General features: G+C 71.4%; 58 protein-coding genes and 1 tRNA gene (1 of these 59 only partly in view). 41 read left to right on the forward strand and 18 right to left on the reverse strand.

Translation table 11 applies throughout. The annotated features are described in order from the left end of the window. The 3 genes from ABD329_RS16450 to ABD329_RS16460 form a co-directional block, all read left to right on the forward strand. Positions 1 to 119, forward strand: partial view of a DUF6412 domain-containing protein gene (locus ABD329_RS16450; RefSeq protein ID WP_198278904.1) — the 3' end only. 202 nt of this gene lie to the left of the window's left edge; only the last 119 of its 321 coding nucleotides appear in the window; its start codon lies beyond the left edge, outside the window; the stop codon is at positions 117 to 119. 172 nt (positions 120 to 291) lie between these two features. Beyond that, positions 292 to 951, forward strand: a complete 660-nt coding sequence (locus ABD329_RS16455) for a YidC/Oxa1 family membrane protein insertase (protein ID WP_198278903.1) — start codon at positions 292 to 294, stop codon at positions 949 to 951. Between the two features lie 138 nt (positions 952 to 1,089). Further along, entirely contained in the window at positions 1,090 to 1,956 is an 867-nt protein-coding gene (locus ABD329_RS16460) for a fumarylacetoacetate hydrolase family protein (protein WP_198278902.1), read from the forward strand. A gap of 70 nt (positions 1,957 to 2,026) precedes the next feature. Here the strand turns inward: ABD329_RS16460 and ABD329_RS16465 are convergent, their stop codons facing one another. Continuing rightward, positions 2,027 to 2,515: a heme-degrading domain-containing protein gene (locus ABD329_RS16465; protein WP_198278901.1), complete on the reverse strand. Its 489-nt coding sequence runs from the start codon at positions 2,513 to 2,515 to the stop codon at positions 2,027 to 2,029. Further along, positions 2,512 to 3,612: a Gfo/Idh/MocA family protein gene (locus ABD329_RS16470; protein ID WP_198278900.1), complete on the reverse strand. Its 1,101-nt coding sequence runs from the start codon at positions 3,610 to 3,612 to the stop codon at positions 2,512 to 2,514. Before ABD329_RS16470 ends, ABD329_RS16465 begins: the two co-directional genes overlap by 4 nt. Before the next feature lie 68 nt (positions 3,613 to 3,680). Here ABD329_RS16470 and ABD329_RS16475 point away from each other — a divergent pair, with 68 nt between their 5' ends. Next, positions 3,681 to 4,883, forward strand: coding sequence for an ROK family protein (locus ABD329_RS16475; RefSeq protein ID WP_198278907.1), 1,203 nt, complete (start codon positions 3,681 to 3,683; stop codon positions 4,881 to 4,883). A 118-nt stretch (positions 4,884 to 5,001) separates the two neighbouring features. Next, on the forward strand, positions 5,002 to 6,618 hold the full coding sequence (locus tag ABD329_RS16480; RefSeq protein ID WP_198278899.1) for a hypothetical protein: 1,617 nt from the start codon (positions 5,002 to 5,004) through the stop codon (positions 6,616 to 6,618). A gap of 43 nt (positions 6,619 to 6,661) precedes the next feature. Here the strand turns inward: ABD329_RS16480 and ABD329_RS16485 are convergent, their stop codons facing one another. Further along, positions 6,662 to 6,850 (reverse strand): antitoxin, encoded by a 189-nt coding sequence (locus ABD329_RS16485; RefSeq protein ID WP_138915440.1) that lies wholly within the window; start codon positions 6,848 to 6,850, stop codon positions 6,662 to 6,664. A gap of 235 nt (positions 6,851 to 7,085) precedes the next feature. Between ABD329_RS16485 and ABD329_RS16490 the strand changes: the two genes are divergently transcribed. From ABD329_RS16490 to ABD329_RS16505, 4 genes are all read left to right on the forward strand, one after another. Then, on the forward strand, positions 7,086 to 7,868 hold the full coding sequence (locus ABD329_RS16490) for an HAD-IIA family hydrolase (RefSeq protein ID WP_086885920.1): 783 nt from the start codon (positions 7,086 to 7,088) through the stop codon (positions 7,866 to 7,868). Positions 7,869 to 7,993: 125 nt separating this feature from the next. Beyond that, positions 7,994 to 8,629, forward strand: a complete 636-nt coding sequence (locus tag ABD329_RS16495) for a hypothetical protein (RefSeq protein ID WP_344316541.1) — start codon at positions 7,994 to 7,996, stop codon at positions 8,627 to 8,629. A 23-nt stretch (positions 8,630 to 8,652) separates the two neighbouring features. Further along, a complete protein-coding gene (locus tag ABD329_RS16500) occupies positions 8,653 to 9,381 on the forward strand; it encodes a class F sortase (RefSeq protein ID WP_425574345.1) in 729 nt (242 codons plus the stop codon). Between the two features lie 540 nt (positions 9,382 to 9,921). Further along, positions 9,922 to 10,989, forward strand: coding sequence for a glycoside hydrolase family 6 protein (locus ABD329_RS16505; protein ID WP_425574346.1), 1,068 nt, complete (start codon positions 9,922 to 9,924; stop codon positions 10,987 to 10,989). A 7-nt stretch (positions 10,990 to 10,996) separates the two neighbouring features. Here the strand turns inward: ABD329_RS16505 and glxA are convergent, their stop codons facing one another. Further along, positions 10,997 to 12,943: a radical copper oxidase GlxA gene (gene glxA, locus ABD329_RS16510; protein WP_198280365.1), complete on the reverse strand. Its 1,947-nt coding sequence runs from the start codon at positions 12,941 to 12,943 to the stop codon at positions 10,997 to 10,999. A 472-nt stretch (positions 12,944 to 13,415) separates the two neighbouring features. Here glxA and uppS point away from each other — a divergent pair, with 472 nt between their 5' ends. Together uppS and ABD329_RS16525 are read left to right on the forward strand one after the other, a co-directional pair. Further along, a complete protein-coding gene (gene uppS, locus ABD329_RS16520) occupies positions 13,416 to 14,162 on the forward strand; it encodes a polyprenyl diphosphate synthase (RefSeq protein ID WP_281404699.1) in 747 nt (248 codons plus the stop codon). A 98-nt stretch (positions 14,163 to 14,260) separates the two neighbouring features. After that, positions 14,261 to 15,670, forward strand: coding sequence for an oxygenase MpaB family protein (locus ABD329_RS16525; protein ID WP_246618923.1), 1,410 nt, complete (start codon positions 14,261 to 14,263; stop codon positions 15,668 to 15,670). A gap of 5 nt (positions 15,671 to 15,675) precedes the next feature. Here ABD329_RS16525 and ABD329_RS16530 read toward each other — a convergent pair whose 3' ends face one another. Genes ABD329_RS16530 through ABD329_RS16540 form a run of 3 tightly spaced genes read right to left on the reverse strand, consistent with a single transcriptional unit; the run spans position 15,676 to position 17,408 of the window. Then, positions 15,676 to 16,356, reverse strand: coding sequence for a FadR/GntR family transcriptional regulator (locus tag ABD329_RS16530; protein ID WP_198280368.1), 681 nt, complete (start codon positions 16,354 to 16,356; stop codon positions 15,676 to 15,678). A gap of 45 nt (positions 16,357 to 16,401) precedes the next feature. Further along, a complete protein-coding gene (locus tag ABD329_RS16535) occupies positions 16,402 to 16,578 on the reverse strand; it encodes a DUF397 domain-containing protein (RefSeq protein WP_198280369.1) in 177 nt (58 codons plus the stop codon). Next, positions 16,575 to 17,408: a helix-turn-helix domain-containing protein gene (locus tag ABD329_RS16540; RefSeq protein WP_198280371.1), complete on the reverse strand. Its 834-nt coding sequence runs from the start codon at positions 17,406 to 17,408 to the stop codon at positions 16,575 to 16,577. The genes ABD329_RS16535 and ABD329_RS16540 overlap by 4 nt, the downstream gene beginning before the upstream one ends. A gap of 108 nt (positions 17,409 to 17,516) precedes the next feature. On the opposite strand from ABD329_RS16540, the gene ABD329_RS16545 reads away from it, so the two are divergent. Then, positions 17,517 to 17,816 (forward strand): hypothetical protein, encoded by a 300-nt coding sequence (locus tag ABD329_RS16545; RefSeq protein ID WP_344316542.1) that lies wholly within the window; start codon positions 17,517 to 17,519, stop codon positions 17,814 to 17,816. 562 nt (positions 17,817 to 18,378) lie between these two features. Beyond that, positions 18,379 to 18,966 (forward strand): choice-of-anchor C family protein, encoded by a 588-nt coding sequence (locus ABD329_RS16550; protein ID WP_198280206.1) that lies wholly within the window; start codon positions 18,379 to 18,381, stop codon positions 18,964 to 18,966. Between the two features lie 109 nt (positions 18,967 to 19,075). Here ABD329_RS16550 and ABD329_RS16555 read toward each other — a convergent pair whose 3' ends face one another. The 5 genes from ABD329_RS16555 to ABD329_RS16575 all read right to left on the reverse strand — a co-directional run bounded on the left by ABD329_RS16555 (position 19,076) and on the right by ABD329_RS16575 (position 23,629). Continuing rightward, positions 19,076 to 19,852, reverse strand: a complete 777-nt coding sequence (locus ABD329_RS16555; RefSeq protein WP_198280207.1) for a hypothetical protein — start codon at positions 19,850 to 19,852, stop codon at positions 19,076 to 19,078. Further along, positions 19,853 to 20,362, reverse strand: coding sequence for a hypothetical protein (locus ABD329_RS16560; protein ID WP_198280208.1), 510 nt, complete (start codon positions 20,360 to 20,362; stop codon positions 19,853 to 19,855). Beyond that, positions 20,359 to 22,596, reverse strand: a complete 2,238-nt coding sequence (locus ABD329_RS16565; RefSeq protein ID WP_198280209.1) for a glycoside hydrolase domain-containing protein — start codon at positions 22,594 to 22,596, stop codon at positions 20,359 to 20,361. Before ABD329_RS16565 ends, ABD329_RS16560 begins: the two co-directional genes overlap by 4 nt. Positions 22,597 to 22,626: 30 nt before the next feature. Beyond that, complete coding sequence (locus tag ABD329_RS16570) at positions 22,627 to 23,154, reverse strand: hypothetical protein (protein ID WP_198280210.1); 528 nt, start codon at positions 23,152 to 23,154, stop codon at positions 22,627 to 22,629. 401 nt (positions 23,155 to 23,555) lie between these two features. Further along, positions 23,556 to 23,629: transfer RNA gene (locus ABD329_RS16575), tRNA-Lys, on the reverse strand. Between the two features lie 172 nt (positions 23,630 to 23,801). On the opposite strand from ABD329_RS16575, the gene ABD329_RS16580 reads away from it, so the two are divergent. Continuing rightward, the gene (locus ABD329_RS16580; protein ID WP_198280211.1) at positions 23,802 to 24,395 is read left to right on the forward strand and encodes a lytic polysaccharide monooxygenase auxiliary activity family 9 protein; all 594 of its coding nucleotides are present in this window, start codon (positions 23,802 to 23,804) and stop codon (positions 24,393 to 24,395) included. Between the two features lie 62 nt (positions 24,396 to 24,457). On the opposite strand, the gene ABD329_RS16585 is transcribed toward ABD329_RS16580, so the two are convergent. Both ABD329_RS16585 and ABD329_RS16590 read right to left on the reverse strand, forming a co-directional pair. Further along, positions 24,458 to 24,667, reverse strand: coding sequence for a DUF397 domain-containing protein (locus ABD329_RS16585; RefSeq protein WP_198280212.1), 210 nt, complete (start codon positions 24,665 to 24,667; stop codon positions 24,458 to 24,460). Between the two features lie 17 nt (positions 24,668 to 24,684). Beyond that, positions 24,685 to 25,569 (reverse strand): DUF5753 domain-containing protein, encoded by an 885-nt coding sequence (locus ABD329_RS16590; RefSeq protein ID WP_198280213.1) that lies wholly within the window; start codon positions 25,567 to 25,569, stop codon positions 24,685 to 24,687. 154 nt (positions 25,570 to 25,723) lie between these two features. Here ABD329_RS16590 and ABD329_RS16595 point away from each other — a divergent pair, with 154 nt between their 5' ends. From ABD329_RS16595 to ABD329_RS16620, 6 genes are all read left to right on the forward strand, one after another. Next, positions 25,724 to 26,125, forward strand: coding sequence for an ATP-binding protein (locus ABD329_RS16595; RefSeq protein WP_138915455.1), 402 nt, complete (start codon positions 25,724 to 25,726; stop codon positions 26,123 to 26,125). A 49-nt stretch (positions 26,126 to 26,174) separates the two neighbouring features. Next, complete coding sequence (locus ABD329_RS16600) at positions 26,175 to 26,597, forward strand: hypothetical protein (RefSeq protein WP_344316543.1); 423 nt, start codon at positions 26,175 to 26,177, stop codon at positions 26,595 to 26,597. A 389-nt stretch (positions 26,598 to 26,986) separates the two neighbouring features. After that, positions 26,987 to 27,781 (forward strand): response regulator transcription factor, encoded by a 795-nt coding sequence (locus tag ABD329_RS16605; RefSeq protein ID WP_246619157.1) that lies wholly within the window; start codon positions 26,987 to 26,989, stop codon positions 27,779 to 27,781. Between the two features lie 54 nt (positions 27,782 to 27,835). Further along, positions 27,836 to 28,756 carry a helix-turn-helix transcriptional regulator gene (locus tag ABD329_RS16610; RefSeq protein ID WP_198281976.1) on the forward strand — a complete coding sequence of 307 codons (921 nt, stop codon included), beginning with the start codon at positions 27,836 to 27,838 and terminating at the stop codon, positions 28,754 to 28,756. A gap of 488 nt (positions 28,757 to 29,244) precedes the next feature. Beyond that, positions 29,245 to 29,808: an ABC transporter permease gene (locus ABD329_RS16615; protein WP_344316554.1), complete on the forward strand. Its 564-nt coding sequence runs from the start codon at positions 29,245 to 29,247 to the stop codon at positions 29,806 to 29,808. A gap of 26 nt (positions 29,809 to 29,834) precedes the next feature. Further along, positions 29,835 to 30,887: an ABC transporter substrate-binding protein gene (locus ABD329_RS16620; RefSeq protein WP_198279182.1), complete on the forward strand. Its 1,053-nt coding sequence runs from the start codon at positions 29,835 to 29,837 to the stop codon at positions 30,885 to 30,887. Positions 30,888 to 30,904: 17 nt separating this feature from the next. On the opposite strand, the gene ABD329_RS16625 is transcribed toward ABD329_RS16620, so the two are convergent. From ABD329_RS16625 to ABD329_RS16640, 4 genes are all read right to left on the reverse strand, one after another. Next, positions 30,905 to 32,182 (reverse strand): MFS transporter, encoded by a 1,278-nt coding sequence (locus tag ABD329_RS16625; protein ID WP_198279183.1) that lies wholly within the window; start codon positions 32,180 to 32,182, stop codon positions 30,905 to 30,907. Beyond that, complete coding sequence (locus ABD329_RS16630; RefSeq protein ID WP_198279184.1) at positions 32,179 to 32,961, reverse strand: LLM class F420-dependent oxidoreductase; 783 nt, start codon at positions 32,959 to 32,961, stop codon at positions 32,179 to 32,181. Before ABD329_RS16630 ends, ABD329_RS16625 begins: the two co-directional genes overlap by 4 nt. Positions 32,962 to 33,050: 89 nt before the next feature. Further along, positions 33,051 to 34,067, reverse strand: a complete 1,017-nt coding sequence (locus ABD329_RS16635) for a zinc-dependent alcohol dehydrogenase (protein WP_198279185.1) — start codon at positions 34,065 to 34,067, stop codon at positions 33,051 to 33,053. Positions 34,068 to 34,142: 75 nt separating this feature from the next. Then, complete coding sequence (locus tag ABD329_RS16640) at positions 34,143 to 35,708, reverse strand: MFS transporter (protein WP_198279186.1); 1,566 nt, start codon at positions 35,706 to 35,708, stop codon at positions 34,143 to 34,145. A 344-nt stretch (positions 35,709 to 36,052) separates the two neighbouring features. Here ABD329_RS16640 and ABD329_RS16645 point away from each other — a divergent pair, with 344 nt between their 5' ends. The 21 genes from ABD329_RS16645 to ABD329_RS16745 form a co-directional block, all read left to right on the forward strand. Next, entirely contained in the window at positions 36,053 to 36,802 is a 750-nt protein-coding gene (locus ABD329_RS16645; protein WP_198279187.1) for a helix-turn-helix transcriptional regulator, read from the forward strand. 286 nt (positions 36,803 to 37,088) lie between these two features. Further along, positions 37,089 to 37,340 carry an acyl carrier protein gene (locus ABD329_RS16650; protein ID WP_020871025.1) on the forward strand — a complete coding sequence of 84 codons (252 nt, stop codon included), beginning with the start codon at positions 37,089 to 37,091 and terminating at the stop codon, positions 37,338 to 37,340. 39 nt (positions 37,341 to 37,379) lie between these two features. Then, on the forward strand, positions 37,380 to 38,621 hold the full coding sequence (locus tag ABD329_RS16655) for a beta-ketoacyl-[acyl-carrier-protein] synthase family protein (RefSeq protein ID WP_198279188.1): 1,242 nt from the start codon (positions 37,380 to 37,382) through the stop codon (positions 38,619 to 38,621). Next, positions 38,618 to 39,763 carry a beta-ketoacyl-[acyl-carrier-protein] synthase family protein gene (locus ABD329_RS16660; RefSeq protein ID WP_198279189.1) on the forward strand — a complete coding sequence of 382 codons (1,146 nt, stop codon included), beginning with the start codon at positions 38,618 to 38,620 and terminating at the stop codon, positions 39,761 to 39,763. The genes ABD329_RS16655 and ABD329_RS16660 overlap by 4 nt, the downstream gene beginning before the upstream one ends. Next, a complete protein-coding gene (locus ABD329_RS16665; protein ID WP_344316545.1) occupies positions 39,760 to 40,884 on the forward strand; it encodes a beta-ketoacyl synthase N-terminal-like domain-containing protein in 1,125 nt (374 codons plus the stop codon). The genes ABD329_RS16660 and ABD329_RS16665 overlap by 4 nt, the downstream gene beginning before the upstream one ends. Then, on the forward strand, positions 40,881 to 41,873 hold the full coding sequence (locus tag ABD329_RS16670; RefSeq protein ID WP_198282010.1) for an acyl-CoA thioesterase family protein: 993 nt from the start codon (positions 40,881 to 40,883) through the stop codon (positions 41,871 to 41,873). The genes ABD329_RS16665 and ABD329_RS16670 overlap by 4 nt, the downstream gene beginning before the upstream one ends. Beyond that, entirely contained in the window at positions 41,873 to 43,105 is a 1,233-nt protein-coding gene (locus ABD329_RS16675) for a beta-ketoacyl synthase N-terminal-like domain-containing protein (RefSeq protein WP_198282011.1), read from the forward strand. Before ABD329_RS16670 ends, ABD329_RS16675 begins: the two co-directional genes overlap by 1 nt. Next, entirely contained in the window at positions 43,102 to 44,202 is a 1,101-nt protein-coding gene (locus ABD329_RS16680) for a beta-ketoacyl synthase N-terminal-like domain-containing protein (RefSeq protein WP_344316546.1), read from the forward strand. Before ABD329_RS16675 ends, ABD329_RS16680 begins: the two co-directional genes overlap by 4 nt. Beyond that, the gene (locus ABD329_RS16685) at positions 44,199 to 44,990 is read left to right on the forward strand and encodes an SDR family oxidoreductase (protein WP_198280568.1); all 792 of its coding nucleotides are present in this window, start codon (positions 44,199 to 44,201) and stop codon (positions 44,988 to 44,990) included. Before ABD329_RS16680 ends, ABD329_RS16685 begins: the two co-directional genes overlap by 4 nt. After that, a complete protein-coding gene (locus ABD329_RS16690) occupies positions 44,987 to 45,313 on the forward strand; it encodes a DsrE family protein (RefSeq protein ID WP_198280567.1) in 327 nt (108 codons plus the stop codon). Before ABD329_RS16685 ends, ABD329_RS16690 begins: the two co-directional genes overlap by 4 nt. Beyond that, positions 45,313 to 45,720, forward strand: coding sequence for a DsrE family protein (locus tag ABD329_RS16695; RefSeq protein WP_086883415.1), 408 nt, complete (start codon positions 45,313 to 45,315; stop codon positions 45,718 to 45,720). Before ABD329_RS16690 ends, ABD329_RS16695 begins: the two co-directional genes overlap by 1 nt. A 3-nt stretch (positions 45,721 to 45,723) precedes the next feature. Then, the gene (locus ABD329_RS16700) at positions 45,724 to 46,119 is read left to right on the forward strand and encodes a hypothetical protein (protein WP_198280566.1); all 396 of its coding nucleotides are present in this window, start codon (positions 45,724 to 45,726) and stop codon (positions 46,117 to 46,119) included. A 50-nt stretch (positions 46,120 to 46,169) separates the two neighbouring features. Continuing rightward, positions 46,170 to 47,288: a beta-ketoacyl synthase N-terminal-like domain-containing protein gene (locus ABD329_RS16705; RefSeq protein WP_198280565.1), complete on the forward strand. Its 1,119-nt coding sequence runs from the start codon at positions 46,170 to 46,172 to the stop codon at positions 47,286 to 47,288. Positions 47,289 to 47,325: 37 nt separating this feature from the next. After that, entirely contained in the window at positions 47,326 to 48,318 is a 993-nt protein-coding gene (locus tag ABD329_RS16710) for an ACP S-malonyltransferase (RefSeq protein ID WP_198280564.1), read from the forward strand. A gap of 35 nt (positions 48,319 to 48,353) precedes the next feature. Further along, complete coding sequence (locus ABD329_RS16715) at positions 48,354 to 48,608, forward strand: acyl carrier protein (RefSeq protein WP_198280563.1); 255 nt, start codon at positions 48,354 to 48,356, stop codon at positions 48,606 to 48,608. A gap of 1 nt (position 48,609) precedes the next feature. Further along, complete coding sequence (locus ABD329_RS16720; protein WP_198280562.1) at positions 48,610 to 49,080, forward strand: 3-hydroxyacyl-ACP dehydratase FabZ family protein; 471 nt, start codon at positions 48,610 to 48,612, stop codon at positions 49,078 to 49,080. Further along, on the forward strand, positions 49,077 to 49,583 hold the full coding sequence (locus ABD329_RS16725; RefSeq protein WP_198280561.1) for a 3-hydroxyacyl-ACP dehydratase FabZ family protein: 507 nt from the start codon (positions 49,077 to 49,079) through the stop codon (positions 49,581 to 49,583). Before ABD329_RS16720 ends, ABD329_RS16725 begins: the two co-directional genes overlap by 4 nt. Positions 49,584 to 49,617: 34 nt before the next feature. Then, positions 49,618 to 50,403, forward strand: coding sequence for a 3-oxoacyl-ACP reductase FabG (gene fabG / locus ABD329_RS16730; RefSeq protein ID WP_198280560.1), 786 nt, complete (start codon positions 49,618 to 49,620; stop codon positions 50,401 to 50,403). Between the two features lie 97 nt (positions 50,404 to 50,500). Then, positions 50,501 to 51,280, forward strand: a complete 780-nt coding sequence (locus tag ABD329_RS16735) for a DsbA family protein (protein WP_198280559.1) — start codon at positions 50,501 to 50,503, stop codon at positions 51,278 to 51,280. A gap of 147 nt (positions 51,281 to 51,427) precedes the next feature. Further along, a complete protein-coding gene (locus ABD329_RS16740; protein WP_198276342.1) occupies positions 51,428 to 52,357 on the forward strand; it encodes an alpha/beta hydrolase in 930 nt (309 codons plus the stop codon). Positions 52,358 to 52,411: 54 nt separating this feature from the next. Next, positions 52,412 to 52,514, forward strand: a 103-nt coding sequence (locus ABD329_RS16745) for a biotin carboxylase N-terminal domain-containing protein (protein ID WP_344316556.1), incomplete at its 3' end; no start/stop codon positions are given.

A 52,514-nucleotide genomic window follows, 5' to 3' on the forward strand; every position in this document is an offset into this window, starting at 1 on the left:
TCCGCACCGCGATACGGGACCGGGAGCGCCGTACGGCGTTCCTGCCGCAGCGGGATCCCGATGCCGCCGGGCGCCCGAGGCCCCGAGCGCCGGGCCGTCGCCTGCCGACGGCCGCGTAGGCGCACCCCTGTCGCTGTACGGCGCACCTCCAGCCGCTCCGGCGATTGAGGAGCGGGGTAGCGGGTCCGGGGTGGAACCCCGGAAGCTCCAGGATCCGTACCGCCGCGCCACGCGGCTCGTCACGCCGATGTCTTCCACACTCCGGCACGACGAGACCCGCGGAGGGCTCCCATGTCCCTTTTCTCTTCCTTCGGCTCCCTGTTGACCACCATGGCGGACGGCCTCGATCCGCTCTTCGGCGCGTCCGCGGCGGCGGCCGCCATCGTTCTGTTCACGCTGTGCGTCCGCGCCGTGCTGCACCCCCTCGCCCGGGCCGCGGTGCGCGGCGAGAAGGCACGGGCCGCGCTCGCACCGAAGATCGCCGAGCTGGGCCGCACCCACCGGGACGACCCGGAGCGGATGCGGCGCGCCATGGCGGAGCTCCGGACCAGGGAGGGCGCGTCACCGCTGGCGGGGTGTCTGCCGACGCTCGCCCAGCTTCCGGTCTTCTTCGTCATGTACCACGTGTTCGTCACCGGCAGCGGCGCCGGAGACCTGCTCGACCACACGCTCGCCGGGGTCCCGCTCGGCGCCCACTGGGGCGGGGCGCTCAGCGGTGGGCCGGGGCTGGTCTACCTCGGGCTCTTCGCGCTGATCGCGGCCGTGGCCACCTGGACGTATCTCCGCGCCCGTAAGGTGACCGTCCCCGGGGCGCCCGGAGTGGCCCGGGCGCTGCCGCTGCTGTCGTTCGGCACCCTCGTCACCGCCGCCGTGGTCCCGCTGGCGGCGGCGCTCTACCTGGCGACCAGTACGACCTGGACGGCGGTGGAGCGGGCCCTGCTGCACCGCTGACGGCGGCACCCGCGGCGGTCACCCTTGAGACCGATGTCCCAGTCCGTGAACGAGGTCTTGCGGGCTGGACGCCCCTGAAGGGAGGATCAATCGGCCGGTAGGCGCCTCGCACCGGCCTGTGACCTCGGGAGTCTTGGGATGAAACTGCTGCGAGTCGGACCGGCGGGCGCGGAACGCCCCGCGCTGCTCGATGAGAACGGCACCCTGCGCGATCTGTCCGCCCTGGTCCCGGACATCGACGGCGCCCTCCTCGCCGATGAGGCCGCCCTCGCGCGGGTGCGCGCGGCGGCGGCCGCCGAGGGGGACGACGCGCTGCCCGCGATCGAGGACGGCGGGGTGCGGATCGGCCCGCCGCTCGGCCGTATCGGCAAGATCGTGTGCATCGGGCTGAACTACCACGACCACGCCACCGAGACCGGCGCGAGCATCCCCGAAGAGCCCATCCTCTTCATGAAGGCCCCGGACACGGTCGTCGGCCCCGAGGACACCGTCCTCGTCCCGCGCGGCAGCGTGAAGACCGACTGGGAGGTGGAGCTCGCCATCGTCATCGGCCGCACCGCCCGCTACCTGGACTCCGACGAGGCCGCCCTCGCCGCGGTCGCGGGCTATGCGGTGGCCCATGACGTCTCCGAGCGCGCCTTCCAGATCGAGCGCGGCGGCCAGTGGGACAAGGGCAAGAACTGCGAGACGTTCAACCCCCTGGGCCCCTGGCTGGTCACCGCCGACGAGGTCCCCGACCCGCAGGCCCTGGGCCTGCGCCTGTGGGTCAACGGCGAGCTCCAGCAGAACGGCAGCACGGCGGACCAGATCTTCGGCGTGGCCGAGGTGGTCCGCTACCTCAGCCAGTTCATGACCCTCTACCCCGGAGACGTCATCAACACCGGCACCCCGGCGGGCGTGGCCATGGGCCGCCCCGAGCCCAAGCCGTATCTGCGCGCCGGCGATGTCGTCGAGCTCGAGATCGACGGCCTGGGCCGCCAGCGCCAGGAGTTCAAGGACGCCTGACGCGGGACCGGAGGACACCAGTTGGCTGGGGGTGGGGGCGGCCCCGGTGGGGGCCGCCCCCACCCCCAACTCAGCCCTGGGCCGTCGACAGATACCGCTCCAGCGCCTCCACCACCAGCGCGTGGTCCTCGGCCTGCGGCAGCCCCGAGACCGCGACCGCGCCGATGACGCCCGTGCCCGTCACATGGATCGGGAAGGCGCCCCCGTGCGCCGCGTACCGGTCGGGATCGAGGCGCGAGGACTCCTCGAAGCTGCTGCCCTTGGCGCGGAAGCGGGTGCCCACCAGGAACGAGCTCGCCCCGTAGCGCTCCACGACCCGGCACTTGCGCTCCAGCCAGGCGTCATTGTCCGGGGAGGTGCCCGGCAGCGCGCGGTGGAAGAGGCGCTGACCGGCCCGCTGGACGCCGATCGTCACGGCGGCGCCGCGCTCCTGGGCCAGCTCGGCGATGAGGCAGCCAAGACGCCAGGCGTCGTCGTTGTCGAAGCGGGGCAGCCGCAGCCTGCGCTCCTGCTCCTCCAACTCCGCCACCCGGGCTGTCGCGTCGGTGTGCTCGCTCATGCGGGGACCTCGATCCGGACGGTACGGCGCTCCGCGGCCGCCACCCGGGCCGCCTCCAGCACATGCAGGGTGGCCGCGGCCTCGGCGGCGGTGACCGGCGGTGGGGTGCCGTCGCGGAGGGCGGCGGCTACGGCGGCGTAGTACGCGGGGTAGTCGCCCCGGAGGGTCTCCACCGGAACGCCGCCGCCGGTCGTCGGGGACTCTCCGGCGCCCAGTCGGCCCCAGTCACCCTCCGGCTCGGCGCCCCATTCGACGGAGGGGTCGCCGGGGCGCAGCCCCTCGCGCAGGGCGGCCTCCTGCGGGTCGAGGCCGTACTTCACATAGCCCGCCTCGCTGCCCAGCACCCGGAAGCGCGGGCCGAGCTGGGCCGTGGTCGCGCTCATCCACAGATGGGAGCGGACCCCGCCGGTGTGGGTGAGGGCGATGAAGGTGTCGTCGTCGGTCCGCGCCCCGGGGCGGCGCACATCGACCTCGGCGTAGACGGACTCCACCGGGCCGAAGAGGGTGAGCGCCTGGTCGACCAGATGGCTGCCCAGGTCGTACAGCAGCCCGCCGACCTCGGCCGGGTCGCCGGACTCCCGCCAGCCGCCCTTGAGCTGCGGCCGCCACCGCTCGAAGCGGGACTCGAAGCGCTGCACCTCGCCCAGCGCGCCCTCGGCGAGCAGCTTGCGGAGGGTGCGGAAGTCGTTGTCCCAGCGGCGGTTCTGGAAGACGGTCAGCAGCAGCCCGCGGCCCTCGGCGAGCGCGGCCAGCTCCTCGGCCTCGGCGGCGGTCGCGGCCAGCGGCTTGTCCACGACGGTCGGCAGCCCGGCCTCGAGGGCGGCGCGGGCGAGCGGTACATGGGTGCGGTTCGGGGAGGCGATGACGATCAGGTCCAGCTCATCCGCCCGGGCCCACAGCTCATCGGCGGAGTCCACGAGACGGACGTCGGGGAACTCGGCGCGCGCCTGCCGCTGCCGCTCCGGGCTGGAGGTGACGATGGTGTCGAGGACCAGTCCCTCGGTGGCCGCGATCAAGGGGGCGTGGAAGACGGATCCGGCCAGGCCGTAGCCGATCAGTCCCACTCGGGTGGTGCTGCTGTCATCGGTGGCATCCATGAAGCCCACTTTGGCAACAGTGTTGCCAAAGTGCAAGCGGTGGCCACAATGGAGGAGTGAACAGCACGATGTCCGGAGCGGCCGGGCCCGGAGCCAATCTGACCGCCCTGCGCAGCCATAACGCCGCACTCGTCCTGCGACTGCTGCGGGACGCGGGCGAGGACGGCGTCAGCCGTCCGGAGCTGGCCGGGCGCACCGGCCTCACCCCCCAGGCCGTCAGCAAGATCACGGCCCGGCTGAGGGCGGAGGGGCTGCTGGCGGAGGCCGGTCAGCGCGCCTCGACCGGCGGCAAACCGCCCACCGCGCTCCGGCTGGTCCCGGACGCCCGCCATGCGATCGGGCTCCAGCTCGACCGCGACGAGGTGACGGCGGTCCTGGTCGACCTCGCGGGCACCTCGGTCGCGGCCCGCTCGGCCCCCTTCGACTTCGGTGCGCCCGCCGAGGAGGCGATCGCGGCGGCCACGGCCGAGGTCAGGGCGCTGCTGGCGGACGCGGCGGCCAGGGGTGTGGTGAGCGGAACGGCGGGCGGTGGTGTCGAGGCGGGCGCCGGTGCCGGTGTCGAGGCGGGCGCCGGTGTCGGTATCGCGGTGGGCGGCGGTGTCGGTATCGCGGTGGGCGGCGGGCTGCTCGGCGTGGGCGTCGCCGCGCCCGGACCGCTCGACCACGGCTCGGGCGTGCTGCACCGCGTCACCGGCTTCCCCCAGTGGGACGGCTTCCCGCTGCGCGACGCGCTCGCCGAGCGGCTCGCCCTCCCCGTCGTCCTCGACAAGGACACCAACGCCGCGGCGCTCGGGCTGGTGACCGCCGGGACCGCCGAGTCGGCCGCGTATCTCCACCTGGGCACCGGTCTGGGCGCCGGTCTGGTGCTCGGCGGGGATGTGTACCGGGGGGCGCGGACCGACGCGGGGGAGTTCGGGCACCAGGTGATACAGCTCGACGGCCCGCCCTGCGACTGCGGCAACAACGGCTGTCTGGAGGCGCTGTGCCTCGCCGCCGTCGCGCGTGGCGACCGTACGGACGCCGCGCGGCTGCTCGGCATCGGCGCGACCAATCTCGTACGGCTCCTCGACATCGACCGGGTGCTCCTGGGCGGCCGGATGGTGCTGGCCGACCCCGAGCCGTACGTTCGCGGTGTGGCCACGATGATCGCCGAGGACTCCGCCCGTGCCAGCCGCCCCCCGGTCTCCGTGGACGTCGTGGAGCGGGGCGAGCGCGCCGTCGTCGAGGGCGCCGCCCGGCTGGTGCTCGCACCGCTGTTCGCACTGGGCTGATCGAGGGGGATCCTGACCGCCAGTCGGGGGCAATCCGGGCCCGGTGCGGTGTGTCGGCGTGCGGACGCGGAATGTAGCGGAGTGCTCGGGGAAAACCGCAGCACAGCAGAGGTCACTCATGCGCTTGCCCACCGCACTGTCCCTACGAGCTGTCCTTCCGGCGGCCGCGCTCGCGTTCGCCCCGGCCCTCTACGGGGTCCCGGCGTACGCCGCCGAGGCCGAGCCCGCCGCCTGCGGGGACCGGAACGCCTCCGACTTTCCGATCGAAGCCCATCTGCGCGGCGGGCCGGACCAGTACGCCCTGGGCGGCGGCTGGCGCGGCTGGCACCTCGAACTGCGCAACGCCACGGACACCGGCTGCCGCGCCGTCCACCCCATCGCCGTCCTGGTCGACCAGGCCCGTCAACTGCGGCCCCGCCATATCGGCTTCGAGTTCCTCGACTCCTCCGCGGACGGCGGCGCCATCTGGCGGACCGTCTCCTTCCAGACCACGGACGAGGACGAGAACATCGGGGTCTTCGAAGACCACTTCAAGGGCTTCACCGTGCCCGCGCACAAGACCGTCGACGTCCAGGTGCGCACGCGCTTCACCGCGGACGCGCCCGAGGGGCCGGTGACGGCCAACGCGATCGCCGTACAGCGGCGCGCGGACGACGGCGACTGGGTGGGGCAGTCGAACGACTACGTCTTCCGCATCGGCGGGGCGGCGACGGCCACCGGTTCGGATACGGCCACCGGTTCGGATACGGCTACGGGTTCGGACACGACTTCCGGTTCTGGTACGAGTACGGGCTCGGGTTCGGATGCCGGTACTCCAGGTATCGGCACCGGTACCGGAACCAAGGGCCCGGATGCCGGAACGCGTACGAGGGCTGCCACGCGCTCCGGCGGGCTCACGGAGACCGAGCCGGAGCCGACCACCCGCGCCAAGCGCCCCACGGCCACGTCGAGCCGGACGTCCGAGGAGACGGAGACCTCCTCGGCCGCGCCGAGCCGGAAGCCGGGCGCCACCAGAAGCCCCGGCGCGGCCCATAAGGAGAGCAGCCCGGCCGCGGTGCCGCCCCGCGCCGACAGCGACGTTGATGCCGACACGGAGGCGGACGCCGACGTCGGCGGGGACACCGACGTCGACACCGATCCCAGCGCCGGAGAGGACACGGGGACCGGAGCGGATACCGACAGCGATACCGATACGGATACCGAGTTGGGCGCGGATGTCGACACGGACATGGACGCCGACCCCGGGGCGGACACGGACCCCGGCACGGACCCGGGCTCGGATTCAGGCACGGACACCGAGGCGGGTACCGACACCGAGGCGGGTACCGACACCGGTACCGGTACCGACCTCGACGAGGGCCTGGACACCGACACCGACCTCGGTACGGAGACCGCCCCCGGCACCGACGCGGGGACCGACCTCGGCACCGATACCGGGCTGGGCACGGAGACCGAGGACCCCGGCGCCGAATCCGACCTGGGGACCGGGACCGACCCCGGGACCGACCCCGGCACCGACACCGGACGCGAGCCCCAGGCCGAGCCCAGCACCGGTACCGGCGGTGACGGCCGTGACGAGGAGGACGGCGGCCACGAGCGCGAGCACGAGCGGATTCCCGAACTCGCCGCGACGGGTCGTCACACCGCCCTGCTCGCGGGGCTCGGCGTCATCAGCGCCGCGCTCGTGACCTGCGGAACCGTCCTCGTGGTGAAGTCCAGGCGCTCGGGGGTCTGAAGCCCCGGCGCCCCGATGCCCTCACATCCGGCGCGGGTACGAACTACTGGCCCCGGGGCCCCTCGCCCCGGCGGCGCAGTTCGTCATCGACCTTGTCCGAGCCGGACTGGATCTGCTCCGAGTACTTGCCGCCGGTCTTCTTGTCCGCGGTCTCGGCCCCCTTACGAGCGCCCTTCCGGGTCTTGTCGGGGTTCTTGCTGATCGCGCCCTTGAGCTTGTCCATCATGCCCATCGTGGCCTCCTTACGGTCCGGCCTCACGGTCCGGCTCGTTCCACGGAGGGGCGGATTCCGCCCCTTCCCCAGGATCAGACACCTGTGCGGATCTGTCGCGCTGGGACGGAGCGCGAACGGACGGCGGAACGGACGGCGAACGGATCGTGCTCCGTAACACAGGGCGGTCTCCCCAGCGCTTTCCCCGGTTAGGCTGAGGTCGTCGCAGAGGCCGATTCCGAGCGGAGAGCAACCAGTGGCAGAGCGCAAGCCGATCGAGTCATGGCTCACCGACATGGACGGTGTGCTGATGCACGAGGGCATACCGGTGCCCGGTGCCGACGCCTTCATCAAGCGGCTGCGCGAGTCCGACACGCCCTTTCTGGTGCTCACCAACAACTCCATCTACACCCCGCGCGATCTCCATGCCCGGCTGTCCCGGATCGGGCTCGATGTGCCGGTGGCCAACATCTGGACGTCGGCGCTGGCCAGCGCCCAGTTCCTGGACGAGCAGCGCCCCGGCGGCACCGCGTATGTCATCGGCGAGGCGGGGCTGACCACCGCGCTGCACGACATCGGCTACGTCCTTACGGATGTCGAGCCGGACTATGTGGTGCTCGGCGAGACCCGTACGTACAGCTTCGAGGCGCTCACCAAGGCCATCCGGCTGATCAACGACGGTGCGCGGTTCATCGCCACCAACCCCGATGAGATCGGCCCGTCCGCGGAGGGCGCGCTGCCCGCCACCGGCTCCGTGGCCGCGCTGATCACCAAGGCCACCGGCCAGAAGCCCTACTTCGTCGGCAAGCCCAACCCGCTGATGATGCGGTCGGGGCTGAACGCGATCGGCGCCCACTCCGAGTCCAGCGCGATGATCGGTGACCGGATGGACACGGATGTGCGGGCCGGACTCGAAGCCGGTATGGAGACCTTCCTGGTGCTCACCGGGGTGACCAAGGCGGGCGAGGTGGACCGGTACCCGTACCGCCCGTCGACGGTCGTCGAGTCCATCGCGGACCTCGTGGAACGCATCGCATGACCCGCGCATGAGCCCTGGCATGACCCGCCGGTGAGCCCTGTGCCCCCGGATGGCGCAGTAGGCGCCCGCAGCGGATGCGGGGCCCTGCCGGGCGCGTGAGCCTCTTGGTATCGGGAGGTTTCACCATGCGCATTGTCGCACTCACTCTCTGTAGCGCAGCATGTGCCGCCGTCGCGGCGGCGACGGCCGCCGCTCCGGCCCTCGCCGAGCAGCGCCACTCCGCCACCACCACGATCCGGATCAGCCCGCGGGCCCTCGCCCCCGGCGCCGAGGTCGAGGTCTGGGCCTTCGGCTGTCCGGACCGGGTGGCCACCGCCTCCTCACCGGTGTTCGTGGACGACGCGGAGCTGACGCCCGAGGGGGACGCGCTCTTCAGCGAGGCGACGATCCGCTCCACGGCGGCCAGGGGGGCGCATCGCGTCACCCTCGACTGTGCGGGCGGCGGCCTCGTACGCGAGGACGGGACGGGTGCGGACGGCGTGGGCGAGGACGGAACGGGCGCGGACGGGGCGGGCGGGGACGGCGCGGGCGGGGACGGGCAGACCGGCGCGGGCGGGGTCGCCCTCGCCGTGGAGCGCCCGCCCTCGCCCGTCGCCCCCGTGCGCGCCGGCGGGGGCGGCACCGCGCCCGACGAGGCGCGGCCACGCGACGACATCGGCGCCGCGGAGGCGTACGGCCTGGTGCTCTCGGGCGGTACGGCCGTGGCCGTCGGCGGCCTCGCGGCCCACCGCCGCCGCCATCCCTCCCGTACCGCGAGCTGATCTCCACGTATCTGGATACCGAGATGGACGGACACATGGACGGCATGGACGGCATCGGGAATCGCTTCTCCGGCCTCGCGCGGCCGGCCATCGGACTCGCCTGGGCGGCACTGCTGCTGGGCCTGTGGATGTGGGGCCGCGACACCACGGAGGGGACGGGCGGTCCGGCGCCCATGACCGGGGACGTGGCCGCGGTCGGGCGGCCGTCCGCCCATCCGCTGCCCCCGGCGCACGCGCCGCTGGCCTCCGCCCGGCCCGAACGGGTCATGATCGAGGCGGCGGGGGTCCGCGCCCCGATCGTGGCCAGCGGCCTGGACCGCGACGGGGCGGTGAAGCCCCCGCCCTTCAGCCGCCCCGGCACGGTCGGCTGGTACCGCGCCGGTCCCGAGCCCGGCTCCCCGGGCGCCGCGCTGCTGGTCGGCCACCTGGACACGAAGAGCAAACCGGCCGTCTTCCACGAGCTGCGCGACCTCAAGCGGGGGGAGCGGGTGCGGGTCGCGCGGTCGGACGGGACGACGGCGGAGTTCACGGTCGAGGATGTCGAGGTGGTGCCGGAGAAGCACTTCGACGCGCGACGGGTGTACGGGTCGCGGTCCCATGACCGCGCGGAGCTGCGGCTGATCACGTGCGGGGGCAAGTACGACCGCTCGGCCCGGACGTACTCGGCGAACGTCGTCGTCTCGGCCTATCTGACCGGCACGACGCGCTCCCCCGGCAGTGTGTCGGCAGGTAGCCGCAATGTGCCGCGCTAGCCGGTGCGAGGGTGGGCGCCTGCGGCGGGCGAAGCCCCCACCCCGCCCCTCCCCGAAACCAGGGGGCTCCGCCCCCTGCACCCCCGAGGGCTCCGCCCCAGCCCCCGCCCGGGGCTGCGCCCCAAGGCTCGCCCGGGGCTGCGCCCCAAGCTCCGCCCGGGGCTGCGCCCCAAGCTCCGCCCGGGGCTGCGCCCCAAGCCCCGCCCGGGGCTGCGCCCCAAGGCTCGCCCGGGGCTGCGCCCCAAGCCCCGCCCGGGGCTGCGCCCCAAGGCTCGCCCGGGGCTGCGCCCCAAGCTCCGCCCGGGGCTGCGCCCCAAGGCTCGCCCGGGGCTGCGCCCCAGCCCGCGCCCGGGGCTGCGCCCCAAGCCGCGCCCGGGGTTGCGTCCCAACCTCCGCCTGGGGCTGCGTCCCAACCTCCGCCCGGGGCTGCGCCCCAGCCCCCGCCCGGGGCTGCGCCCCAAACAGGCACCCCCGGGGCCGCGCCCCCAACCCTCACCCGAAAAGCTGGGTGGGCTGTGGATGAGGGCACGGTGGTTCGGGGTGGTGTGTGAGCACGGTGCCCGTAGCCGCACCGGGACTCGCGGCCGTACGCGCGTGGTCTCCGTCGCCGCCTGGGCGCTTCTGTCGTGTGTCGTGGTCTCCGGGTGCTTCGGGGCCTCGGAGGGGGACAGTGACCATGCCTCGGTCGCCCGGCAGCCGAAACAGCGGCCCAAGGCCACGATCCCCTATTGGGTGAATCCGGACGGCAGCGCGGCGCGCCAGGTCGCGGCATACCGGAAGAGGGGTGAGGACGGCGAGGCCAGGCTGATGGAGAAGATCGCTGAGCAGCCCGTCGCGGAGTGGCTGGGGGTGGACGACCCGGAGGGGCGGGCGCGGGGGTTCACCGCGGCCGCGGACCAGGCGAACCGGGATGCGCTGCTGGTCTTCTACGACATCCCGCACCGCGACTGCGGGCAGTACTCCAAGGGCGGCGCGGCCAACGGTGACGCTTATCGCGGCTGGCTGGACAAGGTGGTCCGGGGGATCGGCGACCGCCGGGCGACGGTCATCCTGGAGCCCGACGCGCTGCCGCATGTGGTGGACGGCTGTACGCCCAGGAAGTTCCACGAGGAGCGGTACGACCTACTGACCGGCGCTGTGGACAAGCTCAAGGGGTTGCCGCGCACCAAGGTCTATCTGGACGCCGGAAACCCCCACTGGATCAAGGACCCGCGGCGGATGGTCGAGCCGCTGAAGCGGGCCGGTATCCGTAAGGCCGACGGCTTCGCGCTGAACACCTCCAACTACCAGACGACCGAGGAGAACCGGGCGTACGGCAAGCGGCTGTCCGCGCTGCTCGGCGGCAAGCCGTTCGTGATCGACACCAGCCGTAATGGCAATGGCCCGGCCCCCGGTAAGAACGACCCGCAGGCGTGGTGCAACCCGAAGGGCCGGGCGCTGGGCGAGCGGCCGACCGTCGACACCGGGGACAAGCGGATCGACGCCTATCTGTGGATCAAGCGTCCGGGCGAGTCGGACGGCACCTGCAAGGGCGGTCCCACCGCGGGTCGGTGGTGGCCCAGGTACGCGCTCGATCTCGCCCGTAACGCCGATCGTAAGGACGGCTAGCCGGCCGTCACTTCTTCGTGGGGACGGGCACCCGCACCCACACCGCCTTCGACGGCGTCCCCCGGTCGTCCACCGCGTTGAGCATGTACCACCCCGGCGGCACCACCGACGAGTCCTTCGGCAGGGTCACCGTCACCCCGTCCTTCGTCCGGGTGAAGTCAAGGGCGATCGACCGCTGCTCGACATTGGTCACATGGGTGAAGGAGCCGGGCCGGATCAGTCGCATCCTGGTGATCGCCGATGCGTGCGCGGTCCGGTAGGTGGTCTTCCCGCCGAGCTTGACCGTCCTGGGCGCGGTGTCGGCGAGCTTGGGACGGGAGTCGCGGAAGAGATACGGCGGGGCGTAGAGGTCGATCTGCTGCTGGAACTCGCCCGGCCTGGTGTTGGCCTTGTCGGCGAAGAGCGAGTCCGAGCCGAAGGTCATGACCCGGCCGTCCGGCAGGAGCAGCGCACCCGAGTGGTAGTTGCGGCCCACCAGCGGATCGGCCACCGCGCGCGCGGTGTTGCTCTTCGGGTCGTAGAGCTCGGCCTTCAGCACATTGGTGGCGCTACGGCCCCGGTAGTCGCCCGAGCCGTTCGTGGTCAGCACGGTGTCATCGGGCAGGATCACACTGCTCGGATAGCGCACCTTCGCATACAGATCCGGGCCGTCGCGGAACCGCGGCTTATCGGCGTGCAGATCGACGATCCGGGTCTTCGCCGTGGACTTGGGGTCCTCGCCGACCCCGCCCCCGCCCTGCACCATGTACCGCTGGTCCTGCGCGGGCGGCAGCAGCACCGACATCGACGTCTCCAGGGCGTCCGAGTCGCTGATGCCCGGGACCACGTCGAACCGGTTGGTCTTCGGATCCCAGACGCCGGGCGTGCGCCCCTTGTCGGCCGGGCCGTATCCGGCGTTCGAGCCGGTGTAGAAGATCCGGCCCTTGTCGGTCAGGAACAGCGCGGGGTAGGTCGGGAAGAAGCGCTTCTTGGGCAGGTACTTCCACTTGTTGGTCTTGGGGTCATAGATCTCGTTCTTCCCCGGCACCACCTGGCCGATCTCGTCCAGCCCGGAGACCGCGAGCACCTTGCCGTCCTGGAGGGCTGTCAGGGTCGGGTACCAGCGGGCCTCGTTCATCGGATCGACCGGGACATACCGCTCGGCCTCCGGGTCGAACTCATACGCCTGCTTGATGCCCTGGAAGTCCTTCTTGTCGAACGACAGCTTCTGCGCGATCCCGTAGAAGTTCCGCTTGTCCTTTCCCCTCAGCCCGGAGATCCGGTAATTGTCCTCGGTCCCGGTCTGATACTTCTTCCCCTTGCGCAGCGCCTCCACATAGACCCGCGCCGTGCTCGCGGTGACGATGACCTTCCCCTTGCGGTTCTTGCTCTTCTTCGCGCGCGGAACGAGAATCGGGTCCTTGGACTCGAAGGTCTTGCCGTTCTCCTTGCCCGTGAAGCGGGTCCCGGCGGGGAGGGTCTTCGGCTTGTCGGGGCTCTCGTTGTGGACGAACATCAGTCCGCCCGCCTTCTCGATATCGCCCCTGAGCTTCTCATAGCGCTGAGTGCCGCCCGCCACCAGCAGCTTTCCATCCGGGAGCTGGCTGTGCCCGGAGCAGAAGAGGTCCTTGGGGGTGGGAATGTTGGTGAAGGTGTTCTTCTCCGGGTCCCACAGCACGCTGCGGAAGGATTTGGCGGCGAAGTTCTTGGCGTTGTTCCCGGAGCCGGCCACCAGCAGCACCTTGCCAGTGTGCAGCAGCGCGGCGTGGATCGTATTGATCCGATATGCCTCGGGTACATCGACCACATCCCAGTGGCCGTTCTCCGCCTTGTACTCCGGTTGGTCGATTTTGTACGCGTGGTACTTGTCCGAGCTGAAACGGTAGAGGGCCGGGCCGTTCATCCCGGCCAGCACGAAGATGGCCGCCGCACCGATCCCGAAGCGGCGGGTGCGGCGACTCGGTCGGTACTTCACTTCTCATCGTCCCCCAGGGGCGGGCTGTGTGTTCCGTTTCTCCTGGCGGACGGTCCACCGCCAGGCGATGATCGGCGCGGCTGTGACAGCCAGGGCAAGTGATGCCAAAACAGTCATCGCTGGATGACTGTGGCCGAAGTAGAAGGAAGAGGCGAGCGACCCGCCGAAGACCACCAGGAAGAAACCCGCCGAAGACCACCAGGAAGAAAGAGGAGCTGCTGGCTTTCGGCGGCCTTGGTGACGGCCGTGTCGTACCCGCCGTACGACAGATGGCGATCGGCCTCGGCGCCGATGGATTCGGACAAAAGTTCCAGGGGTGAATGCGTGGCTCTGGTGCGGTATTCGGGCTCGGGGGCTGGCACCCTGCTTCAGATGCGATCGCCGTGTTGATCTGTGGTGGCGGGCCAAGGGGAGGGCTGCCGTGATAGCTGGGCACACCGCGGGCGATGCGTTCGCCGATCCCACTTCCGCGTTGGGACTCGCTGATGGTGACCGACCGCTCAGAGCGCCGCGTCACGTGGCGTGTGTGATGGACGGCAACGGACGGTGGGCGGCCCAGCGGTCGCTGCCGCGTACGTCAGGTCATCGGGCGGCGGAGACGACCGTGATCGACGTCATCGAGGCAGCTCGGGCCGCGGGCGTGGAGTGGCTGAGCCTGTACGCCTTCTCCACCGAGAACTGGAGCCGGCCGAGCGCCGAGGTCGACTATTTGATGCGGCTGGTGCGTGCGGTGGTGCGCAAGCACGCGCCGCTGCTGCACGCGCGGGGGATCCGCTGCCGTTTCCTCGGGGTGGGCGACCCGAGGATCCCTTGGGCGCTGGCACGCGACTTCGCCGACCTGATGACCCTGACCGGCGACAACCGAGGTATGACCTTGACCGTCGCGTTCGATCACGGCGGCCGCGGGGACATCGTCGCGGCCGCGCGGTCACTGATCCGCGCGGGTGTGGCGGCCGAGGCGGTGGACGAGCAGAGTTTCGCCGCCCATCTGCCCTTCCCCGACACACCCGATGTGGACCTGGTCATCCGGACCTCGGGGGAACAGCGCATCTCCAACTTCATGCTCTGGCAGGTCGCCTATGCGGAATGGGTCTTCCCAACCGTGCTGTGGCCCGATTTCCGCGCGCCGCACTTCCTCGAATGCCTGCACACCTACCGGCAACGCGATCGCCGCTTCGGTGGCGTGCTGCCCGAGCGGAACGGAGACTCCCGATCGTGACCATCGCAGACGGCGGAACCCCCGACAGCGCCCAGGACGGTGCTACCGAGTTCGACGGCGGTACGTCACGGCCGAGCGCGGCGGACGGACACGGGCCGTTGTTCGGCGCGGGCTCGCAGTTCCAGGAATTCGTCAACGATCCGCGGTGGGCGCTGGCCATGGTCCGGGCGACCGTACTGGAGGCCGCGCACCCGCAGGTCGGCGCCGCGCTGATCGAGAACTCCACGTTCGTCGCCCACCCGTGGCGACGGCTGCGCAACACCCTCCGCAGCTTGCAGCGCATGTTCGGTGACGACGAACAGGTACGGCTCCGCGAGGCGGCACGGCTGAACCGCCTCCACGCACGGCTCAACGGAACCGACCCGCGGGGCCGGCCCTACAGCGCGATGGACCCCGCTGTACGGGCCTGGGTGGTGGCGACCATCTTCGAGTCCACCGTGACCATGTGCCGACTGAGCGGACAGCCTCTTGAGCAGCACGCCATGGAGCGGCTGTACGCCGAGTTCCGGGCATACCTGGCCGCCATGGGAGACGAGGCCGGTCACCTGCCGCCCACCCTCTCCGAGTTCTGGCTCTACTACGACCACGTGGTGGCACAGGAGCTGGAGAACACCGAGGCGATGCGGATCATCCTCTACAAGCTGTTCGACCATCTGCCCGCTCCGGCCCTGCTGGGCGGGTTGCCCACGCTGTGGGCCACCGGCCGGGCCGTCGTCGGCCCGCTCATCGGGGCGATCACCGTCGCCTCGCTCCCGGAGCCCTTCCGCCGGCGTGCCGGGCTGCCCGAGATGCCCGGTGCTCAGACCCTGATGCAGGGGGCTTATCTGGCCGTCGGTCTGGCCCGGTTCCTGCCGGACGGCTGGGTCCGAGCTGACGCCATCGCCGACCTGCTGGCTCTCTCGCCCCACAGCGACGACCCGCGAGCTCGGGCGGTCACCGCCCTGTACGACAAAATGCGGCGGGCCGGTGCCCTGATCCGGCTCATCACGCCTCTCCCTCCGCAACCGGAACCCGTCCCCCGCACCGGCACCGAACGCAGTGCGGAGGAGTTCTTCCACGAGGTACTCGACCAGACCGGCGACGGGTACCTGGACTGGCCGGACCTCGCCGCCATGGCCCGCGAACTGGCCACCCGCCTCGATCTGGAGGAGCCCGAGGAAACGAGGCTCTACAACGCCTACGCCGACTGGTGGCGTGAGCTTCAGACGGCACTGGACACCGACGGTGACGGCCGCGTCAGCGCCCGCGAGTACGCCACCGCCGTTCCCTCCTTGGCCGGCCCCGCACTGATCAAGGTCGCCGAGGTCCTCTTCAACGCCACGGACAAGGACGGCGACCAGCACATCGACGCAGACGAATACCGGACGCTGTTCCGGACCGCGTTCCACCGCGACACTGTCGGCACCGACCGTACCTACACGCGCGGCGCCTTCATCGGGGACTTCCTGGCCTTCATGTCCGGCCGCCGACGATCGGCAGCCTACGGCCCTCTGCTCGCCCAGGCGTGAGCCGCTCAGTCGCGATGCGCCGAACGCAGTCGGATGCGGATGTTGCCGAAGTGGTCGCGGATCGCCTCTTCGGCTCGCAGGGCGTCACCCGAGCGCACCGACTCCAGGATCTCCCGGTGCTGCTTGCAGGTGACCCTCGGATCCGTGGGCACGTCCACGAGGTCGGTCCGCACCCGGTGGAAGGCGTCCCAGAACGCCTCCAGCACCTCGCTCAGCAGCGAATTGTCCAAGCTCCCGTAGAGCGCGGCGTGAAACGCCCGGTCGGTCTCGGCCCGCACCGAGCCCTCCGCCGCCTCCGCCTCCATCCGCCGGACGACCGCGTCCAGCTCGGCGAGATCCGCCTCCGGGATGCGGCCTGCCAGCCGCGCGATCAGCCCCGTCTCCACGGCCTCGCGCAGCTCGAGGAGTTCGAGGAGGCTGTCCTCGCCCCGGTAGTGCCCGGCGACGGTACGGAAGATCAGCCCCTCGATCATCGGCGCCATCGACATCGGCCCCACGTACGTCCCGAAGCCGTGCCGGATCTCCACGATCCCCATCGCCTGGAGCGCCTTGAGCGCCTCCCGCACGGAATTGCGGCTGACGCCGAGGAGCTCCATCAGCTCGGTCTCGGTGGGCAGCGGGGCGCCCGAGGGGAGCCGCTGGTCGATGATCAGCCGCTTGATGCGTTCCTGTATGTGCGCCGCCACCGCCACCTCCGATCCGGACAGCTTAGCGGCGGCGGCACGAGCAGGTCAGATGTGTGCGATGAAGGCGGCCCAGGCCTCGGGGGAGACGGTGAGTGGGGTCCGCTCGGTGTCCTTGGAGTCCCGGATGTGGACGGCCTGGGCGCGTATGGCGACCTCGACGCAGTTGTCCCCCTCGCTTCCGCTGTAGCTGCTCTTGAACCAGTCCAGTTCGGTCATGCTCATAGCGCTCCTCGCATCTGCTTCAGCAGGCTCACGGTCGCCCCACAGTCAAGGGCTTCCGCACGCAGCCTGCCATAGCGCTGGAGGAGGACACTCACGTCTTTCGGTGCGACTATCAGGCTGCTGGAACGCTGCCCTTCGGTGTAGCCGACCCACTGATGGTCCGGCGTCTCGGCCAGGTACATGTGGCCGTCGACACCGGCGTGCTCCTCCTGACGCAGCGGCATGAGCTGGATCTCCACGTTGCGCTGGCGGCCGACCTCCAGCAGATGATCGATCGCCACCCGGGTCACCTCAGGGCCTCCCAAGGTCCGTTCGAGGACGGCCTGTTCGACGATGAAGCTGAACGCCGTGTTCGGCCTCTCGGTGAGCAGGCGCTGGCGGTCCAGGCGGGCTGCCACCAATTGCTCGACCTGCTCCTCAGTGGCGGGCGGCAGCCTCCGTTCAGAGAGAACGCGGATGTACGGCTCGGGCTGGAGTAGCCCGGGAATCGCCCGGCACTCATACGCGAGGAGGGACACCGCCTCCTCCTCGATCCCCGCCCACCGTAAGAACCACGACGCGAGGCCGACCTTCCGGGTCAGCGTGCGGTACGCCGCGCCCAGGACCCGCGCGGCCGGGGCGCCCAGGACCTCCTCCGTGCGCGGGATGAGTTCCTTGGGCGGGAAGCGCCTGCCCTGCTCCATCTTCGCGACGTACGTCGCCGAGTACCGGACCCGTGGTGCGAACTGCTCCTGCGTCAGCCCCGCCTCGTCCCGCAGCGCCTTCAGCACCGCGCCAAAGGTCTTGAGGCTCTCCGACGTTTCCGGTTCGCTGTCTTTTGTCATCCTCATATCGTCACGGACGGTGATCGGTCCGGTCCAGGCGGTGAACTGGTACAAGCGAAACTGGGTGGGTGTCGTGCCTGGCAGAGGCCGCCGTCGGGCCGGGACGCTTCCGCCATGACCGCACCACAGGGCCAAGTCCCCGTCACCGTACGTACGTTCGCGCAGCGATTCTCCGCCACCCGGCGCGGCGCCCGGCTCGCCCGGCTGCTGGCCGTGCACCAGCTCACCGCGTGGGGGTTCGCCCCGGGGGTGGGCGGCTATGACGCGGCGATCCTGGTCGTGACCGAGCTCTCGGCCAACGCGGCGCTTCACGGGCGCGTACCGGGGCGGGACTTCGCGGTGCGGCTGGCGTACGACGAGCGGGGCGGCGTCCTGGAGAAGACCGTATGGGCGCGGATCACCGAGGCGAGGTGACTTTGAGCAGCGGGGCAGGGGGTGGGGGGGCGGGGCCGCGTCGCCGGCCGCCGGGTCGGTGGGGGCCGGTGCCGTGGCGGCTTCCGTGCCCGAGGGCCGAGGCCGATCCGGGGGTGCGGGTCGACGGGCCCTCCGGGTACCCTTCGAAAAAACGCTTGATCTGAAGCAACTAATTTGTCAAACAGTTTCGAGAGGGGTACCCCACCCCTGGTAGGCGGTCCGGCGACGGCCCCTGCCCCGGCAGGCCGTAGCCGCCACCGGCGCCCACACCCGGTCGCCCGGCGCCCGGCGACGCGGACCGGCCCCCCCACCCCCTGCCCCGCTGCTCACATGCGCCGAAGGCGCGAGACGGCGCCGCGCCCGACCGAGCCGCGCCACCCAACACCCCTCGCCTCCCCTGGGGCGCGGCCCGGCGTGATCGACCGGCGCGCCGGCCGCGCTCGACCCGGTCCGCACCCCGGTGCGCCGGGGGTGGTGCCCTGGTGTGTGATCCTCCGGTGCGGAAGATTCTGACGCGTCATCAATTCGGCACATTGCCGAATGAGTCGCACTGGAGGGGAACATGTCGCCTATTCGCATCTTTGTCGCAGCGGTCGCCGTCGCCGGGGTGCTCGTCGGTATGGGGGCCGGTACCGCGACGGCCGCCGTCAGCCGTTTCGACGACGGCAGCTTCGAGACGCCCACGGTGGCGGCCAACACGTTCGTGAACCTGGGGACGGGCGCGTCCATCGGGCCGTGGAAGGTCACGGCCGGAAACGTGGACCACATCGGGGACGGCTTCTGGCAGGCGGCCGAGGGCGGCCAGTCCGTGGACCTCAACGGTCAGGGCGCCGGAACCGTGGAGCAGACCTTCACCACGGTCCCGGGGAAGCGGTACTCCGTGACGTACTCCCTGGCCGGCAACCCGGCGGGCGGCCCGACCGTGCGGACCGGGAAGGTGCTGGTGGACGGGCAGAACTTCCAGGACTTCAGCTTCGACGTCACGGGCAAGACGTTCGCGAACATGGGCTATGTGACCCGGGAGGTGACCTTCGTGGCGCGCGGCACCTCCACGACGCTGGCGTTCGCCAGCACCAACGGCAGCGCCTACGGGCCGGTCATCGACGACGTCAGGGTCAGCGCCTGCACGCCCTGCCCCTCCTGCGACTGATCACGGCTGATCGCTGAGCGACGGCTGATCGCGACTGACCCGAAAGGGAGCCCTCGGCGCCCCCACGCGCCGGGGGCTCCCCGGTTCTTCGGAGAACTTCGGAACTTCGTCAGGCGGCCGCGCGCTGGCTGCGGGCCAAGGACGTCGCGGCCTTGCGGCGCTTCGGCGCGAGCACGTCGACCGGGGCGCCCGCGCCGCTGCCCGGCGTCTCGCGCCAGTGGTCCAGCCGGGCCACGACCTCGGTCAGCCGCCGATCGCCGGGACGGACGGCCAGATAGAAGAGCGACTCGTCCGGCTTCCGGTCGTCCCCGCCCCAGCGGACCACGCCGTCGAGCTCGGCGAGGATGTCGCGGATCACGACCTCCTGCTGGGGGAAGAAGCCGCCCTTGACGCCCGGCGGGTAGTGGCCGGGCCGGATCCGGACCGCCGTACCGGACGCCTGGTTGCCCTCCGGTAGCCCCTTGCGGACCGTGCCGGGTCTGCGCCAGCCGATCACATCGCCCTTGCGGAGCTCGTCGATCTCGTAGTGGAAACGGCGGATCACATGGACCAGCACGGCCTCCGGTGCGCCGATGCGGACGGTGACGCCGTCCAGCGGGGTGCCGGGCACCGGACGGGACCAGATGGCTCCGCCGCCGTCGGCGACCTTCTCCATCTCCCAGCCGTTGGGGCTCGGTCTGCCCGTCAGCACCCGGGCCCGGTTCGCCTGATAGCGGCGGTATGCCTTCCGGATCTCCTCGCCGGTGGGCGTCTTGGAGTGCGAGGACGCGGCGTACGCGGGCGTCGCCAGCAGCGCGGAACCGGGGAGGGAGGCCAGCGCGGCCGCGCCGAACAGCGCACCGGAGCGGGCGAGCAGCTGCCTACGGGATGGGTCGAACACGCTCATTCATCGTCCCCTCGTGACGGTGGGGCTGGTGGGCCGGTTCTGGTCGCGGGCCACGACGGATACGGCGCCCGTGGCGATGGCCAGGACGAAGGCGATGCCCATGGCCGGGTTGACGTATCCGGGGACCGCGGCGTCGTAACTTCCGCCCTCGTCGATCCGGCAGGTGAAGCGAAGGGGGAGGTAGCGTGCCGAATAGCGGTCGACCTGGGCCGCCTGCTCCGGGCCGCGCGCCTTGGCGCACGCCTCGCGCATGGTGTCGCTCTCCATGAACATCACATGGAGCGCGCCCCAGATGTACAGGGCGATGGTCGCGCAGACGGCCAGCAGGGCGATTCCGCCGAGCCATTCGGCCCGCGTCTTCCGGCGGCCCCTGCGCTTGGCCATGCCGGAGCCGAGGAGGGCGATCAGGGTGCAGAAGGTGATGACCCCGATCAGGCAGATGAACAGCAGCAGGATCGAGTTGAGTCCATCCGGCGCATCGGACGCCAGCGGGGAAGGGGCTTCGGTCACCGCATCATCCTGTTGTACTTCTCGAAGATGTAGTAGAGGGGCATGCGCTTCTTGGCGTCGGTGAAGGCGGGCTCCTTCGGGCCCTGGTAGCGCCGCAGCACCTCGTAGATCTCCGACTCCTTGTAGTCCAGCGAGGGCCGGCGGATCGCCGTCTCCGCGTCGACGCTGCCGGGCTTGCCGTCGGCTCCCCAGATATGGGCGTGGCCGACGGAGGTGAGGGCGAAGTCGTTGTCCGTGCGGAGCTTGTCCCACACCGAGAAGACGTCGGAGTCCTTGTCCGGGTCCTTCGGGGTGCCGGTCACCAGGCCGGTCCTGATGGAGTTGTTCCAGCAGAGAACGCCCACCAGCCCGAACATCTGGGCCACACCGGTGCTGCTGTCGCGCAGCGACACCACTCCGGGCAGGTCCTTGGCCCAGTCCGGCACATAGCCGTTGTGGTAGAGCCACACCCCGGCGTCCTTGACCAGGTCCTCGTTGCCGTAGTGCCGGAACTCCCAGAACGCCGTGGTCTGGATGAGCGCCTTCCGCATGCCGTAGGCGCGTGCCGTGTTCGTCACGGCGACATCCCCAGCGATGATCGTTTCCAGGCACTGGGTGGTGGTGTAGATCCGGCCGTCGTCCTCGGGGAAGCCGATGGACTGCATATACGTCTGGACGTCGGCGAGCAGCCCCGGGAAGTAGGCCTGGTTGAAGAGGCTGTCCGGCATGGTCGCCACCGGGGGATTGAACGACCCCTGTCCGGTGTCCAGGCCGGAGGCGATGTTGTTATCGATGTTGATCGAACCGTCGCCGGAGCCGATCGTCTTGGTGACGATCTGGTCGAAGGCCCAGTTGGGCGGCAGCGGATAGCCGTAGTTCCCGGAGAAGCCGCTGGACATGTCGGAGACGAAACTCGCGGTGGCGTGGCCCGCCTCGGAGACCCGGATGCACACATTGCGCGGTCCGTAGACCCCGATCTTGTACCGGTTCCCGGCGATGGCCATGCCGTCCACGATGCCCTTGAAGTGCGGCAGGACATTGTCGGTGACCTCGTAGTCGTACGCGTCGAAGTCCACGGCGAAGAAGATCCGGGTGCCGTCCTTGAAGCCGTGGTCATCGGCCGCGTTCGCCGCCGCGATGGCCGCCGCGTTGCCCGCGGTGTAGTTGAAGCCCGAGGCGTCGCGGCCGAAGGTCTGATAGATCGGGAAGCACCGGAGCCCGTTGTCGGCGAGGGTCTGGAGCTCGCCGATCTGAATGGCCTTCTCGGGGAGGTCGGTGGTGCTGGGGTTGGTGAGATAGCGGCCTATGTACTTGTACCCGGCGGCCTTCAGGGTGCTGGCGCGAGCCTGGGTGATCTTGGTGACGCCATCGCACGCCTGGCCCTTGCGGTCCTGGTCGCCGTAGGAGACCAGGAGCGACGCCCAGGTGGAGTAGTCGCCCTTTCCGGTGACCGGGAGCTTGGCGAAGTCCTGGAAGCCGCTCACCGCGGATTGCAGCGCCGATCCGAACGAGGAGCTGAACGGCACATTGGGCCGCTGGTTCAGGATCATCGCGGCGGAGAACAGCCGTACCCAGGTGCTGGTCTCGCCGGAGGCCACGGTGTGCTGCTTCAGCCCGGACTGGGTGCCGGGGCCGAAGTTCCCGTTGGCCACCCCGTCGGCCATGCCGAGTTCGTACTGCACCGCCAGCAGCATGGACTTGGCGACGGTCCGCGAGTGGTGCCCGTCGCACGGGATGACGAAGTAGTCCTGGCGCTTGACGTAGTTGGCGTTCAGATACTGCTGCACCGTGCGGATGTCGGCGCCACCGTCACCGGTGACGATGTAGGCGTCCATGGTGAGCAGCCCCTTGAAGACCTTGGGGGAGAGGCTGCCCGCCTCGAAGACGCCCGCCACGCCCATGTCGGTCATCAGCTCGGTGAGCGAGTTCGCCACCGTGGAGCTGAACGCCCCGTCGATCCCGCCGCCGTTGTACCCCTTGCAGTACAGCCCCGACTGAATGATCTTCGTGAACGTGGCCGAGGGCGTCGTACTGGCGTTGAGCTTCGGGTACTTGGACTGGAGCGTGCTCAGGGTGGTGGGGCCGAAGCTGTCGGAGAGACTGGTGATGCCCAGCTCGTACTGGAGCGCCCGGGTGAGCGCGTACATCACCGTCCAGCTTGTCTTCCCGTCGACCTCCAGCGCCGGGATGCCCAGCTTCCCGCCGTATGTGTCGTTGATGAACTGCTGCGCCCGCATGACCATGGCGTCGGCCATGACGTCTCCTTCAGTGCTGGGTGACGGGGGTCAGTTGCACGCGAAGACGTAGTCGGACTTGTAGTTGATGTAGAGGCTGCTGGAGGTCTTGCCCATCTTGGCGGTCACCGGGGCGCAGGCGAGGCTGGAGACGTAGACCGGGCCGGCGTACTCGCTGAAGTTGCCCGAGTCGGTGTCGCAGCCGGTGCCGTCCACCTTGCAGACCTTGAGGTACATGTACTGCGAGGCGCCGTAGTTGTTGTCCAGGATCGCGCAGCCCTTGCCGCCGTTGGTGTAGCTGAACAGCGTGGCCAGGCGCATGCTCGGGTCGGTGCCCTCGGGCAGCGGAATGGCCTTGTTCAGCGCGTAGCCGGTGCCGCACACGGTCGCGGCGGCCGCGGTGGGCCCGGGGTTGGCCTTGGCGAACGCCTTGGTCTCGGCCGATGCCCGCGGGGACACCTTGACGTCGGTCGCCGCGGGGCGCTCGGCGGCGGAGGCCTGGGGCGCGGTCAGGGTGAGCACGGCGGCAGCGGTGGAGGCGAGGGCGGCACCGACGGTGGATCTGAGGACTCTGGACATGGACGTACCCCTCCCGTGAAGGCTGATGAGAGCGAAGAACGCGGGGCCTCTCCCCAGGGCCCGAACGCGGTCACAAGCGCTTTCCGCGCTGTGGACGCACGGAATGTATGGGCTGGTCATGGCCCTGGACAAGGGGTCTAGACAAGTCCGTTGAGCGGAGCCGAACCCTCCGGTGGCGGGCCGTCACGGAGGAAGTGTCGGTCGCGTACCCCATGAGGGGATAAAGCGACTCATGTGTAACGAGCTCGGTATACAGAGGGTTGATATGTGTCCCTGGTCACTATCTCCGGACCCGGAGGGCGGGTGTCAAGGTCGCCGAGAAGGCCGCCGCACTCCGCCGGAAAAGCGACTGGGGCTTCTCGGAGAACCGAGAAGCCCCAGGTCAGTGGCGTAAGCCAAGGTGCGCCGCCAGGGACTCGAACCCCGGACCCGCTGATTAAGAGTCAGCTGCTCTAACCAACTGAGCTAGCGGCGCCTGCTGACCCGGAAATCCTACCCGACCCGGGAGGGTGCTCAGGACGCCGAGGGACCGCGTGGACCTGCGCCATTGGTATGGACATGACTATTGACCCTGGATACTCTCACACTTGGTCTAGACCGCCGTGCACGGCTCGTCGAAGCACTCCCCACGTCTTCAGGAGCGAAGCATGCGCAAGAAGATCAGCGCCGCCGTCATCGGCATCGGTCTCGCGGCGATTTCCGTTCTCGCGACCGGCGGCAGCGCCTCCAGCCACGGTTACACCGACTCGCCCATCAGCCGCCAGAAGCTGTGCGCCAACGGCACGGTGACGGGCTGCGGCGACATCCAGTACGAGCCCCAGAGTGTCGAGGGCCCGAAGGGCTTCCCCTCGGGCGGTCCCGCGGACGGCTCGATCTGCGCGGGCGGCAACAGCCGGTTCTCGCAGCTCGACGACCCGCGGGGCGGCAGCTGGCCCGCGACCAGGATGACCGCCGGCCGGAGCTACACCTTCAACTGGCGGTTCACGGCCTCCCACGCGACCACGGACTTCAAGTACTACATCACCAAGAATGGCTGGAACCCCAGCCAGAAGCTGACCCGTGCGAGCCTGGACCCCCAGCCCTTCCTGACCGTTCCGTACAACGGGCAGCGTCCGCCGTCCACGCTCTCCCACTCGGGGACCATCCCGAGCGGTAAGACCGGCAGACACGTGATCCTCGCCGTGTGGACCATCGCGGACACCTCGAACGCCTTCTATGCCTGCTCGGACGTCCAGTTCTGACGTCTTCTGACGTTCGCTGGTGTGGTGCCGTCCCGGGGCGGCACCACACCGTCGTCATACGATCAGGCGTCGAACGCGCCCGCCTTGGCGCTCCGGACGAAGGCGGCGAGCACCGCGGGCACGGTGGTCAGGACGGTGCCGGGGTCGTCGCTCTCCCGCAGCCGGACGCGGCCGCCGGCGGCGGCGACCTCGACGCACTGTCCCTCGCCCACGGAGTGCGAGGACTTGCGCCAGTGGGGGTGGCGATGCGCGGTCATTGCAGAGGTGTTCATATGTGGGGCCCTCTTTCTCATACCAGACCAGCGATGAGGGCCTTCGTCGCATCCGTGGACAGTGCGCAGTCCACGATATGGCCGAAGGCGTCGGCGAAGACGTTGACGTCGTCGACTCCTTCGACGTATGTGGGGCCGCGCAGGTTCTCCTGGGTGACGACATCCGGCATGGGCCCGGGGAAGGCCACGAGTGTGAACGCTCCCGCGTCCCCGGGGTTGGGCGCCGTGTCGATCGGCAGCACCTGGAGCGTGACCGTGGGCCAGTCCGCCACGTCCAGCAGCCGCTTCAGCTGGGCGGCCATGATGCCGGGCCGGCCGGTGAACCTGCGGCGCAGCGCCGCCTCGTGGATGACGGCCCACAGCCGCAGCGGGTGGCAGGAGCGGGTGAGAACGGCCTGGCGGGCCAGGCGCACCTCGGCGAGGGCGTCGACCTCGGAGGCGGTGCGGGCCACGGCGTTCGCCGCGATGGTCTCGCGGGCGTAGTCGGCCGTCTGGAGCAGGCCGGGGACGACCAGTGAGGCGTAGTCGCGGACGCTCTCCGCGTCGCTCTCCAGCGAGATGTAGTCGGCGTAGGCGGGGCCCACGACACCGCGATAGGTCTGCCACCAGCCGCGTTTGCCCGCGTCCTTGGCCAGTCCCTCCAGGGCGATACGGGTGCCCGGGTCGGTGACGGCGTAGGCCCTCAGCAGGGTTTCGACCTCGGTGGTGCGGATCGTGGCGTTGGCGTTCTCGATTCGCGAGAGCTTCGGCGCCGTCCAGCGGCGGGCGTCGGACGATCCGTTCGCGGCCGCGTTGAGTGCGTCGGCCGCCGCGTCCAGTGTCATCCCCGCTTCGGTGCGCAGTTTCCGTAGCGTGGAGCCCAGGCGCCTGCGCCGAACGGTGGGCACTGGCTGGTAGGACATGTCGCCAGTCTGTCGTATTGCCAACTACGCCTACCAGCCAGGCATATGCCAGTCTTGTGCGAGTGGGTCGAAACATTGCGAGTGGGACGTTCCATAGGCCAGGATCGCTAGGGGACACGGCAGCGCGTCGTGCTTTGGAGGGGCCCCGGAGCATATGGCTGAGAACATCTCGCAGCGATACGAACTGCGCCTCCGTGCCCATCCCCGGATACTCGCCGACATACGCCGCGCCGTCGGGGCGCGACTGCGGCTGTGGGGGCGTGAGGAGCTGATCAGCGCGGCGGGGATGTGCGTCACCGAGCTGCTGTCCAACGTCCACAAGCACGCGGCCTCTCCCGAATGCGTCCTCACCCTGGAGAACCTTCCGTACGGGATCCACGCGGCGGTCAGCGACACCGAGTCCGGGCTGCCGGTGGTCAAGGAGCCGGACTTCCTCTCCGAGAGCGGCCGGGGAATGTTCCTGCTGAGCAAGACCGCCCATGACTGGGGCACGGATCTCACCCCGACCGGCAAGACGGTCTGGTTCACCCTCCGCGCGGAAGCGGTGGAACCGTGACCGGCGGCGCCGGTAGCGTGGGGCCCCGATCGAGGGCAGGGGGTGGGCCGTGGACCCGGTGACGGCGGGTGCGCTGGTCGCGGCGGTGAACGCGGCGGCGTCGGGCGCCGGCGGCGAGGCCGGGCGGCGGGCCCTGGAGTCCTTCGGCACGCTGGTCCGCAGGGTGCTGCGGCGCGGCGGGGGCGAACCGGCCGGCGAGCCGGAGCCTGGTGGTGAGCCGGAGCCGGGTGGTCCGGATCCGGTGGCGATTCCGTACGACGACGGCGCGCGGCTGCGCCAGTTGGCCGATTTGCTGGTGGAACGGGCCCGGCAGGACCCGGAGTTCGGCCGTGACCTGGCCGCCTGGATGCATGAGCACGGCGCGACGGCCGGGCGGGCGGGGGCCGTGGACAACCGCATCGGGGGCAACGCCCGTATCACCGGCCCGGTCATCCAGGGGCGGGACTTCCAGGGGCCGATCAGCTTCGGCTGATGCCGATCGGCCGCGCCGAGTTGGCAGTAACCGGACAGCGGCCCCCACTCCGCGTCGCCGAACGGCGTCGATCCGCTGCGGTCCGTAGTCCCTCCGGGTCCGGAAGGTGCACTCGCCGGTAACTTGTGGACACGCCCCCCGGCGCATCGACGGCTCGACAGCAAGCCGCGCGCCGCCGCGCACCGTTTTGCCAACTCTTTACCTCACGCCCCGCGTTGACGCGGTCGCTGTGCGCGAATTAGTGTCGTCGTGGATTTCGCACAATGCTGCCCGCGCATTTCGGGGCAGGGAAATTGACGAGAATCAGGCCGGTATTCGCATAACCAGGTCACTGTCGCCCGGCAGGGGAAGTCATGGTTGGTCTTGTGAGGGTGTCCGAGCCTTCTCCCATGAGCGCGGAGAGCACGGAGACTCCCTCGTCAGGCGCCATCGACTATGTCGAGCACGCGCTGCTGGCCGCCCGTGATCTGATCGAGTCCACGGTCACCAGGCACCGAAGGGAGCTGGCCCAGGACTCCTGGGCGGGGACGGCTCTGGGGAAGGTGCCGCTCGCCGAGGTCGTCGACACCCTCGTCGACTGCGCCGAGCGGACCGTCGGCGTGGTGCTGTCGGGGAACGAGGAGCAGACGCGGGCCGTCTGTGCCGCGCTCGCCCGCCCGGCCAGGGGGGCCCGGCGCGCCGTCGTCGTACGGCTGTTGTGCGAGGAGCCGGTGCTGGCCTCGGGGGCGGTGCGGGCGCTCGCGCGCACCGATCCCCGGTGCGAGGTCCGGATCTGCGACGGCGGGCTGCCGGCGTTACCCGAGGCGCTGCTCATCGACGGCGAGGTGGTCTACCTCAGGAGGGGGCCGTCGGAGCCGGGGCGGGGCCCGGGGCAGGCGTCGCTCGTCGAGGACCCCGCCACGGTGCGGGCCCTGGAGATGATGTTCGCCGGGACCTGGGGGAACGCCGTGGCGCTCGCGGACTATCCGCGGCTCGGCGGGCGGTTGTGCCCGGACTCCGTACGGCGGATCCTGGAGTGTCTGCGCACCGGCCACACCGATGAGGTGGCGGCGCGTCAGATGCAGGTCTCCTTGCGTACCTACCGACGGTATGTGGCGGAGATCATGCGCGAACTGGGGGCCAACTCCCGCTTCCAGGCGGGGGTGCGGGCGGTGGAAATGGGGCTGCTGCCCAGCCGCCACTGAACGGCGCTCGAGACCTTGACCACGTCACGAGGCGGAAAGTGCGGGAATATCGACATGATGGAGCGCGGACGCGATCCTGGACCGGAGGCCGCGCTCGCGGGGGACAGCCTGGAGGGGACGCTACGGGAGGTACGGGACCTCATTGAGTCCACGGTGGTCCAGCACCGCGCCCGGCGGGCCCGGGACGCGCGGTTCACCGAGGTGGGGGTGGAGGACGCCGCGTTCCTCGCCGCCGCCGAGGAGGTGATCGGCCAGGCGGGGCGGAGCGTGGACGCCGTCTTCCCCGAGTGCTCGGCCCGGATGGCGCCGGTGCAGGCCGCGCTCGGCGCGCTGCTCACGGACCTCGGCGAGCCGGTCGGGGTGCGGGTGCTGCGCGGCAGATCCGCGCCCGGGGCCGGATCCACCGCGCCCGCCTCCGGATCCACCGGGCCCGCCTCCGGATCCACTGCGGGAACGGCCGCCTCCGGGTCCGCTGCCGGGGCGGTGCCCTCGGGGCCCGTACCGCGGCCCATCCCCGGGCCCGCGCCGCCCGCCGAGGCGCCCGGCGCCGCCCCGGCCGCGCACCCCGCGCAGGTGCGGATCGCGTCGGTGCCGCTGCCCACGGCGGTGATCGCCGACGGCCGTACCGCCCTGGTGTGCACCGAGGCCGAGGAGGGGCGGCAGACCTCGGTCATCGAGGACCCGGTGGTGGTGGCCACCCTGTACGGCATGTTCCGCTCCATCTGGGGCGGTGCCGTGCCCGCCGCCCGCCCGCTGGACTTCGGTAACCGCGCCCGCACCGAAATGGTCCGCCGGGTGCTGGCCCGGCTGCGCGACGGGGTCACCGACGAGGCCGCCGCCCGCGACCTGGCGATCTCGGTGCGTACCTACCGCCGCTATGTCACCGGGATCCTGGAGCTGCTGGAGGCCAACTCCCGTTTCCAGGCCGGGGTGCGCGCCACTGAGCTCGGCATCCTTGGAAATAGTTCCACATGATTATTTCGTTTTCCCCGTCGACATTGTGATCCGGAGCGTGCTGGCGATAGGTTGCCTGCGGGCGTGCCGAGATCTGGCAACAGCCGGTAATGCAAGGGGATTTGGGGATGACCGAAGGGCACGGAAGGGGCGCGACCGCCACGGCGGGCGCGGACGGCGAGTCGACTGCGGACGAGCCGCATTCACCCCGACCGGGACATGCGCGAAAGACCGGCGACGGCGGCGGAAATGGTGAGAAGTCGCCGTCCGGGGCCGGCCGGAAAATGACCGGAGCGGCATCCGGGGCGACGCTCGCCAACCGGCGCGGAACACTGTTCCGGAGTGTGCTGCCGCCGCTGGTATTCGGGCTGTTGCTGCTTGTCGTCTGGGACATCGTGACCCGGACCGGCGCCGTTGCGGAGTTCTATCTTCCGGCTCCGCTGGACCTCGCCCGGCAATTCCTCGATGACGTCTTCCACGGTGATCTCGTCGACTACACCGAGGAGACGGTGTGGGAGGCGCTGGCGGGCAGCGGTATCGGCATCGGAGTGGCGCTGCCGCTCGGCTATCTGATCGCCCGCAGCGAGATCGCCGCGGCGGCCCTCCAGCCGTATGTGGCCGCCTCGCAGGCCATGCCCGCGGTGGCGCTCGCCCCCCTGCTGGCCCTGTGGATCGGGTACGGACTGCTGCCCATCGCGGTCCTCTGCGCGCTGCTGGTCTTCTTCCCCATCATCGTCAACACCGTGCTGGGGCTGCGTTCGCTGGACCCCGATGTGATGGGGGCCGCGCGGGTGGACGGGGTGGGGTGGTGGGGGATGCTCTGGTACATCGAGCTTCCGCTCGCCCTGCCCAGCGTCCTCGCGGGGGTGCGCAACGGCCTCACGCTCTCCATCACCGGCGCGGTCGTCGGTGAGTTCGTGATGGGCGGCGACGGCCTGGGGCAGCTGCTCTCGGTGCAGCGCCAGGAGGCCGACACCATCGGACTGTTCTCGACGCTCGTCATGCTCGGCCTTCTCGCCGCGGCCTCGTACGGAGTGGTCCGCCTGGTCGAGCGGCTCGTTCAGCGCGACTGACAACTTTCACCCAAGAGGAGAAGTACGTGCGTTTCGTGCAGACGTCCATGAGGCGTGCCCACAGACATCGGGTCACGGGCGCGGCCGCCCTCGCCTCGGTGGTGGTACTGGCCACTTTGACCTCATGCGCCGAGGAGCCGAAGAACGCGGGGGCCAAGGGCGGCGCAAGCATCACGGTGGGGCTGACCTACACCCCCAACATCCAGTTCTCGCCGTTCTATGTGGCCGCCGAAAAGGGCTACTACAAGGACGCCGGACTCAATGTGACACTGCGCCACCACGGCGCGGCCGAAGATCTCTTCGGGGCTCTCACATCGGGCAAGGAAGATGTGATCTACGCGGGCGGCGACGAGATGCTTCAGGCGCGCGCCAAGAATGTGCCCGTCGTGGACATCGCCACCTTTTACCAGAAATACCCGGTGGGCCTGATCGTGCCCAAGGATTCGAAGATCCGGACCCCCGCCGACCTCAAGGGCCGGAAGATCGGTACCCCGGGTGCCTTCGGCGAGACCTATTTCGGTTTGCTGGCGCTCCTGAAGGAGGGCGGCCTTTCCACCAAGGACGCCAAGGTGCAGAACATCGGCTTCACCCAGCAGGCGGCCCTCACCGGAAACAAGGTCGAGGGGGTGATGGGCTATCTGAACAATGACGCCGTCTCGTTCAAGGAGGCGGGCAAGGAGGTCCGGTCGATAACCCTCAACTCGGGCGCGTCCGGAGACCAGTTGGTGGGTGTCGGTCTGGGCGCCAAGAAGAAGACGCTCGACAAGCGCGGCGACGACATCAAGAAGTTCGTCGACGCGTCTTTGCGCGGATTGCGCTATGCGATCGACCACCAGGACGAGGCCATCGAGCTCAGCGAGAAGTACGTACCGGGGCTGCGCGGCGACAAGCAGCGGAACAACGCCCGCGCGGTGCTCAAGGCCACGGCGCCGCTGATGAGGAACGACCAGGGCGAGCTGGGCGCGATCGACCCGCAGACCTGGACCCGGATGGCCGACTTCATGTACGACCAGGGGCTCCTGGAGAAGAGCGTCACGCCTGAGGATGCCTACGACACGTCGTATCTGCCCAAGTCTTAGCCCGGTTCGGCGGGTGGTCAGGTGCCGCCCGCAGTCCGGCCGTGCAGCGCGGCGGCCACCGTGAACGCGGCCGCCGCGCCCAGGGCGAGCGCCAGCCAGCTGCCCGTCGCCGAGGCGTTGGCCACGACGAACAGCCCGATCGGCGGGCCGGAGGCGGTGCCCAGGTTCCAGGCGAGCGACGCCAGGGCGCTCGCCCGGCCCACCGCATCCTCTCCCGACCAGCGCAGCAGCAGCGGATAGAAGGCGGAGGAGTACATCAGCTCGCCCGCCGCGAAGATCACCGCGAAGGCCAGCAGCAGTCCGTACCGCACGGCGGCCGGGGCCGCCTCCCCGGCCAGCGCCGCGCCCAGACCGCAGCCGAACGCCCCGGTCCACAGCACCGGACCGACGGCCAGGCTCACGGTCTCCGGCAGCCGTTCCAGCCGGCGGCGGAGCAGCGGCTGGAGGGCGATCAGGGCGAAGGAGTTGGCCGCCACCACGGCGCTGACCCAGCCCAGGGTGACCGCCATGCGGTCGTGCATCAGCAGCGGTACGGTCGCCTCGATCTGGGTGAAGCCGACGATCGCGAAGAGCGCCTGGGCCAGGATCAGCAGCGCCATCGGCCGGGCCCGCAGCAGGGCCCGATAGGTCGGCCCGGCCCCGGAGGGCGCTGATCCCCCGGATGGCTCCGTGGCCTCCGGCCGGTCCCGCCGCCGGGGCCGTACGCCCAGGATCACCGCGATCAGCGGGAGCGCCGCCAGTCCGTTGGCCAGGTACAGCCAGCGCAGCGCCCCCACCGGGGTGGCCGCGCCGTGCAGCGCGAGCCCGGCCGCGACCGAGCCGAGTCCGATCCCGGCGTTGTTGACGATGTGCCGGATGGCGAAGGCCGAGCGGCGGCCGCTCTCGGGGACGGCGGTGTCCACGATGCCCACGATCGAGGCGTAGAAGAGCCCGAAGCCCGCACCGACGCACACCCCGGAGGCGAGCACCAGCGCCACCGAACCGGCCGGTGCCAGCAGGGCGTAGCCGACCGCGAGCGCCGCGCCGCCCAGCGCGCCCACCCGGTGCGGGCTGCCACGGTCGGCCAACGGCCCGCCGGCCAGGGCGGCGGCGAAGCTGGCCGCGGCCATCGCGATGAAGTAGCCGCCCGCCGCCCGGCCGCCGAGCCCCAGCAACTGGCTGATGTAGATCGAGGTGAACGGGAAGCACAGCCCGTTGCCCAGGCTGGAGAGCAGCAGCGCGCCCATGAGCAGGCCGAAGCGGCGCCCCAGGGGCGTACGGGGCGTACGGGGCGCCGTGGCGCGTATGGCCGTCACGAGGCGAGCGCGGCCCGCACCTTGAGCAGCTCCTCGACCCTGCGCAGGTCGTACGGGGCCGGGAGGGAGAGCACCACATGGACCGCCCCGGCCTCGGCGAACCCCTCGACCAGCGGCAGCTGGTCCGGGTTGACCATCACCGTACGGGCCACCGCGCCCGGGTCCCGGCCGACCCGTTCGCACCACTCGTCCAGCACGCCGCTCAGCTCGCGGAAGTCGGCGACCGGGTCCTCGGAGGCCCAGCCGTACCAGTTCCACCAGTCGGCCTCGCGGGCCACCAGCTCCAGGGTGCGCCGCCGCCCGGCGCCGCCGATCAGCAGCGGAAGCGGGCCCGCCGGACCGGGGTTGAGCTTGGCCAGCCGCTCCTTGACGGCGGTGACGGACGCGGCGAAGGCGTCCATCCGCCCGGCCGGTCCGGGGAAGGGCAGCCCGTACTCGGTGTGCTCGGCCTCGAACCAGCCCGCGCCAAGACCCAGCACCAGCCGTCCGCCGCTGAGCTGGTCGACGGTGCGGGCCATGTCCGCCAGCAGATGCGGATTGCGGAACGCGGTGCAGCTCACCAGCGGCCCGATGGTGGCCCGCCGGGTCTCGACCGCCATCGCGGACAGCAGCGACCAGCACTCGTAGTGGCGTCCGGCGGGGTCGCCGGTGTGCGGCAGGAAGTGGTCCCAGGTCCACAGCGAGTCGACCCCGATGGCGTCGGCCTCCCGCCACGCGGTGCGCAGCTCGGCGATTCCGGTGTGCTGGGGGTGGAGTTGGACGCCTACGCGCAGGGACACGGAGGGGAATCCTTTCTCTTGGCGGTTCGGGGCTCTTGGCGGTTCGGGTCTGTTGCCGGTACGCCCGCGACGGGCGGGCGCCGCGGTGGCTACGGCGTGACGACCACGCGGTAGACGGGCGTCTCGGCGGCCTGTTTGAGCGCCTTCTCGACCTCGTCCAGCGAGTAGCGCGCCGTGACCAGCGTCTCCAGCCGCCCGGACAGCCGCCCGCCGCGCAGCAGCTCGGCGGCGGCGCGCCAGTCGTCCGGCTCATGGCTGAAGGAGCCGGTGACGGTCAGCTGGCGGCGGTGCACCTCATAGCCGGGGAGCTCGGCGGGCGGGCCGCCGGGGCCGCCGCCGTAGAGGACGACGGTGCCGCCGTCGGCGACCGCGGCGAGCGCCGAGGCGATGGCCTCCTTGGACGCGATGGTCACGAAGACCACGTCCGCCGGGGGCAGTTCGCCGACGTCCTCGGGGGTGACGGCCGCGTCGGCGCCCGCCGCCGCGATGGCGGCCAGCCGCTGCTCGTCCCGTTCGACCACCGCGACGCCACGGGCCTGGAGCTGCGCGGCGACGGCGAGGTGGAGATGGCCCATGTAGCCCGCGCCGATGACGGTGACCCGGTCCCCGGCGCGGAAGCCGCCGCGGCGCAGCGAGTGGACCACACAGGCCAGCGGCTCGCCCATGGCGGCGATGGCGGGGTCGGCGTCGCCGACCGACCACACCCGGGAGGCGGGCAGGGCGATGTACTCGGCGAGCCCCGCGCCCATGGTGATCGCGCCGTCCGCCCGCTTGTGCCCCTGGAGCGCGACGCAGATGGCGGTCTGGCCGCGCCGGCAGCTGCGGCAGGCGCCGCAGCGCGGCAGCCCGTCGAGGGCGACGAGGGAGCCGACGGCGGGCATGTCCTCCAGCGTGGCGGCCTTGGCGCCGATCCGCTCGACCCAGCCGGATATCTCATGTCCGGCGGCGGCGGGGTAGACCGTCATCCGCCCCGCGTAGAGATTGGCCTCCATGGTGCAGATACCGCAGGCCGCGATGCGCACCAGCACCTCGGAGTCACCGATGTCGGGGACGGGTATCTCTCTGGTCTCCACCTGGCCTGCCGCCGTGATGACAGCTGTCCGCATGTGAACTGCCTTCCCCGTTACGGATGTTGTGCCCGGAGGCTATGCCGGGGCGACCGGGGTGGCAAGGAAGAACGATCACATGCTGGATCGCGCTCCGGAAGATGTCCTGCGGAAGCCCCACCAGATGATCAGAGCTCCGGCCGCGGCGGCGGCCGCGCCGACGACGGAGGCCACGTGCATGGCGTGGACGAACCCCTCGTCGGCGATGTCGGACAGCCGGGGCAGCCGCATCTTCGCGCCGAGCAGCCGGGTGGCCTCGGGCGACTCCGCGGCGCCGTCGGCGGCACGGGAGGGCAGTCCGCTCAGGCGCGGGGTGACCCGGTCGCGGTAGACGCTGACCAGGACGGAGCCGAGGACCGCGACCCCGAGGACGCCGCCGATCTGCCGCAGCGAGTTGTTGACGGCGGAGCCCGCGCCGGTCCGGTCGGCGGGGAGGATCGCCATGATGGCCTCGGTGGTGGGGGCGACGGCCGCGCCCATGCCCAGCCCCTGGAGGATCAGGAAGACCCAGAACAGCGGCAGTCCGCTGTGCTCGTCGAGGAACACGTACGCGACGAATCCGGTGGTGGCGATCAGCATGGCCGCGGTGACGACCGGGCGCACCCCGTGGGCCCGTACCAGCCTGGCCGAGAGCGGGGCGCCCAGCAGCACGCCGAGGGCGACCGGGGCGATGGAGAGACCGCACTCCAGCGGGGTCTGGCCGTGGACGCCCTGGAGATAGAAGCTGGTGTAGTACATCGAGCCGTTGAGCCCGAAGAACGTGAGCATGACGGCGACGCTGGCGCCGGTGAAGCGGATGTCGCGGAAGAGCCTTACGTCGAAGCTGGGGTTGGCGACGCGCAGTTCGACCAGGACGAAGACCGCGACCAGCAGCACACCCCCGGCCAGCGAGCCGACGATGGCCGGGTCGGTCCAGTCGTTGCGGTGGCCGCCCTCGATGACGCCCCAGACGATGGCGAAGAGCCCGGCGGTGGAGAGCACCACGCCCAGCGGGTCGAACTTCTGCCGCACCCGGGTGACCACACCGGGCAGGAAGACGAACGATCCGGCCACGCACGCCACCACGATCGGCACGTTCACCAGGAAGACCGAACCCCACCAGAAGTGGTCGAGCAGCGCTCCACTGAGCATCGGCCCGGTGGCGATCGCGATTCCACTGGAACCCGACCAGATGGCGATGGCGGTGGCCCGGTGCCGCTCGTCGAAGACCTGGGCGATCAGGGCGAGGGTCGCGGGCATGATCAGGGCGCTGCCGATGCCCATCGCGCCGCGGGCCACGATGAGTTCGGTGGCCGAGCCGGAGTAGGCGGCCCAGGCGGAGGCCGCGCCGAAGAGGACCATGCCGGTCAGCAGTAAGCGGCGGTGGCCGTAGCGGTCGGCGAGCACCCCACCGGTGAACAGCAGTACCGCGAAGACCAGGGTGTAGGAGCTGATGCTCCACTGGAGCTGATTGGGGCTTGCGCCGAGCCCCTCGGTGGGGTCGGCCAGGGTCTTGAGGGCGACGTTCAGCACGGTGTTGTCCAGCCACACCGCGAGTTGGGACAGGACGAGCACCGAAAGCGCGAGCCATTGGCGACCGGTGGGGGAGTGGGAGGGACCGGCCTGGGCGGCGTCGGTGGTCGCGGTGTTCTGTGCAGCCATGGGGGCGGCGCCTTTCGGGACCCAGGGCATGGTGGGGGGTCCGCGTCGTATGGCAAGGGATGGCGTGCTGGCTCTAGAGGAAGTTACCAATCCGCCGAGCGGAGGCGCAGCCCCTTGCCGACACGGGGAGGTGTCGTGGCCGGAACGCGAGGGTATTTCCCGGCGGGAAGTGTCCCATAAGGAACGATCTTCCTTGCCGTGTGCCAGGGGGCTCGTTACTGTTCCCGGAAAGGGAACGGGGGTGTCCTTTGAGCCATTTCGGAATTCAACCAAATGGGCGAGTGCCTATTGACGGATTTGACGGGGAGGTGGGCACGGGAGGCGCGGTTCGAACGGAGCCGGACATGGGTTCTGACAACCTGGAGGAGACTCTGGGCCAGGCGTTACGCCTCCTTGAGTCCGCCGTGCACCACCACCGCCGCTCCGCGCTGGCCTCGGCGTCCGCCGAACTGCCGGTGGACGGGGAGGCCGTGGCCGGGTGGGTGGCGCGGCTGGTGCTGCGCGCCGAGCGGGATGTGATCTGGAGTCTGCCGGAGGTCACGGGCGAGGACCACGCCCGGCTCGTCGGGCAGACGCTCGCCCAGCTGGCGGGCAAGGGGGTCAGGACCCGGATGCTGTGCCCGCCGGCGGTCATCCGGGGCGCGGCCTGGCAGCGTTCGGTGGGCACCGTGGCCCGCCTCGAGGTGCGCGTCTTCGAAGGGGTGCGGCAGGAGCTGGTGGTCGTGGACGGCGCGGCGGTCATCGCGCCCGACGCCTCGCCGGGCGAGCCCGGCGGCTCCCGCGCCTCGATGATCCAGAACTCGACCGTGGCCGATATGCTGCACCAACTGCTGTGCGGCATGTGGGACACGGCCCCGCGCCCGATGCGTCCGCTGTCGTTCGAGGGCGGCGCGCGCGGCCGGGTGCTGCGCGAGGTGCTGACGCTGATGGCGGAGGGCTACAAGGACGACGCCGCGGCGCGCAAGCTCGGCCTTTCGGTGCGTACCTACCGTCGCTATGTGGCCGACATCATGCGGGACCTACAGGTCGAATCGCGGTTCCAGGCCGGAGTGCGCGCCGTGCGCGCCGGGCTGATGGAGTCCGACCCCGAGTAGGGGCGGGCCGCACAACCGGGGAGGCAGCCGGGTTGTTGGCGGTTTGAACGTTATTGCCACGCTTCTGTCCGCCGGCGACCTGGCAGCTTCCTGTCGATTCCATCTTCTGACCGCGGGGTAACCGGCTCCCATCGGCAGCTTTATGACACGCCGACTAGTCGAACGCTGGTGTTCATCGGGCGCGTGACAGCTAGTGGACTCTGGGGTTGTCCCCTCCCGGACCGGCGCCTAGCGTCAGCGGAAGCTTCGTCGCTTTGCCCATGCCCGAAAATGGAGGTGCGCGGTAATGACCGCCATCGTCGAAGAGCGTCGTGAAACCATCAAGGAAATCGTCACCGATATCCTTGAGATCGACCCCGACGAGGTCACCGAGACCAGTCTCTTCAAAGAAGAGCATGACGCGGATTCACTGCGTGCCATTGAAATACTCGCGGCATTGGAGAAGACCTTCAACATTGTCATAGACCAGTCCGAACTCAGCCGGATGGTGAACCTCCGGGGCGTCTATGAGGTTGTCTCGGACGCGGCGGGCTGGTGACCGCCGGATCCTGGCGGACTCCTCGGAAGGCAGGGCGAAATGCGTGGTGAGCCGGGTCGTAGGGTCGTTGTCACCGGTCTCGGGGCGGTGTCCGGCATCGGCATCGGCGCGGCGGAATTCCTCGCCGGACTGCGCGCCGGGAAGAGCGCGGCAGGGCCCATCACCGCGTTCGACACGGAGGGCTTCGACCGCTCTACGGCGTGTGAGGTCAAGGATTTCGAGCCGGACCGGTGGATTCGAAATCTCGATGTGCGGACACTGGGCCGGGCCAGCCGGTTCTCGGTCGCGGCGGCCCGTATGGCGGTGGCCGACGCCGGATTCGCCGAGCCGGAGAGCGCACTGCGCGACATACCCTCTCTGATCTCCGTCGGCACGACCGACGGCGAGTCCAGGGACCTGGACCATCTGGTCGAGGAGGAAGTGGACCTGGGGCCCGAGCGGATGGATCCCACGGTCGCCCGGCGGGTGCCCGCGGGACGGCTGTCGAGCGCGATCGCCCAGGAGTTCGGCCTCACCCGCGCCGAGGCGGTCACCCTCCCCACCGCGTGCGCTGCCGGGAACTACGCGGTCGGCTACGGCTACGACGCCATCCGCGGCGGGGACGTGGACGTGGCGCTGTGCGGCGGGGCCGACGCCCTGTGCCGCAAGACCTTCACCGGCTTCTACCGGCTGGGCACCATCGCCCCGGAGCGCTGTCAGCCCTTCGACAAGGACCGCAAGGGCATCCTGACCGGCGAGGGCGCGGGCATCCTGGTGCTGGAGAGCCTGGAGTCGGCGCTGGCCCGCGGCGCCCGTATCTACGCCGAGGTGCTCGGCTACGGCCTCAACTGCGACGCGGACCATCCGGTGGCCCCCAACCAGGACAGCGTGGTCCGCTGTATGCGGCTCGCCCTGGAGAACGCCCGCGTCAAGCCGGACGAGGTCGACTTCATCTCCGCGCACGGCACCGGCACCAAGGCCAACGACACCACCGAGGCCCGCGCCATCCGCCAGGTCTTCGGGGACACCGCCCCGCCGCGCACGGTCTCCATCAAGTCGATGATCGGCCACTCCATGGGCGCCGCCGGGGCGTTGGCCTCCATCGCCTGCTCCCTCGCGCTCACCGAGGGCTTCATCCCGCCGACCATCAACCATGAGCACACCGACCCCGAGTGCGGTCTGGACTGTGTGCCCAACCAGGCCGTGACAGCGGACCTGAAGGTGGTCCAGAACAACGGGCTGGCCTTCGGCGGCAACAACGCCGTCGTCATCTTCGGCAAGGCCCGAGCGGACTGGTCATGAGCCAGCTGGTGACGGGCGCGGGCGCGGTGGCGAGCGTGGGCGAGGGCGTCGACGAGGTCTTCCGGGCCCTGTGCGCGGGCACCAGCGGACTTGGTGAACTGCGCGGCTTCGACCGGGAGCGGTACCGGACCCGCCACGCCTACGAGGTCGACGACCGCCCCGCGCCCGGCACCGACCTCCCCGGCCGCGCCACCGACTGGCTGCTGCGCGCGGTCGGCGAGGCCGCGGCCCAGGCGGGGCTCGGCGAGGACCTGAGCGAGGTGCCCGTCCTCATCGGCACCGGGCTGCGGGAGCTGCGCTCGGCCGAGCTCGCCTGGCGCGACGGCACCCCCTTCGACATCGACCGGCTGCACTTCGGCACCGCGTTGCGGACACGTTTCGGCGCGGTCCGCACCCACACCTTCTCCGGGGCCTGTTCGGCCTCCCTCTACGCGCTCGCACTCGCCGCCGACCTGCTGACCACGGGGGCCGAGGACACCGTCGTGGTGGCCGGAGTCGACACCCTCACCGAGTCGATGTACGGGCTGCTCGACCGAGTCAACGGCGAACCCCCCGACCGCGTCCGGCCGTTCGACCGGGACCGGCGCGGCGTGCTGATGGGCGACGGCGCGGCCGCCGTGGTGCTGCGCCGGGAGGAGCCCGGCGCGGAGCACCGCGCGCTCGGCCGGGTGCGCGCCGTCAGCATGAACTGCGACGCGAACCATGTGACCGCCCCCGACCCCCAGGGCATCGCGCGGGCGGTGCACGAGGCGCAGTGGCGGGCGGGCGTCAAACCCGGCGACATCGACCTGGTGCTGCTGCACGGGACCGGCACTCAGCTGAACGACGCCGCGGAGGCGACCGCCATCGCCGAGGTCTTCGGCCGCGAGGTCAGCGGACCCCTGATGACCGCCATAAAGTGCATGACCGGCCACACCTCGGGCGGCTCCGGGCTGCTCAGCCTGATCGTCGCGCTGGAGTCCATGGCCTCCGGCCGGGTGCCGCCCACCCTGGGCCTGGTCGAACCGCTGCCCGAGGCCGAGGCGTTCCGCTTCGTCCGGGAGGAGGCGCGGGAGGGCGGGGATCTGCGGGTCGCGCAGATCGACGCGTTCGGCTTCGGCGGGGTCAACGCGGTCGCCATCGTCGAGAGGGCCGGTCGATGACGCACGGCCCCCGCGAAGTCGTCGTCACCGGCGTGGGCCTGGCCGTTCCCGGCGTCGGCACCCCCGAGGCGCTGCTGCGCCGCACCGCCTGCCCCGTCACCGGGCCCGCCCCCGAACCGTTCGACACCGCCGCCCGGATCGGCCGCCGGGGCCACCGCTACAAGGACCGGGCCACCCGGCTGGCGCTGTGCGCCGCGCTGGAGGCGCTGCGGAACGCCGATCTGATCCCCGCCGACGGCGAGGAGGTGACCGTGCCCGGCGACACCGTCGGCGTGGTCGCCAGCTCCAACCTGGGCAACCTCGACACCGCCTGCCTCACCGCCGCCGCCATCGCCGAGCGGTCCGCCATGGACCTCAGCCCCATGAGCCTGCCGAACGCCTCCAGCAATGTGGTCGCCTCCTGGGTGGCCATCCGCCACGGGCTGCGCGGCCCCAATCTGATGCTGTGCAACGGGGCGACCTCCGGTCTGGACGCCGTGCACTGGGGCGCCACGCTGGTCGCGGCGGGCCGGGTCCGGCGTGCGGTGGTGATCGGCGTGGAGACGCACAACGCCGTGGTGGAGGATCTGCTCGGGCGGTCCGCGGGGGAACTGCTGGACGGCGCCGCCGCCCTGGTCGTCGAGGGTGCGCGCTGGGCCGAGGCCCGGGGGCGGCGAGCCGTCGCCGCACTCGGGCCGTACGAACGGCGGGCCGGGCTCGGCGGCTGCGTCGAGGCCCTGCTGCCCGACGGTGCCGCCCCCGGCGTCTGGTTCACCCCCGAGCGCTACGCCGAGGGGCCCGCCGGGGCCGTACCGGTGCCGGGGGGCGTGCCGCGCTACGACGTCACCGGTGCGGTGGGCCGGGCCTCCGGGGCCCTCGGGGTGCTCCAGTGCGCGGCGGCCGTCGGCTGGCTGGCCCGCTCCGGGGCCGGGGCCGATCCGGGAGCGGGAGCCGGAAGCGCCGCCTTCGGGACCGGTCCCGGGGCCGCGCCGGACCCGGTGCCCGCGTCCCGCCAGGCGCTGATCACCAGCGGGGACGACACCGCGGACGCCGTGGCCGGACTGCTGCTGCGCCCCGCGCCCGACCGGTGCCCCCCGCGCCCCGCACGTGCCCCCCTTATCTCCATGGAGTGTTCCCGATGACCGCCGTCGCCCCGCCGATGTCGACCAAAGCCCTGCTGACGGACGTCACCACCGTCCGGCTGCGCCCGCGCTACGAGGGGTCGAACATCTGCACCTGGATCGGCTTCAAACACGTCAACTACCTCGTCGAGGAAGCCGTACTGGTGCACTTCGCGGACTCCGGGGCGCCCGCCCGGCGGCTGTACGAGGAGCACGGTCTCGGGCTGGACATCGTTGCCCTGGAGACCCGCATCCTGCACGCCTTCCACATGGACGACGTGGCCGAGGCCGAGGTGGCGCCGGACACCGAGGACGACGACCGCACCCTCGGCTTCCGGGTGACCCTCCGCGTGGAGCGGGACGGCTCGGTCCTCAAGGCCGTGGCCGCCAAGGTGCGGGTCTCGCTGCGCGCCGACACCTATCTGCCGGAGGTCGGCGAACCCCCGGCCGAATTCGCGCCGTTCGTGGTGGACCGGCTGGGGGCCGAGGCGCGCACGGGCGAGCTCGCGCCGATCCGGGTGCGGATGCCGGACGCGGACGAAGCCACCGTACTGGCGTCGCTGACCGAGGGCCGCAACGCCTACGCCTGGAAGTGGAACATCCCGTACCCCTACTGCCACTTCACCGAGCGGCTCCAGATGTCCGGCTATCTGCGGCTGATGGAGGAGGCCAAGGACCGCTTCGTCCTCGACCGCGGCATCTCCATCAAGACCCTGCTGGACGACCGCAAATGGATACCGGTCGTCCCCCGGTCCTCGGTGCGCGTCCTCGACGAGGCGGTGATGGAGGAGGACCTCTACACCGTCTACACGGTCGAGGAGATCTTCAAGGACCTCACCTACACCGCCCGGATGGACTGCTTCGTGGTCCGCGACGGCGCGCTCACCCTCACCGCCACCGGCCGGATCACCCACGGCTACGCGGTGATCGACAACCGGAGCGACTGGCGGCTGGTCCCCTTCGACCGGCGGGTGCTGGACGCGCTCGGCGGAGAGCAGAGCGGCACCTGATGGACGACGTACTGGTCACCGGCCTCGGCGCGCTGTCCCCGCTGGGCGCGGGCGTCGATGCCTTCTGGCGCGGGATGCACAAGGCGGACACCGCGCCGTCGCGGGTCCCCGATCCGCTCGCCCACATGGACCATCCGCTGATGTACCTGGTGCCGGAGGCCGATATCCCGGACGGCCCGGAGGAGCAGGACGGGCTGCCGCTGGGGCGCGGCTCGCGGTTCGCGCTCGCGGCGGCGCGCGAGGCGGTCGCCGACGCGGGGCTGGCCGTGCTGGAAGGGCCGGAGACCACGGGCGGCGGGCTCGATCCGCGCCGGGTGGCCGTCGCCCTCAGCACCGGTATGGGCGACACGGATCTGCACGAGGGCTGGTGGACCGGCGGCGCCCCCGCGTCCGGCCGCTGGGCGCCCCCCTTCCCGTCGGCCTCGGTGGTCGGCGGGTGGTTCGGCGCCCAGGGCGTCAACACCTGCGTCAGCAACGCGTGCGCCGCCAGCGGCTACGCGCTCTCGGTGGGCGCCGATCTGATCCGCTCCGGCGAGGCCGACGTGGTGCTCGCGGGGGGCGCCGAGGCGTACTCCCGGACCGCCCTGGCCTGCTTCAACCGGCTGGGTGCCATCGACCCCGAGCGCTGCCGCCCGTTCGCCGCCGAACGGCGGGGCACCGTCTTCGGCGAGGGTGCCGCCGTGCTCGTCCTGGAGTCCGCCACGCACGCCCGCGCGCGCGGCGCGCGCACCGTCTACGGCCGTCTGGCGGGCGCCGGCTGGAGCTGCGACGCGTACCACGCGACCGCGCCCGAGCCCTCCGGTGAGCAGATCGAGCGCGCGATGCGCGAGGCGCTCCGGGAGGCGGGGGCCGGGACCGGGACGGAGTCCGGGGCCGAACCCGGCTCCGGCGGGCTGGGGTTCGTGATCCCGCACGGCACCGGCACCGAGCTCAACGACGTGGTGGAGAGCCGGGTGCTGGACGCGCTGACCCCCCGAACGCCGCTCTACAGCGTCAAGGCGCTCATCGGGCACACCGGCGGCGCGGCGGGCGCCTTCGCCGCGCTGGCCGCCAGCCTGGTGCTGCACCACCGGACGCTGCCGCCGAACGTGCCGGTCGGCGAGCGGGACCCGGAGTGCGCGGTGCCGCTGCCGTCCGGCTCCGCGCCCATGACCGGGGCGTACGGGCTGGTCAACGCCTACGCCTTCGGGGGCAACAACATCTCGCTCGTCTTCGGGGAGGCCGCCGCGTGAGCGATGAACCGGCCGTCGGCCTGGTGGTGACGGGCATCGGCACCGTGGGCGCGGACGGCTTCGACTTCCGTACGGCGCTCGGCCGGCACGGCTACAAGTACCTGCCCGCCGCCTCCCAGTACTTCCTCGCCGCGGCCAAGCGCGCGCTGGCCCAGGCGGGCCCGGACGCCCTGGCGGCGGTCGGGCCCGAGGAGCGGGGCGCCGCGGTGGGCACCAACAGCGCGGCCGTCGCCCTGCACCACAGGATGGACAGCACGGTCACGGCCACCGGGGCGGGCGATCTGTCGCCGGTCACCGCGCCCTACTTCTCCATCAACCTCTTCGGCAGCCGGCTGGCCACCGAACACGACCTCAAGGGCTTCAACCTCACCTTCACCAGCCCCCGGGTCGCGGGCCTCGAGGCGCTCCAGATGGGCCAGCGCGCCCTCGCCACCGGCCGGGCCCGGCGGCTGCTGGCCGGGGCCACCGAGGAGGCGCTGCCCGAGGGCGAGCCGGGCGCGTACACCTCGGAGGCCGGGGCCGTCGCGCTGATGCTGGAGCCCGAACCGGCCGCCCGCGGCCGTGGGGTGGCGGCGCTGGGCCGGGTGGGCGTCCGCTCGTTCTTCCTGCCGCCGAAGGTGGCCGCCTCCGCCGAGGGGGCCGAGCGGGCCGCGGCGCTGCTGCGGGACGCGCTGGACGCCCTCGGCCACCGGCCGGACCGGCCCCTGGCCGTCACCGCCGTACTCGACGGCTCCCCGGTCGGCGAGGCCATGGCGGCGGCGCTGGACGAGAAGGCGCTGGGCGGGCGGGCCCTGGCGGGGAAGCCCGAGCGGGTCCCGGCGGGCGCGGGCGCCCTGGAGCCGGTGGCGCGCGTGGCCGCCGCGCTCGGCGCACCGGAGGGCCACCCCCACGCCGTGGTCACCGCCGCGGCCGAGGGGAACGCCGCCGTCTGCCTGGTGACCCCGGGCTGCCTGGAGATCCCGGGCGGCCTGGATACCTCGGGCTGTCTGGAGATCCCGGGCTGTCTGGAGACCTCGGGCGACGCGAGTGCCATGACGGATCCGCCCGGCGGAAGCGAGCGGCCCAGGGACGGACGACGGAGGGCGAGCGACCGATGATCACCCGACTCGAAGGTTCCTGGTGCCTGGTCCTGGGCGCCTCCAGCGGTATGGGCCTGGCCATCGCCCATGAACTGGCCCGCGAGGGCGTCCACATCCTCGGCGTCCACTTCGACACCACCGACGGCCAGGAGAAGGCCGCCGTCGCCCGGGAGGAGATGCGCGGCCACGGCGTCGAGGCCCACTTCTTCAACGCCAACGCCGCCTCCGCCCGCACCCGCGAGGAGCTGCTGCCCCGGTTCGAGGGGCTGACCGGCGGCACGGGCATCCGGATCGTGGTGCACTCGCTCGCCTTCGGCACCCTGCTGCCGTACGTCGGCGCCGAGGGCGAGGACAGCCTGACCGCCCGCCAGATGAACATGACGCTCGACGTGATGGCGCACTCGCTCGTCTACTGGACCCAGGACCTGTTCACCGCGGGGCTGCTGCGCCGGGGCGCCAAGGTGTACGCGATGACCAGCGCCGGGGGCACCAGGGTGATGCCCCACTACGGCGCCGTCTCCGCCGCCAAGGCCGCCCTGGAGTCCCATGTGCGCCAGCTCGCCCTGGAACTCGCGCCCTCCGGCATCGCCGTCAACGCGCTGCGCGCCGGGGTCACCCCGACCCCGTCCATGGAGCGCATCCCCGACAGCGACCGGCTCGCCGCGTACGCCCGGGACCTCAATCCGCACCGGCGGCTGACTCGGCCCGAGGACGTCGCCGAGGCGGTCTCGCTGCTCTCGCGCACCGACTCCTCCTGGATCACCGGCAATGTGATCGGCGTGGACGGCGGTGAACTGCTGACATGACGGGCCATCTGCTGATCGAGAGCGGCGGGCCGCAGACCGGACCCGCCTGTGAGCGGTTCCTCGGCGATGCGGCGCGGCTGGCCAGGGACGGTCACCAGGTGGTGCTGTTCCTCGTGGAGAACGGGGTGACCGCCGCCGTCCCCGGCACCGCCCCGGGCATCGAGACGTTCCTGAGCGACGGCGGCGAGCTGTGGGTGGACACCTTCTCCGCCGCCCAGCGCGCCCTGCCCGCCGCCGATCTGACGCCCCGGGCGCGGCTGGTGGAGATGGACGACGTGGCCGCCAAGCTGCTGGAACCGCGGATCAGGGCGGTGTGGCACTGATGCCCAGACCCGTCCCCCGTACCGATGTACTGCTCAACCTCTTCGGCGCGCCCCACCAGACCGACCTGGTCACCTCGGCGCTGCGGCTGGCGGCCGCGCTGCTCGCCCGGGGCGCCCGGGTGCAGATCTGGACCTGCGGCGACGCCACCCGGCTGACCGGCGCCGCCCTCGGCGACACCAAACCGCGCGACTACACCGACCTGGGGCGCGAGCACCCCTCCACCGCCCGGGTCGTCCGCGAGCTGATCGAGGACCACCCCGACCGGCTGTACTGGTACGTCTGCCGCTTCTGCGCCGAGGAGCGGGGCGCCGCCGAGCAGATCCCGCAGGTCCGCAAGCGGGCGCCGTTCGTCTTCGCCGAGCATGTGAACGCGGCGGACAAGAGCCTGCTCATGGGGGTGTGCTGAGCCATGGGCGACCAGGCGCGCTGGCTGCTGATCGTGGAGCGGGCGTACCGGGGCTCGATCGAGACCCAGTACGCCGACGCGCTGTACTGCGTGCCCGATCTGCACCGGCAGAGCGGCGGCTGCGATCTGGCGCTGCGCGGCCACGCCGCCGGCTACGCCCTCGACTCCGGCTCCCGGCCCGCGCTGCGCCTCGGCGACCGCACCCTGGACACCCTGCCCCATCCGCCCACCTCCGTGGCGAGGCTGTTGGCCGCCGGGGTGACCGTGCTGGTCGAGGAGGACGGTCTGGCCGCGCTCGGCCGCACCGCCGCCGAGCGGCTGCTGCCCGGCGTACGCGTCATCCGGGGCGACGACCTCGCGGCCCGCTGGCCGTCGTACGAACAGGTGTGGTTCCTGTGACCCGCCGCCCCCACGGCCCCTTGGCCCCAACCGAAGGAGTACCCGAACCCATGGTCAACGCCCCCTCCGGGGCAGCCCCGGTCATCTCGGCCTGGACCGCCGTATCGCCCCTGGGACTGCGCGGGTCCGACTTCACCGCGGCCCTGCGATCCGGCCGCTCGGCCGCCCGGCCGCTGGACCCCGAGGAGTGGTCGGCGCCGTTCCGCGAGGCGAGCCTCGTGCCCGACTTCCACATCCGGCAGATCCTCGGCCGCAAGGGCACCCGCTCCATGGACCGGGCCACCGGCCTCGCCGTCACCGCGATACGCCATCTGCTCACCGGGGAGCGGGAACACGGCGAGGGCGAGCGGCTGCCGGGGGTGGACGAGGAGACCGGTCTCGCGCTCGGCACCAGCACCGGCTCCGCCCAGAGCATCATGGACTTCACCCGGGACTCGCTGGTCGGCGAGAAGCCCTTCTACGTGGACCCGGCCCGGTTCCCCAACACCGTGATGAACTGCGCGGCCGGCCAGTCCGCCATCTGGCACGGGCTCAGGGGCCCCAACACCACCATCGCGGGCGGCCGCGCCACCGGGCTGCTCGCCCTGCGGTACGCGGTGCGGCTCCAGCGCGCCGGACGGGCCAGGGCCGTGCTGTGCGGGGCGGTCGAGGAGTTCTCCTCGGCCCGCGCCTGGCTGGAGTGGCACGCCCGCGCGGACGAGAACAGCGCCGCCGTGCTCGGCGAGGGGGCGGCCGTGTGGCTGCTGGAGCCCGACGCCTCGGCGCGCGAGCACGGCCGCGAGGGGCTGGCCGAGGTGGTGGGCCTGGAGTTCGGCTGCGTCGCGGACGCGAAGGCCGCCCGTACGGTGCTCGCCGACACGATCGGCCGGCTGCTGGACCGCACCGGGGTGACCCCCGGCGAGCTGAGCGCCGTCGCCGACTCCGGCGCCCCCGGTGCCGAGGGGGAGGCCGAGCTCGCCGCCCTCGCCGACGCCCTCGACGGCGAGGAGCCGCCGCGGATCACGGCCGCCGACATCATCGGGGACACCTGCGCCGCCGCGGCGGCCTTCCAGATCGCCACCGTGCTCGCGATGGCCGAGCGCAAGGAGATCCCCTCCGGCGGAACCGCCCTGGTCACCACAGTGGACCGGGACGGTGTGGTCGGCGCGGCCCTGCTGCGGATCCGGTGACGGGCCGCCGCCCCCCGAACTGAAGGAGCTGGTTGAGATGACGGACCGAGAGACGATGGGCGCGGCCCTTGTGGACGAGGCGCCCCGTACGGCGCTGGTCTTCCCCGGACAGGGCGCCCAGAAGGCGGGCATGGGCGAGGCGTGGCGGGACACCGCGTCCTGGGCGCTGGTGGCGGAGATCTCCGAGTACACCGGTATCGACGTCGAGGAACTCCTGCTGAAGGCCGACGACGAGACGCTGCGCCGCACCGACCTCGCCCAGGTCGCCGTCTTCACCACCGAGGTGCTCGCCCACCGCGAGGCGGAGGCCGCCGGGCTGCTGGGCGGAGTGGTGGCCTGCGCCGGGCACAGCCTGGGCGAGTACACCGCGCTGCACGCCGCCGGGGCCGTGCCGCTCGCCGACACCGCCCGCCTCGTCGCCGCCCGCGGCCGGGCCATGCGCGCGTGCGCCGAGCGGTCGCCCGGCACCATGGCCGCCGTGGTGCGGCTCGGCCCGGAGACCGTGGAGGCGCTGGTCGCCCGGGTCCAGGAGGAAGGCGGCCAGGAGGACGGCGGCCAGGTCTGGATCGCCAATGTGAACGCGCCCGGCGCCATCGTGCTCTCGGGCACCGCCGAGGCCGTGGACCGGCTCGCCGAACTGGCCGTGGAGAGCGAGGGCAAGGTGATCCGGCTCGCCGTCGGCGGCGCCTTCCACAGCCCGCTGATGGCCGCGGCCGCCGACGAGCTGCGCGAGGCCCTGGCCGCCGTGGACTTCGCTCCCGAGCACACGCCGGTCGTCGCCAACGTGGACGCCCGCCCGTACGCGAGCGGCGAGCACTGGCGGGACCTCGAACTGACCCAGCTCACCAGCCCGGTGCGCTGGGAGGAGAGCGTCCGCACGCTCGCCGGCGAGCTGGGCTGCGTCCGGTTCGTGGAGCTGGGCCCCGGGCGCCAGCTGACCGGCATGATCCGCCGGATCGCGGACGGCGCGCTCACCGTCCCGGTCGAGTCGGCCGCCGCCCTCGCCAAGCTCATCACCCCCGAACCCTGAGCCCCGCGCTCTGACAGCGGAAAGGAGACCCCCGCATGGCCGACGCCACCGCCGCCGTGGACATGGACGAGCTGCGCACCTTCGTCGCGGATGTGCTCGACGTGGACGAGGAGGACGTCACCGACGACGCCGACTTCGTCAAGACCCTCGGCGTGGACTCCCTGATGGCCCTCGAGGTCATGGTCGTCCTGGAGAAGAAGTACTCGGTGAAGCTGGAGGAGCGGGAGATGAAGGACATCACCACGCTCCGGAAGGTGCACGACCTGCTCGCCTCGAAGATGGGGATGTGAGATGACGGCGGTCGCGTGCGGGCCGGTGGACGGCACCGTGGAGGTCGTGGACCCGGGCGTCCCCGGTGAGCGGCCCGCCCGGTGCGTGGCCGTGGTCGGCGCGTCGGAGAAGGTGTTCGCCGGGCACTTTCCGGGGTTCGCCATCTTCCCCGGGGTGTGTGTCGTGGAGTACGTCCAGCGCGGCGCCCTCGCCACCATGCCGGAGCGCGAACCGGGCGGGCGCTGGGTCCTGGCGGCCGTCGAGTCCTCCCGCTTCCTCAGCCCGGTCTACCCCGGTGACGAGCTGACCAGCGAATACGTCTGGTCGCGCAAGGACGGTGGCTGGCGCTGCCGGGCCTCGGCGGCCACCGGGCGCGGGCCCGCCGCGCAGATAAGGCTGCGCTTCGAGAACCGGGACGTCCCGGGCGCGGCGGCCGGGGCGGGGGAGCGGAGAGACCAAGACGTACGCGCCCGAGGAGCGGACGCCGGATGATCACCGTTGACGAGATCAAGCGGATGCTGCCGCACCGCTACCCCATGCTGCTGGTCGACCGGGTCACCGAGCTGGTGCCGGGCGAGCGGGCGACCGGGCTGAAGGCGGTCACCTGCAATGAGCCCTGGTACGAGGGGATGCCGGACACCGCGACCGAGGAGGACTACCACTATCCGTGGACGGTGCTCATCGAGTCCTGGTGCCATGTGGCCGGGGTGCTGGTCACCTGGGACCGGCCCAACCCCGATGTGCGCTCGGGCAAGGCGATGCTGCTGGGCGGCATCTCGGACGCGGAGTTCCACCGCCCGGTGGTTCCCGGCGATGTGGTGGAGCATCATGTGCGGCTGGCCCGCCAGGTCGGCGAGACCTATGTCTTCGAGGGCGAGAGCCTGGTCGGCAAGGAGACCGCCCTCACCATGGGGCGGCTGACGATGACCATGCGCCCGGCCTCCGACCTGGCCGCCCCGCCCGTGCCCGAGCCGCCCGTGCCCGACCCGCTCTGACCGCACACCACCTCCGGGAGAAGGATCTCACCGTATGTCCGACCGAATATCCGACGACACGGGCCGCGCATCCGGTGACGAGGAGCCGACGCCGCGCGTCGCGCTGGTCTCCGGCGGCTCCCGCGGCATAGGCCGGGCCACCGTGCTCCGGCTGGCCCGGGACGGTTTCGATGTGGCGTTCTGCCATCGCTCCAGCCCCGACGCCGCCCGTGACCTGGAGGAGGAGGCGGCGCGGCTCGGCGGCGGGCGGGTGCTCGGCAGGCAGACGGACGTCCGTGACGCGGGCGCGGTGCGCGAGCTGGTCGCCTTCACCGAGGAGTCGCTCGGCCCGGTCGAGGTCGCGGTCACCTCCGCCGGGATCACCCGGGACAATCCGCTGCTGCTGATGACGGACGAGGAGTGGCGCGGCGTCCTGGAGGTCAATCTGGACGGCACCTATCACCTGTGCCGCTCCGTGGTGTTCGGAATGATGAAACGCAAGTCCGGATGCGTCATCAACATCTCGTCCGTGGCCGGTGTCCACGGCAATGCGACCCAGAGCAATTACGCGGCCTCCAAAGCGGGCATCATCGGCTTCACCAAGTCGCTCGCCAAGGAGGTCGGCCGGTACGGCATCCGAGCCAATGTGGTGGCACCCGGCTTCATCGAGACCGATATGACGGCCGAGCTCTCCGACCGGATGCGCAAGGAGGCGGAGCAGAGCATCCCGCTGCGCCGCTTCGGCCGTCCCGAGGAGGTCGCCGACATGGTCGCGTACCTGGTCGGAGCGGAGTATGTGACCGGCGCGGTGTTCCAGGTGGACGGCGGCATCGTCCTCTGACGGACACCCTCGGCACCGCCGTGCGGGCGGTGCGCACGATGTGATCGCTCGCTGAACGGGCGGTACGCAGGAGACGGACGAGCGAGGTGGTACGGAAGTGGCAGCCAAGCGCAGCAAAGTGCCGCGGTTCTATTTCAATTTCCGCAGCCCGTACAGCTGGATCGCCTACCGTGATCTGATGGACCGCTATCCGGATGTCGCACAGGCGGTGGAATGGCACCTGTGGTGGGAGCCGGACGCGGACGGGGAGCGCCGTATGGCCGAACTCGGCCATCACTTCCCCTATTCGGCGATGTCCCGGGAGAAACATCTCTATATCCTCCAGGATGTGCGCCGGCTGACGACCGACCGCGACCTCGCGGTGAGCTGGCCGGTGGATCACGACCCGGTCTGGGAGGTGCCGCATCTGCCGTACTTCCTCGCGCTCGACGCGGGGCTCGGCCCCGCCTGGATCGAGCGCGTCTACCGGGCGCGCTGGCAGGAGGGCCGCGACATCTGCGACCGTACGACCATCGCGGAGATCGCCGGAGAGCTGGGGCTGCCGGCCGAACGCGCGGCGGCGGCCGCCGATGACGAGGAACTGCGCGGCGGCCGGGGGCTCCGGGCCCTGCTCGCGGTCAGCGACGCCGGGGCGTTCGGCGTGCCGTTCTTCACCCACGGCTACGACAAGTTCTGGGGCGTGGACCGGCTGGCGGCCTTCGTCGCCTCGGTCCGCTCGGGGTCCGGCTCGGGGGCCGGGCCGAGGCCCGGGTCCGGCTCCCGGTCCCGGGACACGCCCCCCGCCGGAGGGCCGGACGCGGACTTCGCCGAGCTGTCGGACGCGGACTTCGCCGCCGCCCGGTCGGCCGATCCGGGCCATGCCGGGGGCTGTGGCTGACTCTTCGCCCGCCCGCTCGTTCACACGTTGTCGCCCGTCCACCCGTCCGATCCGACCGCCCAGCCCCCCGCTCGCCCAGCCGCCCGTCCCGACCGAGACGAGAACGCCCTGACCGCCGACGGACACTCCCCCTCCTGGAGGACGCAGATGCCCGAGCCACGCCAGACGTCGGCGCGGCCTCCTTCCCTGGGAGCCCGCGCCCTCTCGGCCGCGGCCCTGCCGATCGCCCCGCTGTTCGGGGCCTCGCTGGCGTATCTGGCCTTCCATCCGCGGCGCCGGGAGCAGCGGGAGCACCCCAGGGACCACGGGCTGCCCTGCACCGAGCTGAAGATCCCCTTCGCGGCGCGGAAACACCTCGACACCTGGCTGTGCCCGGGGTCCCCCGAGAAGGTGGTGGTGCTCGGGCACAGCATGGCGACGGCGAAGGACCACAGCCTCCGCCACGCCAAGTTCCTGCACGACGCCGGGTACACCGTCTGTCTGTTCGACCACCGCAACCACGGGGCCAGCAGCGACGACCGGGCGCTGTTCGGGCTCGGCGACCGGTTCGCGAGCGATGTCACCGCCGTGGTGTCCCATCTGCGCGGCCGAGGCGGGTACGGCACGGCGCGGATAGCCTTCTACGGCTTCTCGTTCTCGTGCTTCTCGTCCATGTGGGCGCTGACGCACGACGGATTCGAACTTGACGCGCTGGTGTGCGACAGCGGGCCGGGGCACGACGTCCCGCCGCTGCTGCGCAAGTTCCTGGAGGCGGAGGCGCTGCCGCTGCCCGCCGTGCTGAAGGGCGAACCGGCCCGTTCGGTGGTGGCGCGGACGCTGTGCGCCGTGGGTCCGGCCATGCTCCGGGCCCAGTGGCCACCGCCCGCGACGGGCAAGTTCGCCAAGATCCCCCTGTTGTTCATGTCGGGCGAGCACGATGCGATCGTGCCGCCCTCCTCGGTGGACGCGCTGGCCGAACGCTATGCCCAAGCCGAGACGCACGTCCTGCCGGGAGCCGAGCATCTGCTCGGGCTGGAGACCGATCCCGAAGGCTACGCGAGCGTGGTGCTGGATTTCCTCGAGCGGGCCCTGGGGTAGCCACCTTGACCGTCCCCGACGGGACGGAACTTTTCGGAAGAGGGAAGAGAGAGCATGCAAAAGGTGCTCATCGCCAACCGTGGCGAGATCGCTGTCCGTGTTGCCCGTGCCTGCCGGGATGCCGGGATCGCGAGCGTAGCCGTCTACGCCGATCCGG

This window comes from Streptomyces javensis, assembly GCF_039525925.1.
Taxonomy (GTDB): domain Bacteria; phylum Actinomycetota; class Actinomycetes; order Streptomycetales; family Streptomycetaceae; genus Streptomyces; species Streptomyces asiaticus.

What these genes read in the sequence shown, in the direction of transcription:
- ABD329_RS16455 (WP_198278903.1), top strand. Translation starts at nt 292, where the DNA reads ATGTCCCTTTTCTCTTCCTTCGGCTCCCTGTTGACCACCATGGCGGAC.
- ABD329_RS16460 (WP_198278902.1), top strand. Translation starts at nt 1,090, where the DNA reads ATGAAACTGCTGCGAGTCGGACCGGCGGGCGCGGAACGCCCCGCGCTG.
- ABD329_RS16465 (WP_198278901.1), bottom strand. Translation starts at nt 2,515, where the DNA reads ATGAGCGAGCACACCGACGCGACAGCCCGGGTGGCGGAGTTGGAGGAG.
- ABD329_RS16470 (WP_198278900.1), bottom strand. Translation starts at nt 3,612, where the DNA reads ATGGATGCCACCGATGACAGCAGCACCACCCGAGTGGGACTGATCGGC.
- ABD329_RS16475 (WP_198278907.1), top strand. Translation starts at nt 3,681, where the DNA reads ATGTCCGGAGCGGCCGGGCCCGGAGCCAATCTGACCGCCCTGCGCAGC.
- ABD329_RS16480 (WP_198278899.1), top strand. Translation starts at nt 5,002, where the DNA reads ATGCGCTTGCCCACCGCACTGTCCCTACGAGCTGTCCTTCCGGCGGCC.
- ABD329_RS16485 (WP_138915440.1), bottom strand. Translation starts at nt 6,850, where the DNA reads ATGGGCATGATGGACAAGCTCAAGGGCGCGATCAGCAAGAACCCCGAC.
- ABD329_RS16495 (WP_344316541.1), top strand. Translation starts at nt 7,994, where the DNA reads ATGCGCATTGTCGCACTCACTCTCTGTAGCGCAGCATGTGCCGCCGTC.
- ABD329_RS16500 (WP_425574345.1), top strand. Translation starts at nt 8,653, where the DNA reads ATGGACGGACACATGGACGGCATGGACGGCATCGGGAATCGCTTCTCC.
- ABD329_RS16535 (WP_198280369.1), bottom strand. Translation starts at nt 16,578, where the DNA reads ATGAGCATGACCGAACTGGACTGGTTCAAGAGCAGCTACAGCGGAAGC.
- ABD329_RS16540 (WP_198280371.1), bottom strand. Translation starts at nt 17,408, where the DNA reads ATGAGGATGACAAAAGACAGCGAACCGGAAACGTCGGAGAGCCTCAAG.
- ABD329_RS16545 (WP_344316542.1), top strand. Translation starts at nt 17,517, where the DNA reads ATGACCGCACCACAGGGCCAAGTCCCCGTCACCGTACGTACGTTCGCG.
- ABD329_RS16550 (WP_198280206.1), top strand. Translation starts at nt 18,379, where the DNA reads ATGTCGCCTATTCGCATCTTTGTCGCAGCGGTCGCCGTCGCCGGGGTG.
- ABD329_RS16555 (WP_198280207.1), bottom strand. Translation starts at nt 19,852, where the DNA reads ATGAGCGTGTTCGACCCATCCCGTAGGCAGCTGCTCGCCCGCTCCGGT.
- ABD329_RS16565 (WP_198280209.1), bottom strand. Translation starts at nt 22,596, where the DNA reads ATGGCCGACGCCATGGTCATGCGGGCGCAGCAGTTCATCAACGACACA.
- ABD329_RS16570 (WP_198280210.1), bottom strand. Translation starts at nt 23,154, where the DNA reads ATGTCCAGAGTCCTCAGATCCACCGTCGGTGCCGCCCTCGCCTCCACC.
- ABD329_RS16580 (WP_198280211.1), top strand. Translation starts at nt 23,802, where the DNA reads ATGCGCAAGAAGATCAGCGCCGCCGTCATCGGCATCGGTCTCGCGGCG.
- ABD329_RS16585 (WP_198280212.1), bottom strand. Translation starts at nt 24,667, where the DNA reads ATGAACACCTCTGCAATGACCGCGCATCGCCACCCCCACTGGCGCAAG.
- ABD329_RS16590 (WP_198280213.1), bottom strand. Translation starts at nt 25,569, where the DNA reads ATGTCCTACCAGCCAGTGCCCACCGTTCGGCGCAGGCGCCTGGGCTCC.
- ABD329_RS16595 (WP_138915455.1), top strand. Translation starts at nt 25,724, where the DNA reads ATGGCTGAGAACATCTCGCAGCGATACGAACTGCGCCTCCGTGCCCAT.
- ABD329_RS16605 (WP_246619157.1), top strand. Translation starts at nt 26,987, where the DNA reads ATGAGCGCGGAGAGCACGGAGACTCCCTCGTCAGGCGCCATCGACTAT.
- ABD329_RS16610 (WP_198281976.1), top strand. Translation starts at nt 27,836, where the DNA reads ATGATGGAGCGCGGACGCGATCCTGGACCGGAGGCCGCGCTCGCGGGG.
- ABD329_RS16635 (WP_198279185.1), bottom strand. Translation starts at nt 34,067, where the DNA reads ATGCGGACAGCTGTCATCACGGCGGCAGGCCAGGTGGAGACCAGAGAG.
- ABD329_RS16640 (WP_198279186.1), bottom strand. Translation starts at nt 35,708, where the DNA reads ATGGCTGCACAGAACACCGCGACCACCGACGCCGCCCAGGCCGGTCCC.
- ABD329_RS16645 (WP_198279187.1), top strand. Translation starts at nt 36,053, where the DNA reads ATGGGTTCTGACAACCTGGAGGAGACTCTGGGCCAGGCGTTACGCCTC.
- ABD329_RS16650 (WP_020871025.1), top strand. Translation starts at nt 37,089, where the DNA reads ATGACCGCCATCGTCGAAGAGCGTCGTGAAACCATCAAGGAAATCGTC.
- ABD329_RS16655 (WP_198279188.1), top strand. Translation starts at nt 37,380, where the DNA reads ATGCGTGGTGAGCCGGGTCGTAGGGTCGTTGTCACCGGTCTCGGGGCG.
- ABD329_RS16660 (WP_198279189.1), top strand. Translation starts at nt 38,618, where the DNA reads ATGAGCCAGCTGGTGACGGGCGCGGGCGCGGTGGCGAGCGTGGGCGAG.
- ABD329_RS16665 (WP_344316545.1), top strand. Translation starts at nt 39,760, where the DNA reads ATGACGCACGGCCCCCGCGAAGTCGTCGTCACCGGCGTGGGCCTGGCC.
- ABD329_RS16670 (WP_198282010.1), top strand. Translation starts at nt 40,881, where the DNA reads ATGACCGCCGTCGCCCCGCCGATGTCGACCAAAGCCCTGCTGACGGAC.
- ABD329_RS16675 (WP_198282011.1), top strand. Translation starts at nt 41,873, where the DNA reads ATGGACGACGTACTGGTCACCGGCCTCGGCGCGCTGTCCCCGCTGGGC.
- ABD329_RS16685 (WP_198280568.1), top strand. Translation starts at nt 44,199, where the DNA reads ATGATCACCCGACTCGAAGGTTCCTGGTGCCTGGTCCTGGGCGCCTCC.
- ABD329_RS16690 (WP_198280567.1), top strand. Translation starts at nt 44,987, where the DNA reads ATGACGGGCCATCTGCTGATCGAGAGCGGCGGGCCGCAGACCGGACCC.
- ABD329_RS16695 (WP_086883415.1), top strand. Translation starts at nt 45,313, where the DNA reads ATGCCCAGACCCGTCCCCCGTACCGATGTACTGCTCAACCTCTTCGGC.
- ABD329_RS16700 (WP_198280566.1), top strand. Translation starts at nt 45,724, where the DNA reads ATGGGCGACCAGGCGCGCTGGCTGCTGATCGTGGAGCGGGCGTACCGG.
- ABD329_RS16705 (WP_198280565.1), top strand. Translation starts at nt 46,170, where the DNA reads ATGGTCAACGCCCCCTCCGGGGCAGCCCCGGTCATCTCGGCCTGGACC.
- ABD329_RS16710 (WP_198280564.1), top strand. Translation starts at nt 47,326, where the DNA reads ATGACGGACCGAGAGACGATGGGCGCGGCCCTTGTGGACGAGGCGCCC.
- ABD329_RS16715 (WP_198280563.1), top strand. Translation starts at nt 48,354, where the DNA reads ATGGCCGACGCCACCGCCGCCGTGGACATGGACGAGCTGCGCACCTTC.
- ABD329_RS16720 (WP_198280562.1), top strand. Translation starts at nt 48,610, where the DNA reads ATGACGGCGGTCGCGTGCGGGCCGGTGGACGGCACCGTGGAGGTCGTG.
- ABD329_RS16725 (WP_198280561.1), top strand. Translation starts at nt 49,077, where the DNA reads ATGATCACCGTTGACGAGATCAAGCGGATGCTGCCGCACCGCTACCCC.
- fabG (WP_198280560.1), top strand. Translation starts at nt 49,618, where the DNA reads ATGTCCGACCGAATATCCGACGACACGGGCCGCGCATCCGGTGACGAG.
- ABD329_RS16740 (WP_198276342.1), top strand. Translation starts at nt 51,428, where the DNA reads ATGCCCGAGCCACGCCAGACGTCGGCGCGGCCTCCTTCCCTGGGAGCC.